Source organism: Hoskinsella mucinilytica (assembly GCF_045223415.1).
GTDB classification, from domain to species: domain Bacteria; phylum Bacillota_I; class Bacilli_A; order Erysipelotrichales; family Erysipelotrichaceae; genus Hoskinsella; species Hoskinsella mucinilytica.
The window spans coordinates 1-57,671 of sequence record NZ_JBEQZJ010000001.1 but is presented as its reverse complement, the minus strand read 5'-3'; the positions used below and the strand labels follow the sequence as shown (position 1 = coordinate 57,671).

The following is a 57,671-nucleotide window of genomic DNA, read 5'->3' as shown; positions in this document are numbered from 1 at the left end:
TTTTGGAGGTGGAAATCAATGAATAGAATCGACTATCGTATGCAACAGCTAAAGAAAGAGGATAAAACCGCATTGATTGGTTTTCTTACAGCTGGTGATCCAGATTTATCTACTTGTATGGAATGCTTAACTCAAATGGAAACAAATGGGTGTGATATCATTGAAATCGGGGTACCTTTCTCTGATCCTATTGCGGAAGGTCCTACCATTCAAGCAGCGAATTTGCGTGCCTTATCACACCATATCACAACAGATGATGTTATGAATATGGTAAAAGAATATCGTAAAAAAAGTGAAATCCCATTATTGTATTTATTGTATTTTAATCAAATATTCTCCTATGGTATAGAAAAGTTCTTAAACACCTGTCAACAAGCCGGGATCGATGGTTTGATCATACCCGATCTTCCTTATGAGCATCGGGATGAAATTTTACCTTATGCTGAAGAATTGGGTATCATTATCATCTCTTTGGTAACACCGGTATCCGATCAAAGAAAAGAAAGTATCGTCAAGGATAGCAAAGGCTTCCTATATTGCGTCACCTCCACAGGTGTCACGGGAGAACGCACAGAATTTCATACGAATCTAAAAGCATTCATTGAGGAGCTTAATCACTATAGCACAACACCTAAAGCTTTGGGATTTGGAATATCCACCCCAGAACAAATCAGAGAAATGAAATCTTACGCTGATGGAATCATTGTGGGAAGTGCAATCGTCAGAAGGATCGAAGAAATCACAACAAAACATAAGACTCCACAAGATGTAGGATGTTTTATCAAGGAATTAAGTGATGCATGTCACGAAAAAAGGTCATAATCGACCTTTTTTATTTCCTGGGAAATATACAATGTTCTAGTAAAACAGTCATTTTTCCTTATGCTAATTATCATGATAATAAAAATCTTTTAGTCCTTCCTTTACACTCTTATTCCCGAGTTTACGCATTGCTTTGCTTTCGATCTGACGAACACGCTCTCTGGTTATGCCATATATTTTTCCGATATCCTCTAAAGTCATAGGTGCTTCTCCATTCAGTCCATAACGACGAATGATCACATCTTTTTCCCTATCCTTCAAAATCGATAATGATTTTTGTACCGTTTCTTTGATATAAACATTATCAGCATTTTGCTGTGGAGTCATGGTTCCCTCATCCGATAACATATCACCTAAACTAGTATCGCTGTCATCATCGATCTGCGCATCTATAGAAACTGTACTTTGAGCAAAGCCCATCAATTCATATACTTGGGTACAACTCATATTGCATTCTTTTGCGATCTCTTCGATGGTAGGTTCTCTTTGTAGCTCTTTCATTAAATGATCAATGGTTTTTCGTACTTTAAATTCACTTTCAGCTACATGGACCGGAATATGGATGATCTTTTCTTTATCCAAAATATAGCGAGTAATATATTGGCGAATCCATTGCGTAGCATAAGTGGAAAACTTAAATCCCTTTCGCCATTCGAATTTTTCAACTGCTCTGATCAATCCTAAATTCCCCTCTTGAATCAAATCCATGAATGGGATTTGATAATGATGATACTGTTTGGCAATATTCACAACTAGCTTTAGATTGCAATTGATAAAGTATTCTTTTGCGTCCTTATCCCCTTCCTCTATTCTTTTAAAATATGCAATTTCCTCTTCATGTGTTAGTCTTGGATATCCTCCGATAGAATTCAGGTAACTTTGTACATTACCTCGGATGGATTGTGAGCTTTTCGCCATACTTCCACCTTCTTTCACAGCACCTTATCTGATTTTATTCTAACCCATTCCAAATGCAAATACAAGAACTACAATAACGTATCAAAAAGAAAAATTGGTGAAAAAAAGCTGTTTCTTCAGGTTTAATGGTATAATAAAAAAAGAAAGATATGACAATCACAGAGATTGGAAGGAAGGTCATTATGGAAGCACAAATCATAGATCATAAAACAGCTCCTTTAGGCGGTGTTTTTGACTGCTGTTATGACAAATACTTTACTTTATTGTACGCAGATGAATCGCTTTTTCAATACTTAGGCTATACAAAAGAAGAATTCAAGACCCTTTTTCAGAATCATTTGATTGAGGTCATTTATAAAGCAGAACGTCTTAACATTATGAAAGAAATCGAAGCACAGGTAAAAGCAGATAAGGTTTTTATGTATGAAAATAGATTGGTCTGTAAGGATGGTTCTCTCAAGTGGGTTTGGATCAGCGCACAACTTGTATATTCAGGACACAAGCCTCATTTTCATTGTATTTTTCATGACATTTCAGAAGAAAAATCATCTCATGAAAAATTGGCGATCAATGAGAAACGGTTTCAAATCGTCTTATCACAAACGCAAGATATCGTATTTGAACAAGACTGTATTACAAACCAAATTTATTATTCAGAAAACTTTGAGAAAAAGTTTGGCTATCAAGTACCTACAGATAACTTTCCAGTCGCTATGATGAAAGCAAAGATCATTCATCCAGATGATCAATCTGCGTTAGCAATCGCATTTCAGTCCCTTCATCACGGCGCAGATACCATGATGTGTGAATATCGGTTAAAATATCGAAATCAAGGGTATCGTTGGGTAGAAGCAAGTGCGACCGCCATACGGGATAAGTCCGGTAACATCTTAAAAATCGTTGGTATTATCAAAGATACTCATGAGAAAAAAGAAGCTATTCTTCTTTCTCAAAAAGAGGCCACACTGGATCCCTTGACAGGTCTTTACAATCGTAAAGAGTTTATGAAACGTTTCAATGAATTTATACAAACCACCCCTCTTGCGCTTATTTTAATTGATATTGATGATTTCAAAGAAATCAATGATACATTGGGACATTTAGAGGGAGATCAAGCTTTATTGGAAGTCGCAGATGGATTACGTAACATTTTTTCAAATGACCTTGTAGCTAGATTTGGCGGTGATGAGTTTGTCATTTGTATTCCTAATTTACTTGATCAAGAAAACCTCAGACACAAAATCAATCAACTGCAGACTTTATTTCAGAAAAAAGTCCTTATAAATTCTCCTTTTACAGTCAGCTGTAGCATTGGTGTCAGTATGTATCCACAACATGGAGATACTTTTATGACACTGTTTGATAAAGCAGATATTGCTATGTACCAAGCAAAGAAAAACGGAAAAAACCAATATTGTTTCTTCAATGAAAAGCTACATCCATTTCACCAATTACCACAACCTGTCATGAAAAAATCCTTTCATGACCATATCATTGAAGAAATCATACAAATCGTCTTAACACATCCTAAAAACGAGGATGCCATCCCTATTCTATTAAGAAAAATCGAACAATTCATAGACTGTGATCGTATCACCGTCTATGAAAACGGGAAAAAATGCTATGGCTATGCTCGTAATGATTCCTATCAATTAGTACAGGATGATATACATGATATCTTAAAAACGATCAACTTCTTTGAAGATACACTCATTGACTATAACGATGTTGATGCCATTGAAAACCTTAAGATAAAGCAATGGTTAAAACAGCGACAAGCGAAAGCTGCTATTTTATCTTCGTTCCTAAGTGAGGAACAAAAACATATCTTTATTTGTTATGAGGATTGTCAAAAGAAAAGAGCAGGTCTACAAGAAATCAGATATTCCCTAAGCATCATCAGTAACATCATTCATGTATTGATGACAAGAGAACAAGCACAACTCACACTCGAGCAAACAGAAGCAAAACACATTCAATTCCTTATGGAACATGCACCCGGTAACATGCTTGTTTACTATGTTCAAGATGGATTCCCACTCTATTTTATCAGTGAACATCTCCTGACACTACTTGGTTATGAAAACGAAAAAGAATACCAAGAAGCTATACATGGTTATACGATTAATAGCATTTATCAACAAGATAGAGTGAATGTAAAACAACAAATACAAGAACAAATCAACGCAACCGGGGAATATGATCTACAATATCGTTTGATAAAAAAAGATGCTTCCTTCTTTTGGGTTAGGAATAGAGGCAAACTGATGGAAACCTCCGATCATAAAAAAGCCATTCTTTCCAATTATCTGGATATCACAGCTGAAGTATCCTATCATCATCAACTTCAAATTTATCAAAATGCCAGCAATGGCGGAGCTTTTATCAATGCCATGGATGAAGGATTTTCATTATTATATGGTAATGATAAATACTTTGAAATTTATGAAATGGATAAGCATCGCCCCGAAGAATATGACCAATGTATCAAACGGATCCATCCAGATGATGTTACCATGGTGAAAGACACTTTAACAGAAGCTTTTGCACAACAAGAACCTTTGGTTTCTTTAGAATTCAAAGCGGTGACTGCCAAAGGAAACACAAAATGGATATCACTTCACGGAACTTTCGAATATCGTGATGGCCAATGGACAATGAATGGTTTTATCCTTGATATCACAAAAGAATATCTCTTAAAAAAAGAAGTTAGTCATAAAGAAATGGTTTATCGCACCGCTTTAAATCAAATGCATATCAATGTTTGGGAATACAACATCAAAGAAAGCAGTTTAAAATTAAGCAGTTATCATAAAAACACTTTACAAGATTTTATCGTCCATGATATTCCTCAATCCTTGATCGATCAAGGATGGGTTCACTCATCCAGTGTAGAAACGATCAAAGAATTATATCAAAAACTAAAAGAAGGCATCCCTAACATTCAACGTGATATTTTAATCAAAGGTCAAGATGATAACAGCTGGCATTGGGAAAGAATCAAATATCAAATGTTGTATGATCAAAACGGTTTGCCAAGTATTGCTGTAGCAGTAGGTGAAGATGTCACTAGAGAAAAACATATTCAAAAACAATATCTACAAGAGCTCCAATATCAATTGGCACAAAACAAAGATCAAATTGCCAGTTTTCAATGTAATCTCACAAAAAATCATGTAGTTTCTATCAAAGGAAATCAAGTTCCCATCCAAAAGCATATTACTTATGATGAGTTATTAGAGCTACATACACAATTTATTGCTAGTAAAGAAGATATTCTAAGATTTGATAAGGTCATGAATAGAAAAGCTATTTTAGAAGCATTTTATAGAAAGGAAACATTCTTAACCTGTGATTTTCGCCGTAAAGATGTAAATGGCAAATTGTATTGGTGCCGTGCCATTAGCAAATTGATGATAGATGCCAAAGGCAGTGACCTTTATTTGATCGGTATCCTTCAGGATATGGAAGATAATAAAAGAATGGAACAACTGATTGAGAATAAAGTCGTGAAAGATCCAATCACACACCTCTATGATAAACGTACATTCGAACAAATGTGCCAAGCAGCATTAAGCCATCCTTCTACAAAAACGCCATGTGCCTTAATGTTATTTCAAGTCGCATCCATGAAGGAAATGGAATTATTACATCATCATCAAATCGATCTTTTACAAAAAGAGCTTGCGGCTCACTTATTGATTGCATTTTCAAAAGATGCCTTTATAGGTCGCTTATATGCAGATGAATATGCGGTATTCCTTTACGGTAATTTTGATTTTGAAAATCTTCAACAAAAAGCAGAAGAAATCAGACGTTTCATTTGTAGTTCCTTACAGTTAGATACCAACTACGAATTCCATATTTATTGTGGTATTTCTATGGAAGAACAACCTCATACTTATCTTGACTTGTATGAGAAAGCAAAATCCGCATTACAGCAAGCAAAATATTCAAAGACAAACCAAAGCATTATTTATCAAGATGCCTCCATCCAACCTTTGCATCTAAAAAAAGAAGAAAGAGGGCTAGATACTGTATTATTAAGCATTGCTTCTTCCTTTGGAAATCAAGGCATTTTACAAGCTTTAAAAGAAATTCAAACCTATTATGAGGCTGATCGTGTTTATCTTTCCAGCTTACTTGATGATCAAACCTTCTATGAAGTTGTTGCTCAACAAAAGACAGCCTTCAAGCCTCATCGTGAGTTACTTCATTTAGATTATTTGAAGAAACAAACACATAGCAATGCTCATACATGGACAAGTTCACATGATCTCTTTATGATAAGACCAACGAATCATAACTTTAAAGACCCACTTACAAGTTTTACTGCTATGTCCTTACTAGACCATGACGTGCAAATAGGCCTTCTCTGTATGGAAAACGCTACACAACATATAGAACAGCTATCGTTATTTCAGATCTTAGGCAATGTTTTAGCGTTAGAGCTTATGAAACTTTCTTTACAAAATACGAAAGCAACGATCCTTCAGTACGATTCATTAACCGGTGTTTTAAATCGAGATAGCTTTCGTCAATATCAAAAGAATATCAAAGAAGATATTCTAATATCATTGGGTGTTTTATCTATCGATATCAATGGATTGAAAAGCTTTAATAACACCTATGGTATGAATCAAGGAGATCATCTTGTCTGTACATTAGCAAATAAATTAAAAGAAAGCTTTCAAGAGCATCATATATATCGCATATCAAGTGATGAATTTCTTATCATTATGGAAAACATCTCTTATGAAGCATTCCAAAAGAAAGTATCTGGCTTCAAACAAAGTATTCTCAGCTTTCCTTATGCTGCAGTCGGATCTTCATGGGCAGAGAAACAAATTTCATTAGATAATCTCATACGTAATGCAGAGGAACAACGCTTTTTAGATAAACAAATCTATTATAATACTTCTCCACAAGATGATTATAAGAATAGGTTAAATGATACTATGAAAGGACTACGAGTTGCCTTAGAAAACGGCAAATTCGTTATGTATCTACAACAGAAAGTAGACAGTAACAATGATCTCGTTATAGGAGCAGAAGCATTGATACGTTATCAAGATGATACCCACGGCTTGGTAAGTCCAACAAAATTCATACCACTTTTAGAACGAATGGGGCTTGTTCATTATCTCGATTTCTTTATCTTTGAACAAGTTTGTCAATTATTGGTACAGTGGAAGAAAAAAGGAATCACGTTGATTCCGATTTCCTTAAATTTCTCCAGAGTTACCTTATTAAGTAATCAATTGGTTCAACATATGAATGAAATTATCGATCCCCTTGGGTTAGAACATGATCTCATTGAAATTGAAATCACGGAAAACATGGGAGAAATAGAACGAAACACGATCATCACAATGTGTAAAAGTATCAAGTCAGCAGGTTATCATTTGGCATTAGATGATTTCGGGACAAAATACAGCAACATTGCCATCTTATCTGATATCGTATTCCATACCTTGAAATTCGATAAGGGATTGATCGATTACCTTGTTGGAAATGACAATTCACGTATGATCTTAGAAAGTATCATTGGTTTATGTAAGAAACTGGATATTTACAATGTAGCTGAGGGTGTAGAAACAAAAGAACAAATGGAAATTTTAAAAGAGTTGGGTTGTACGTATATTCAAGGTTATTATTACAGTAGACCCGTTCCAGCCAGCGCTTTTGATTTCTCACACAACTATCATGCGACCAGAAAATAATAAAAACGTGTTTATTTTTGAAAAGTAAACACGTTTTTTTAATTTAATTTGGATTTTTTGTAATACTTAATACCTTATATCCATTGGCCTCAAGATCACGTTCCAAAGCATCTGTTTGGAACGTATCGATACGAATGATCATATCCGCAAAACCATTATGCTGAGAATAAACACCTAAATGCGTGATATTACAATCATTTCTCACAAAGATTTCAGAAAGATTACCGATGGTTCCTAATTCATCTTTGACTTCAATGCATACTCTGCTTCCTTTTTCTCGATATCCAAGAATATCTAAGAAAGAACTTAATACATCATTGCTTGTTAAAATTCCAACGACATCATTATCATCATTTACTACAGGAAGACATCCGATATCATGTTTGTACATTAACAATGCGGCATCTTCCAAAAATGCATTCTCGTGAACTGTGATCACATTACGGATCATGATAGCATCCACTGTTGTTTTACTTAATAAATAATTCAATTCATAAATGCTAAGGCTAGTTGCCTTGGTAGCACCATTTTTGGAAATCATGCCTTCTGTTACCAAACCGACAAGTTTCTTTCCGTTTACAACGGGAATACGGTGTAGTTTTTTTTCATTCATGATATCGACGACTTCACTAATCTTATTGTTTACACCAATACAAATAGGATTTTTCGTCATTCTGTTTCTTACATACATGGTTTTATCCTCCTAAGTACGCCTTCTGAATTTCTTCGCTTTCCGCAAGCTCTTTTCCGGTACCACTCATCACTATTTTTCCGGTTTCCATGACATAAGCACGTGTTGCGATAGAAAGTGCCATACGTGCATTTTGTTCTACCAATAATACTGTAGTTCCTTTATCATTGATATCCTGAATGATATTGAAAATCTCCTTTACCAGAATAGGCGCAAGCCCCATACTTGGTTCATCCAATAAAAGAATCTTTGGACGAGCCATCAAAGCTCTACCCATTGCAAGCATCTGTTGCTCACCACCGGATAAGGTACTTGCATCCTGATTCATACGTTTCTCAAGAATCGGAAATCTACGATAGATATCCTCTAGGTCAGCTTTTATACCATCTTTATCCTTACGAAGATAAGCTCCCATAATCAGATTTTCATATACGCTCATTCCGGGAAAAATATGTCTTCCTTCCGGAACCTGAGTGATTCCTTCTTTTACAATAGCTTTTGCACTCGTTTTATTCAGTGACTTTCCTAAGAACATGATATCACCACTTGTCTTTTTCAGCAACCCACTAATGGATTGAAGTAGTGTCGTCTTTCCTGCACCATTTGCGCCAATCAAGGAAACAATTTCCTCTTCCTTTACAGTTAAGGATACGTCTTTTAATGCGTGAATGACACCATAGTGGACATTTAAATTTTTTACTTCTAACATATTAAATATCCTCCCCTAAATATGCCTTGATCACTCGTTCATTTTTCTGAATTTCTTGAGGAACACCATTGGCGATACATTTACCATAATCAAGTACATAAATACGTTCACAGATTTTCATAACCAATGACATATCATGTTCGATCAATACGATCGTAATATGGAAATCTTCTTTGATCTGATGAATCAAATCCGTTAATTCTTTTGTTTCCTGTGGATTCATACCTGCCGCAGGCTCATCTAAAAACAGAAGTTTTGGATGAGTCGCCAATGCTCTGGCGATTTCTAAACGACGCTGTTCTCCATAAGGAAGATTTTTAGATAATTCATCTTTTTTCTCATATAGATTTACAACTTTCAATAACTCTTTGGCTTCATAATCGATACGCTCTTCTTCTTTATAGAAATTCGGAGTACGCAATATAGCTTGTAAAGTTCCATATTTTACATTTTTATGCATTGCGACCTTTACATTTTCCAATGCGGTCATATCTTTAAATAATCGAATATTCTGAAAGGTACGAGCAAGTCCAAGACGTGTAATATGATATGGCTTTTTACCGCCAATACTCATCATTTCTCCATCCACATTTAATTCAATGGTGCCTTCACTTGGTTCATAGACACCTGTTAATAAATTAAAAAGGGTTGTTTTTCCTGCACCATTTGGTCCGATAAGACCAATCAGTTCTTGAGGATTGATTTCCATATTGATATTGGATACTGCACAAAGTCCACCGAAATTCTTCGTTAACCCCTTTACTTTCAATAAGCTCATCTTACTTTACCTCCTTTTTCTTTGAAAATCTTTGAAAGAGTCCAGATAAAGTAAATTCCTTGGTTCCCAGCAATCCTTTTGGTCTAAATACCATGATTGCTACCAAAGCGACACCGTAAATAATCATACGGATATCGGTAAATTGCTGTAAATACATATTAATAAAACCTAAGGCAATGGCTGATATGATAGAACCGGTAAAGCTTCCCATTCCACCAAATACGACGATAATCAAAATATCTACAGATTTTGCCCAAGTAAATAAGTCCGGTTTCACAACATAGAAGTTACATGCATATAAAGCACCTGCAAGACTTGCAAGTATTGCCCCGATGATAAATGCAATTGTTTTATATTTTGTTGTATTGATTCCCATAGCTTCACTTGCAATTTCATCTTCTCGAATGGAAATGCAGGCACGTCCAGGAGCACTTCTAGAAAAATTCATAACGATCAAAATGGATACAACGATGCAAACGATCAACAATCCCCATGTCGTAAGCTTAGGAATACCGAATAATCCGGCAGCACCATTTGTAATTTCCATATTCTGTACAACAATACGTACAATTTCAGAAAACCCAAGAGTTGCGATTGCTAAATAATCTCCCTTTAAACGCAAAGTTGGGATAGCTACTACCAATGCAACAAGCGAACTGATGATTGAGCCAATAACAACTCCGATCAAAAATCCGGGAAGTGTTGGATTATCGATCGTAATGATTGCTGCAGCATAAGCACCGATACACATAAAACCTGCATGTCCCAAAGAGAACTGTCCGGTTACTCCGATGATCAAATTCAAAGAAATCGCTAAAATGATATTAATTCCAATCGTATATAAGGTACTTTGATAATATGCATTGATAACATTTCCGGTTACAAGGAATGTTAAAATACTTAAAATAACAGCCGTAAATACGATCCAGGCAATGTTTAATTTTGAAAAGATATATTTCATAAGCCTACACCTTCTCTTTCACATTTTTACCAAGCAAACCTGCTGGTTTGATGACTAATATCAAAATCAAGATAGCATACACAACTGCATCTTTGTACAATGAACTTCCATAAGCAGTCACCAATGATTCCACGATACCAATAAAGAATCCACCAAACATTGCGCCCGGTATAATACCGATACCACCGAATACTGCAGCTACAAACGCTTTGATACCCGGAATCATTCCCATCAAAGGATTGATGGAATTATAATATAATCCAACCAGAACACCTGCAGCACCAGCCAATGCACTACCAATCGCAAAGGTTGTTGAAATAGTTGCATCAACATCAATGCCCATGAGTCTCGCTGCATCTGCATCTACGGAAACTGCTCGCATGCTACGTCCCATTTTTGTTTTTCTTACGATAAACTGTAACAAAATCATCAATACGATGGTAATAACCAATATGTAGATTTGCTGCATCTTAATCTGGATACCAAATAACGTGATAACTTCATTTCCCAAAGTCGCAGGAAATGGTTTCGCATTCGGTCCCATGATCTTTTGTGTTCCGTACTCTAGAATATAACTAACACCAATTGCCGTAATCAATGCCGCAATTCTTGTTGCATTACGCAAAGGCTTATAAGCAATACGTTCAATGATCACACCAATCACAGCGCATAAAACCATCGCTAAGATCAATGCTGTAAAAAAGCCAAGATGGAAATAAGTAATTGCACTGAAGCCGATAAATGCTCCTAACATATAAATATCCCCATGTGCAAAATTGATTAATTTGATGATTCCGTAAACCATAGTATAGCCTAAGGCAATCAAAGCATATATACTACCAATCGATAGCCCATTAACCAATTGTTGTAAAAACTCAGTCATAACTTCACCCCTTCATTTGAAAAAAATTAATGTTTAAACATAAAGATAGGAGAAAGAAGGCTCTTTCCCCTATTTATTTTACATGCTTTTCATTCAATTGTCTAACTTATTTGTTTGGATCAACCTCTACAGCTTCTTTCTGTTCACCATCAATTAGTTTTACAACCAATGCCGTTTTCTTAGGAGTATGAGTTTCATCAAAAGTAAATGATCCAGTTACACCTTTAAAGCTGATCTTGTCCATTGCAGCCTTTACAGCTTCAGCATCTGTAGTTCCTGCTTCTTCATATGCTTGAATTAATAAGTTTGTAGAATCATAAGCAAGTGCTGAGAACATGCTTGGATCTTCATTATATTCTGCTTTATATGCTTCGATAAATGCTTTCAACTCATCAGATGCTCCGACTGTTGTATATGCTGTTGTAAAATAAACATCATTTAAGTATTCTTTGTTTCCTGCTAATTTAGAAAGGTCAGATGAATCAAAACCATCTCCACCAACGATAGGAACATCAATACCCATTTCACGAGCTTGTCTGATAATAGAACCTACTTCATTATAATAACCTGGAATGTATAGAACATCAGCACCAGAATTTTTGATTTTTGTCAAAGAAGCATTGAAATCAGTATCTCCTGATACATAGTTGCTTTTAGATACGATTTCTCCACCTTTTTCTTGAAATTTCTTTTCAAATGCTGCCTCTAATCCTTTCGCATAATCACTTGTACTATCACTTAAGATTGCCGCTTTTGTTTTTCCTAATGTGTCTTTTGTATAGGCAGCCATTGCAGCTCCTTGATATGCATCTTCGAAACATACACGATAAACATAATCATATACATCTCCGTTTTTCTTTGTTGTAACACCTGTCTGAGTTGCTGATGGTGAAATAACAAATACTTTACTATCAGTTGCTAAATCATAAATAGCTGCAGATGCTCCTGATGTTGCAGGTCCGATAAATGCTTGAACACCATCAGAGGAAAGCATTTTCTGTCCTACAGTTGTAGATTCACCTGCATTAGATTTATTATCGCCCTCTACTGTTGTGTATGTCATTTTGTTATCTTTGTTTTCTTTTGCCTGTTTTAATGCAAGTTTGACACCATTTAGCTCAGTTTGCCCGTACGTAGCATTTTGTCCGGTAATTTCAAAATTAAGTCCGATCTTAACCTCATTACCATTTGCATTTCCTGAATCTCCACCAGATGAATCACTACCGCAAGCGGTCATGGTAAACGCCATCGCTGCGCATGCCGCCATTGCTACATATTTCTTAAAATTTCCCATAGTATTAGCTCTCCTTTTCTACCTTTATTTTCCTCAAAATAATCAATATTGTGAAATTGATTAACATTATTATAGCGCATTATCCCTCTTTTGCAAGTATTTTCTGCAACTTTTTTCACAAATTTTCACAAATTTCTGTAATTTATTTCAAACTGCGAATTTCCTAAGAAAAAAAGGCTTTTTCGCCTTTTCTTCATCCATGATATTTACTCATCCTTCTACGACTTAAATAACTTTTTAAAGGTTTATAATAATACAATAGAACAGCAGGTACAAGGAGGAATAAAAACCGTCCTATTAATGTATTACCAAATAGCAACAGAACTCCCAACCATGGGTTTCTAGCAGAATAGATACCATAAACATCTTCTCTGCGAATCAAGATACCATCCGCTGACTTTGTCTTTTGTGTATCCACAGTTAAACGTTGCATTTTTTTATCGATATCCAACACATAGCCTGTATGAGTTTCACCATTGAAACTATAAAGTATGATATCCTCTACCTTGATCTCATCTGTACGTTCAATAGCTCTAAAAAACACCAAGTCATTGCAATTGATATCCGGTTTTAAATCATCATTTTCCATGACATAAGCAATTTGTCCAAACAACTCTGATTTTTTCTCAGGTGAGGCTGAGGAAACAAATAGCATAAACAAATTAATCACGATACTTATGATAATGGCAGCCGTAAAGGCAATGAGTACCAGCTGATCTAATCCCTTATGATGCTGGCTTTTTATAAACTGATTTACAACATCTTCATAGCTATCTTGTTTCGGTATTACAATACGTTCTCCATCATCCAGATCCATGTCTTTTTCATAAAAGGGGAAATTTGTATACTGTGAGATTTTTCTGGCACGGATGATTAGGGTGATCAGACATATGATAACAACAATCAAAAAGTACAGTAGATAATTAGAATGACCAAAGTAATCAAACAGATGGGTAATGTTCTGTATGTTCACCGGATTACTAATTAAATGATAAAATCCACTGTTTAAACGCAATAGCCAAATGATAACTGCGCTTAAAATGATAACGATTCTTGCATCACGTTGCTCAGTGATAAACAATGAGCAAACCATTGTAACTACGGAAACAAAGATGATATCCACTAAGCCCACGATATAGAGCGATATGAGATAATTCACAATAAATGGATATTGCATCAGCATTGTTAGAAGGATCGTGACAACGTATCCTATGGAGTAATAGATTATAATTTCCTTTAATCGAAGCAATAACTTTGTCAATGTCATCTTCAATGGATCGTATCCGTTGATTGCCAAAGTATACCACTTATTTGCTGATATCTCCGCAAAAGTAAGAAAATCATAGTAGCGAATCATATAAACGATATACATAATGAATGCGATCAAGATGTATAGGCTTATCGTTGAAAAATAACTTGGCATCATGTATTGTGGAAAACTTGTTGTTAAGACACTGCGTGTCAATGTCTGTAGTGTAAGATGGAGTAAAAAAGAAATGAATCCAACCAAAATACCATAACGAATGATATTCTGATTTTTCTCTTTTTTCTCTATATAAGATAATCTATGATTGGTTTTCTTTTCGACTTTGCTCATGCTGATATCTTATTTCCTTCCACGCATTTTCTACACAATATGGATGCTGTTCTACAAATTTAGGATAATAATAGTGCTTTCCTAAAGTTGCACAAATCAGATCATAGGCAGCGAAATTGTGATTACGATCCCAGATCTCTAATGTATTTCCTTCCCTTCGATACTCATACTGTGGACAAACTTCCATCAAATAAGTTTCCATCTCTTTTGCCCTTTCATCCTTAATGACAGCGCTCAGATGATCCCAAGTCGAAATAAATTCATCCACTTTTAAATTACATAAGAATCTACCATCATAAAGAGGTGCAATATGAGTTGCACATGCTTCAACCATCCGATAATCAAAAGATGAAAAGATAAGTGTACGTTTTTGCATTTGCAACTCCTGACAAATCATTTGTATCGCTAAAATACATTTCTCATCATAATATAGTCTAGCAAGATTCCAAATGATCAATTTGCTTTCCGTATAATAGCCTGCAACTAATTCTACTACGCTTTTCTCAGATGGTGATAATGTAGCAATCTCTCTTGACGATAAATCTATCAAATTCATATCCTGCAAATCTTTGGTAATGCGTTGCTTCCTTTCATCCGCACTACCTGGCTCCTTTGCTGTTATGAATAGGAGATACTCCAAAACAGTCATGTTTTGAAACATCATGTTGGTACTACCGATATAGTAGACATGTGGCAAAATCAACCGTTTTTTGCGCATCATCCCTGTCTCATTCAAAACGCATCTACCATCTTTATATGGTCTGGCATTTGCGATAATTTCAAGCAATAAACGAACTTCAAATGCTCGATTACCGATAATAGCCCAGACTTCACCTTCCATAGCCTCAAAATTAAGGTCTTGGAAAACCTGGATTGGTTGCTCATCGCCTTTTTGGTAAAATTCCATACTAGCGACATGCTCCATTAAAACACTTTGTTTTTTCTTATGTTCTTCCATAAGCCACACCCGTTCTTTTTCATATAGATGGATTTGATCGTTTCTTTTGACACTTAGAAGATATCTAAGCGTAGACCTATGCCACCAACAGGAAAAAACAGCCTTTCCCTACACACTTTATAGCTTAACTTCCGTGGGATTTTAGACTGTCTATGTTTCCTAATACTTTCCTGTCATATAGCATATGACAAACCTTAAATTACCATAGTTTTCGAAAACTCAACAGCTCCATCCTCAGCAAATCATTCACTACCCTAGCCGATAGTAAATATTAAATCATTGCTGGAATTTCATTACCTAGGGATCTCGTAAACAAAGACGTCCATTTAGCCAAAATATCTGTCTCTACTACTTTGATAGAGTTGCATATAGCCATTATGCAATTCATAGCTTTTCCCTTTGATAGTGCCATAGCACCTAAAAATAAAGTTTTAATCATGCTTCTCTCTCCTCCATTGAACATGCTTTATTCTTCGGCAACTGGCTGTCGTATTTTCTGAAATAGACCCTATAGCTTTGCGTCACCAGATCACTCTGGCTTTGCCTTTCTTCCTACCATAGTGGTATATACCACTTGGTCTATACCAATTATAGACCATCTCTTTTTTTATTGCAAGCGTTTACTTAAATTTTTTTCATTTTTTTATGTTTTTTATTTTCAGAAAAATCTTTCTTCACATTTATTTTTCATATCCTTTAAATAAAGCGATATTTGACATTATCATACAATAATTACAAGTTATTTTATTTATCTGTATCTATCAAACCTTTCAAACCTAGGTGTTGCATTCCCAAAAAATTATAGTATACTGTTAACAGTTATTATTTTACCAAGGAGGATCGTGGGTAATAGTAATGAGCGCCTGGACCTACGGGTTGACGAGGATAGCAGTTATCGAAATATTCGGCGGGTACTGCTACGGTTATGTGGATCGAAAGAGAATAGACAAAAGCAAAATCATACGCTACAAAAACTATTCTCAACACACACTTTTTTATCATGGAGGAACATAAAATATGTGTGGAATAATTGGCTATGTGGGATCAAAAAGGATCTCAAATAGTGTTTTAATCGCAGGTCTACATGCTCTAGAATATCGTGGCTATGATTCTGCCGGTTTAGCACTCGCTTTCGATCAACAAATTAAAATTGTGAAAGCAAAAGGTAAAGTTAGTTTTTTAGAAGATAAATTGAAAAAGCTTGCTATCGAACAAGGATGTATAGGAATTGCACATACCAGATGGGCAACTCATGGAGAACCAAGTGAACTTAATAGTCATCCTCATCAAAGTGGTTCAATTACTTTGGTTCATAACGGCATCATTGAAAATTATCACCAATTAAAGGAAGAACTTGAAAATGCAGGATATTCCTTTCAAACCCAAACAGACAGTGAAATTGCCGCTGCCTATATTGACTATTGCTATTACTTGGAAAAAGATAAGATAAAAGCATTAGCAAAAGCTTATCATCATTTTAAAGGAAGTTTTGCCTTTGCAATCTTATTTCATGACGATCTAGATACCATCTATGCTATGAGAAAGCATTCTCCCCTTGTTCTGGGTATTGGGGAACATCAGAATTTCTTAGCAAGTGATATTTCAGCATTTATCGCTTATACCAATCAATATCTTATTTTACAACATGAAGAGATTGCTATTTTAACAAAAGATGACATTCGTATTTGTGAATTAGATGGCACGATACTTCATCGTGATGCACTGATAAGTGAAATGGATGTGCAACTAATTCAAAAAGGTGGTTATGATCATTTCATGCTCAAAGAAATTCATGAAGAGCCTGATGTAGTGCAAAGAACGATCGATTCTTTATTACAAGTTAGTATCAAGGACTTATTGAATACAATGCCGAATCTTAAACGTTTTGATCATATTCATATCGTTGCTTGCGGTAGTGCAATGTATGCTGGAATGATTGCAAAATCATTGATTGAAAGTAAGGCAAGAATTCCAGTGGATTGTGTATGTGCAAGTGAGTATCGTTATGGTGATCCTATTTACACTGATTCAACTTTGGTCATCGTGATTTCTCAATCTGGAGAAACCGCTGATACGATTGCCGCTTTACAATTGGCAAAAGCACATCATATTACGACACTTGCCATTGTCAATGTAATAGGTTCTACGATTGCAAGAGATGCAGACCACGTTATTTATACAAAAGCCGGACCTGAAATTTGTGTTGCGACAACGAAAGCGTATTGTACACAAGTTGCAATATTATCTTTGATTGCCTGCTATCTTGCTTATGTTCATGGAAAAATAGATGAAGAAGAAGCAAATCAGATTACCAAAGAATTACATGAGTTATATGATTTAATGAGGAAGATGATCGATATGGATTATCGTCATTTTGCTGAGAAGATTTATGACCATCATGATGTTTTCTTTATCGGGCGTGGATTAGATTACTCCCTTTCTATGGAAGGTAGTCTAAAGCTCAAAGAAATTTCGTATCTTCATAGTGAAGCCTATGCAGCCGGCGAATTAAAACATGGTACCATTTCCTTGATTGAAAAAGGTACACCGGTCATCGCTTTGGCAACAGATGAAGATTTATATGAGAAAACCATGAGTAATATCAAAGAAGTGAAAGCACGTGGAGCCTATATTTTATTATTGGTTGGTGATAACATACAGGTATCTCATCATGATTATGATGAAATCATTCAAGTACCTAAAACAAACAAACTGATTCAAGGAATCCTTACCGTAATTCCTTTACAGCTCCTTGCTTATGAAATTGCCAAGTTACGTGGTTGTGAAATAGATCAACCTCGTAATCTAGCTAAATCTGTAACGGTAGAGTAAAGTTATTTACCTGTAAAGTGTCCTACTTCCTAATATTACACACACTTTGGCATTTTACAGTTAAATATATAGCTGAATTTCAGCAAACAAAAGAAAACCAACATAAATTTGATTGGTTTTCTTTTTCTATATCAAAAAAATCAGCAACCCTAAGATTGCTGATCCATTAAAACAAAATATGAGAAACAATGGTAGAATAGAAGTCTAAAATAGCACCTCTTGCATATCCTAAAGGACCATTTAAAACACCTGCGATCAATAAAATAATCAGTACAATGGAAATATATTGTTCATATTGCATGATCTTGAAATAGGTATCTTCATCTAATATCCCCATTAAAATCTTAGAACCATCTAATGGTGGCAAAGGAATCAGATTGAAAACAGCTAATCCGACATTCATAACAGCAGTATAGTAACATAACAAATACAAATAATTACCTATTTGATTAGAAAAGGCCATTCCTGTTTTTAAGGTCAGCCCCATCAATAACATGAAAATAAATCCGACGATTAAATTTGCCAAAGGTCCGGCCATTGCGGACTGAATCATACCACTTTTTCTATCCTTAAAGAAATAAGGATTGATTTGTACTGGCTTGGCCCATCCAAATCCACAAATAATTAAGGAAAGGGTTCCGATCGGATCTAGATGATTCAAAGGATTTAGCGATAGTCTTCCACTTTCCTTCTGTGATACATCTCCTAGCTTATAAGCTACAAAACTATGGGCAAATTCATGAAAGGATAACGCAATAATAACTGCGGGTAATATATAAATCAGATTTGAAAATAGATCTTGAAACATAATCATACCTCCATCTTACATTATCATACAGTATAACAGAATTATGGAAAAAGTAAACCATGTTATCCTTCCATCTCTAGATTTCTTTTACAACCGATATAGGCTAACAGATAGTAACAAAAATATATGATCATATAGAGAATATAGGAAACGAAACAGGCGAAATAAATATTGCTTGATCCTGATAATTCTTGAAATAGTAAATCCATGATCGGAAGGAGTGGTATGATATATATGATCGGTAACAGCATCGGTAAAAAGAAGTAAAGTGCGATTTGTTTTCTTACATGTTGATAAATTTCTTTTTTGCTCATTCCAAGTTTATGCAGTAATTGGTACTCATATTTTTGTTTAGAGGCATCCATCACCTGCTGTGTTGCGACAATGGTGGCACTGATACAAATAAAAACGAAAGCCATATAAAACAAAGCAAAGGTAAAGGTCACAGTGCTTAATAAGGATAGTTGTATATAATCAGCTTTTACATGCAAACTTAATATACTATCATAATCAGATAACAATGCATATAACTCATCTTGCATTTCTATCTTGGTTTTTTTATTCGTTTTCGCTACATAACTATATCCTATCGAATTTGCTTTTTCCAGGTATTGATCAGGTAATACCACGATATAGTCATTGTTAATATTCCAAAGATTCTTTTGATCTGAATAGCTATATTTTAATAATGTATCCTGTTTTTTCAATTCGAATATGACACGACCATTATCTAGCTTTTCTTTTTCAATTTTATCACATAAAATAGCATATTCCCCTTCTTGAATAGGTCGATATTCATAACCTTTTAATTCTAATAATGCTTGATAATCGCTTGCTTTCATATAAGAAATGTATAAATCTTTCTGCTTATTTATGGTATCCTTGAAATCATATTGAAGGTCACTTGAATCATAAAAACAATAGACATGTTCGTTTACTTGATAGCCTTTATCCTTATAATATGTGTGCATCGCATCTAAATCAAGAGGTTTATCCTTAAGAGCTTGAATGTCATAAGGTGCACCCACATCGATTTGATACATGGTTTCATCATAAAATTTTATCGCAAAGCTACTTGATAGGAGCGTACAGATCATCAATAATGACAAAGTCGCAAGTACCATACGATTCTTTTGAATTCTTCCTCTAATATGTCCATAGATAATCAAGACGAATTTAGTAAATTTCAATTTCTTTTGAGAAAAAACCACCTGATCAAGTAAGGCAGAAAAACCGTAATAACAGGAGTAAATACTTAGAATCAATAAGATGATTCCTAACAGCAATGCTTGATCATTTGATTCTATAAACATAACTTGCATGGCTTTTTTCGTTAAAAGTATCCCACTCACAAATAAGATGATCGTGAAAGGAATGGCAATTTTTGAAAGCCATGTTCGAGATAAAGAAGGCTCGTTTTTTTCTTCTTGATACAATAGTTCATGAATGGTGACTTTCATTATTTTTCTTCTTTCTCGAAATAATGTCACGATCCACATCATCATAAAATAAAGAAAGGTCAGTCCTAATGTTTTAAATGAAAAGGAAAGGTGAAATGTATAGGCTACATCAAAGATAGAAACAATCATTGCTCTTAGTATTTCAGAAAAGAATACGCCTAGAATGCATCCTGCGAATAATGCCACAAGTCCCATTAGAAACATCTCCAAAACAAACATTCTGGATATAGTGCTTCTTTTCATTCCCGATAACAAATACAAACCGAATTCTTTACTTCTGCTTTTGATGATAAAGTCAGATACATAACTTATCAGCCATGCAATAACAAATACCAATAGAACACTCACGGAAACAAAGGCTGTTAAAATGCCATCCATATTACGCATCAAAGTCTGTACCTCATCATGAAAGATCAAACTATTGAACGCATACATCAACATCATAGTGATGGTAACTGTCATCATGAATATCAAATATTCTCGTATGCTTCGTTTTAAATTGCGTATGGTCAGTTTACTATAAATCATGATCGTACACCTCTTTTGACATGTATTATCGAATCGCATGTACATCACCGCCCAATAAGGTCATAACATCTAATATTTTTTGATAAAAGGCTGCTCTTTCTAATTGTCCTCGATAGATTTCATTGAAAATTTTCCCATCCTTTAGAAAGAGGATACGTTTTGCATAAGATGCACTAAAGGCGTCATGAGTCACCATAAGGATACTGGCATTTTGGGTGTCATTTATCTTACATAATTGTTCCATGAATTGCCACGATGCATGAGAATCCAAAGCCCCTGTAGGTTCATCTGCCAAAATCAAAGAGGGATGGTGGATCAAGGCTCTTGCGATTGCCGCTCGTTGTCTTTGTCCGCCACTTACTTCATAAGGAAATTTATGCAATATCGCTTGAATACCTAGAGAATCTGCCATCTTTTGTACCTTTTCCATGATATCTTGTTCTTTCAATAAGGTCAAAGGTAACGCTATATTTTCCTCTAAGGTCAATGTATTTAATAGATTAAAATCTTGAAACACGAAACCCAATCTTTTTTTACGAAATTCAGCTAAATCATCTTCTCTTTTCCGACAAATACTTTCTCCTTGTATCTGGATATCGCCGGCACTTAACGTATCAATGGTGCTGATGACATTCAACAATGTAGTCTTTCCACTTCCACTTGCTCCCATTACTGCGCAAAATTCCCCTTCTTCCATTTCAAAACTGATATCATCTAATGCCTTGGTTACATTTCCATGATGACCATAATATTTCTGTATATGTTCAATTTTTAATAACGTCATATGTCATTCCTCCTATGCCCCAAGTATATCAAATCGATGTTATTTCTCTTATCACTTTTGTTTACAATACCCTTACAGAATTGTAAGAAGGAAAAAACAAGATCATATCACATCCATTTCCTTCCTCAGAAACAACCGATAACGTAATTCCTAAAGCATCACAAAGACGTTTACATAAATATAGACCGATTCCTGTCGCATGAGTATTTGCTTTTCTTCCGTTTTCTCCTGTAAAACCTTTATCGAAAATGCGAGTAATGTCTTGTGCAGGAATCCCTTGTCCATTATCAGCAACATGAAGAAATACCCCCTCTTCTGTATGCTCAAGATAAAGCTGTAAGCAACTTTCTTCATCCGGTTTGCGATATTTTACAGCATTCTCAATGAGCTGATTCAATATAAATATGATCCACTTTTCATCGCAACGAACCATGCCATGCACCTCTTTTAAAACCACGTGTATACGATTGCTGGTACATAGATACTTACATTGTAGTAATGCCTCTTGCATGGTTTCATATAAATCATATTCTTGAACAAAAAAATCACGTTCTACATTTTCACTTCTGGCGTAAAACAATGCTTGTTCCACATAATGCTCGATTCGTTCTAATTGTGTATAAACTTCCCGTTTCTTTTTTCCCTCTTGATTTTCTGCCCATAACTTCATTGCCGCAATCGGTGTTTTAATTTCATGTACCCATTGTTCAATATATTCTTCATAATCCAATCGATTGCGTTCGATATCTGCCACATGTTCCAACATACTTTTGTTTCCAACATATAATAGATCTCGATAACATTGCTCTTCCCAATTCCCACCTGATGGCATTACCTCATGCAATAGATATTTTTGATCTAGATGATCTACTAGCTGATATAGCGTGTTCATTCTTTTCTTTTTTTTATGAAAAGTCACAAAAAAATAAATGAAAAATAAACAAAACCATATCCCCATAAAAATCATGGTCAATCCAGGTGTGATACCTAGAAATAGCAATAAGACACTTTCCATCAACAAAAACAGAAAGGATAGGATCAAAAATCCGGCATGATCTTCTATATAATCACGAAATTTCATATGAAATAGCCCTGCCTATGCTTGGTCACGATAAAATCATCCACACCGATCTGATGTAGTTTATTTCTGATTCTGGTCATATTTACACTCAATGCATTATCATCAATAAATAATTTGTTATCCCATAAATAATCAATCAAATCATCTCGTGGTACAATTTCACCTTTGTGTTGAAACAAATAATGAAGGATCCTTACTTCATTTTTTGTTAATTCTTCATACTTATCATGAAAGATGATTCTAGATAAGGCAAGATCCAAGGTAACTCCTTTATATTGAAACACCAGTTCTTCTTTCTGTTGATAGCATCGTTTGATAACTGCTTGTAAATGCGCAATCAAAACAGAAGGATGATAAGGTTTCGTGATAAAATCATCTCCTCCCATCGTCATCGAACATAGCTCATCCATATCACTATTTCTGCTGGTCACAAAGATGATAGGTACTTCACTTTGTGTACGTATTCTAGTACATAAGGTAAATCCATCTTCTTTTGGAAGATTGATGTCTAACAAGATTACTTGTACTTCTTCTCTCTTTAAAAAAACTAAGATATCTTCTTTCAGATCCCACACACAGACATCATATCCTTGATTCTTCAATAATAAGCTCAATTCTTTTTGTATTGCCAGATCATCTTCAACGATCATAATTTTATACATATTCATCACCTATCTTCATTATACATGAATATAAATCAAAAAAAGATGGATTTTTCCCATCTTTCAATGTTGTAAGAATTAATGTTCTTTGTACGCAAGATTGACAAGTCCTTGTATTCCACTGAGAATAAAAGATATGAGAGTCAATCCAAGCGTTGCACATAGGGATCCAAAGGTATCTAAATAAACATCACTCATGGAACTGGTTCTTCCGGTAAAGCTTTGATGATATTCATCTCCAAATGCAAAACAGAAACAAATCCCAATGGTTAATATAAAACGCATCGTTTTGTTTACGCCAAGGATCGCTAACGTGATATAAATCATACATGCTAAGCCAAAATAAATGGAGAAATGTGCGAGCTTTCGTATATTCGCATTCCAATCACTACCATAGGGAGAATGCATGATAACAAAGTATTTTATCTTTTCGCTCAATACCATACCCTTAGGTGACGTTTCCAACGTTGATTGTACTTCTTCTTTTATTTTTTCTGTCACAATCTCACTACGTTCATTGGATTGATAGCCATTTTCCGCAGAAAGCTGATAAATGCTATACATAACGCCTCCACTCATCGCTAGGAATATGAGGGCGCATAAGAAACGGACTTTCATATTTTTCTTTTTCTTCAAAAGATCACCGCCTATCTTAAAAAATATTGTATCGCAATTTAAAAGCATCGACAATAAAGCAATCATAATCGTCATAAATTCTTAAGAATGTCAATCGAACACGTTCTTCCTGTTTCTATACATCACCATGCTATGTTTTATATTATTGGTTACGCAAATAACGCTATTCAAATAGGTAAAAAAATGTTATATTAAGAGTATAAACGGAGGCGCCATCATGGATAAACAAATAGATTTATTTGAAGACTTTAAAATTGATCCTTATCTTTTTTATGATGCTATGGTGAACAGCACAGATGATTATATTTATATCGTAGATATGCAAAAAGATATCTCTTTGATATCAGAAAATATGTTGCGTGATTTTGACTTGCCCGGACGTTTTGTAGATGGCTTGGTTCCTTTATGGGGAACATTGATTCTTGAAAAAGACAAACAGCGCTATTTTGATTCTATTAATGAAATGATGGATGGAAAAACTGATGAACATAATGTTGAATATCAGATCAGAAATCGTCAAAATGAATATGTATGGGTGAGTTGTCGTGGCCTTTTAAAACGTGATGAACAAGGCGTTCCTATCGTCTTTGCCGGAATAGTGACCAATCTTGGTAGTAAAGGTAAGATCGATAGTATCACCGGTTTATTTACACAAAGTGAATGCACCAAATATGTAAGTCAATATCTAGAAGATAAAAATGCCAGTGGTGGTATCATGCTTTTGGGATTAGATGATTTTTCACGTATCAATGCTTTGAATGATCATATTTTCGGCAATGTTGTGTTGCGCCAGTTTGCGCAAACCGTGATACGGCTTTTACCGGATAGTGCGATGATGTATCGTTTTGATGGAGATGAATTTGCCATTGTTTATAAAGGCGCCACAAAAGAAATGGTATATGAGTTATATCAAAAACTACATGCGTATTGTAACACCAGACATTCCGCTGATGGTACACCATATTATTGTACTGCATCAGCTGGAATTGCCATGATCAATGAAGATGGTGATAATTATCTAGATCTGATCAAATATGCTGCAGGGGCTCTGGAAGCCAGTAAACATAAGGGTAAAAATACCTTTACCTTTTTCTCCTTGGATTTGATCGAATCAAAGCTTCGTTCCATGAAACTGAGTGAGCATCTACAAAATGCGATTTTAAATGATATGCAAGATTTTGAAATGTATTATCAACCATTATTGAATACCTCCACCATGAAGGTCAAGGGTGCGGAAGCTTTATTAAGATGGAAATGTGATTATTTTGGTAATGTATCTCCTGCGGAATTCATTCCTTTGATGGAAAGCAGTGGGTTAATGACATTGGCAGGTCGTTGGATCTTAGAAACTGCAGTTGCGACTTGTAAAGAATGGATCACTTATATTCCTGATTTTGTCATGAATATCAATATCTCTTATCTTCAAATGCTAGATCATCATTTTATTGATCATGTAAAAAGCGTATTGGAAAAGCATCAACTTGATCCAAAACATATCGTATTAGAACTGACGGAAAGCTATTTCGTCACAGATATGGTTGCGTTAAAGGATACCTTTGATCAATTACGTGCTATGAATATCAAAATCGCTATGGATGATTTCGGTACCGGCTACTCTTCCTTGGGAATGTTAGCCCAAACACCGGCAGATATCGTTAAAATCGATCGCCTCTTCATTTCCGCTATCAATGCCAACAAGTTTAATCTGGATTTCATCAGTGCTGTTATCAGCCTATGTCATAGCATCGGCATCAAAGTTACCGTGGAAGGTGTAGAGCATCGCTCGGAAATGGATATCGTATTACATGTTGGAGCTGACTGTATCCAAGGCTTCTTTGTTTCCAAACCGGTTCCGAAAAAGAAATTCGAAGAAGCATTTATGGACATAACAAACGTACAAAAAGCATGAACACTCGTCCATGCTTTTCTTATGCTTATCTAAGCCAATCGCTTTTCGAAATTACCATCTACATTCATTCCCTCATTAAAGATGACAAATGCCTTAGGATCGCATTCATGTACGATTTTCTTTAACTTATTTACTTCTTGTTTTGACACCACTGTCATTATGACATAAGTATCTTCATCTGTATAGCTACCATTTCCTCGCCAGTAGGTAACACCTCGTCTTAGATTATAAGTGATCACTTTATCCACATGATCAACTTTTGTGAAGATCGTTGCGCTCATTTTGATGTTCTGATAATGGATCTTATCTACCATTTGACTCATAAAATAGCTGTATATGATAGAATAAATCGCAATCTCCAAATCATATAGACCCGCACATGCCGCATAGATACATGCATTGAATACGACACATAGCTTACCAATACTAAAATCAGGCATTTTCATACTTAAATACATTCCCAGTATATCAATACCACCGCTACAGCTTCCTCCACGTAACATGAATCCACTTCCCACTCCGGCAATGATACCACCTATAACAGCATTTGCTAAAACGATATCTAAAATCGGCTCATCCATAATAGGAACCAAAGTCAAAAACACTGTCTGAGCACCAACACATAACAATGTATTGATACAAAACTTTTTTGATATTTTGAACCATGCCATCAACAACAAAGGTATATTGAACGTAAAATTTAAAATACCAATGGTTGAGATTGGCAGATGGATAAAGGTAAAACGATCTAACACCTCTCGCACAATTTGTGAAAACCCGATGATACCACTATTGTTTAAACTACTTGGTACAATAAAACAGTTACAGGCTATCGCAAAGATCAAAGCCCCTGTCAACATCATTCCATAATTTGTTATGATGGTTTGAAGTTTTGTTTCTTTTTTCGTTTTCCTCATACAGACACTCTCCTCATTCACCTTCATTATACCTGTTCTATTTGAATTTTGGTTTCATTTTACTTCCTACCTCCTAGGAAAATCACAGATAATCTCCCTCCTACCGTTATTTCATGCTATAATAAAAATAACAGAAACAACAGTGGGAGGTTCTTATGAAAATTTTAATTTTAGGTGGTACAAATGATGTAGGGATTCATCTGATCAATCAGCTACTTAAGAAAAAGCAAAAGGTTACGATTGCAACTAGAGGTATGCATGATGATCCCTTTGAAGATCAGGTTACAAGAATCAAAATCGATCGTTATGATGTCAATTCTATGAAGGATGCGTTTTTCGACAAAAAATTTGATGTTGTATATGATTTTTTAGCTTATTGTTCCAATGATATTAAGATTGCGTTAAACAGCATTCATTGTAAGACTTATATCCTAGTCTCTTCAATTGCTGTCTATGAAGATGTAGGTGAGATCAGAGAAGATTTCTTCCTACCTTATCGTTATCGTATTAAAATGGGAGAAGCAAGTGACTTTTCTTATGCGGAAGGTAAACGTCAAGCAGAGGCAGTGTTATCACAAATCTATGATGCACAGAAATCTCTCACAATAAGATTTCCTATCCTATTAGGCGAAGCTAAAGAAAGCAATCTTTTAGATTACTATGTAGATCATATCGTACATGAACAACCGATGTATATTGATAACATGGATGCCAAATTAAGCTTTTTCCCTAATCAAGAGGCCGGACGCTTTTTAGCATTTCTAGCTTCCGCAAAACAAGAGGGAGTTTATCATATCTCTTCAAAAGGCAATATGACAATACGTCAAATCATTCAATATATTGAAGAAAAGACAAATAAAAAAGCTTGTATTTATGAATGCGATGATGCAGCCCCTTTGAATGGCATGAAAAGTCAAACCTTGTATTTAGGAAAAGTAAATCGTTTAACTTTCAAAAACAAACCACTTGAAAAATGGATGTATGATTTATTAGATCATACAATTGCTCAATATATGTAAAAAGGAAGAAATCATTCTTCCTTTTTTTCACAAATCTTGTATGCTCATTTTATTTAATTGCTGTTTTCCCTTATCTTTTCTATGTTCCACAATGCACATTGCTGAAAATACAATTGTAGGAACATTATACATAAGAAACAAACTGATCATAGGAAGTAGTTGATCGATCCATGGTTGCTTGGTTACTACAACGCTTTCTTCTATGATATTACCAGCTTCATCCAACATTGCTGTAGTTGAATGATTAGAATAAGTTAAACTTCCCAATACTACCAAGCAAGATAGTAAGAAAAAGATCATTGGCATGATCCAACCAAGCCATTTTGACTCTTGTTTCACTAGATATCTTTGAAGTAATACCAGCCCTACCAAAAAACTTACTTGAATAAGAACATTGATTCCTATTGCCATATCAATTCCCCTCCTTTTCCTTTCGATATTCATGGATGAGTTGTTTTGCTGTATCAAAGTCTATTTTATCATTTAAGGCCAACTTCTTAATGAAAGCGATATATGGCTCCTCCATCACTTGCTCATTCATTTCTATTTTCTGTATCAAACGATCCAAACGTAATCGCACTGTTGGATAGGATACATGATATTCCTTTGCAATTTCTTTTAATGACCCACTTGCCAATAAGAAACGTTTGATAAAAGTAACATCCTCTTCATCCAGTTGAATCATCCATTCCGGTAATTTATCCATAACTCACTCATCCTTTCACATTATTAATATAACATTTAATATTATTAAAGTCAATAGTGATTATTTGTTTAACAAAATCAAATATTCCTTTCAATATATTTAGAAAAAGATATTTTACTGGTATCTGATATCAAAATCTTTTATAATAAGGAACGATAGGAGGTGTATCTATGATCGATCGATCTATCATATCACAAAAAATAAAGGTAGACCCAGAGCGTAGAATCATCGCAATCAGTGATATACACGCTAATTTACCTGTATTTCAAAAGCTACTTCATAAGATTGCTTATGATATGGATAAAGATGAATTGTTTTTGGTTGGAGATTTATTAGAAAAAGGTTCTTATAACATGGAAACACTTTATGAAATCATGAAGCTTTCTCAACATCCTCATGTTCATCCAATGATGGGAAATTGTGATTTTGTTTGTAAGAACGTATTATATGAATATCGCTTAGAATTTCTAAAAGAAGTCTTGATGAATCGAAAAAATAGTATTCTACATGAAATGGCAGCTACGCTTGGTATTACCTTTCATAAAGATATCGACATGCATGATTATTGTAAAGCGCTCAAGCAACATTTTCGAAAAGAATTGGAATTTGTGGACGCACTCCCTCATGTTATAGAAACCCAAGATTTTATCTTTGGACATGCTGCTATTTTAAATGAACATCAATATGGAGAAGATATGAGAGATATCATGACCCATAATCGTTTTTTCGAAGAGGAACGAAGCTTTCATAAATACGTTGTTGTGGGGCATCTTCCAGTGAGTGAATATTGTGAAGGTATTTGTTGTTTTAACCCAAGAATTGATGAATATCGCCATATCATCACCATAGATGGAGGTAATGAAGTAAAAGATGCCGGTCAATTAAATGCTTTATTGATCGATCACCATCAATTCTCCTATGCTCATAGTGATGACTTGGAAAAAGCACAAATCACAGATACCTTTCTTCCTGAGAATAAAGATCCTTTCTTTATTACATGGCATGATAGTGAAGTCACGGTATTAAAAAAAGATGAGGTAACATATCTATGTCGTCATTTATCCAGTGGAAAAGATTTTTGGATCCCTAAGGATTTTCTTTATCAATGTGGAAAAGAGATGCATGTTGACAATTTTACAACTTATCGTATGCCAGTGAGAAAAGGTGATTATGTAAAAATAGTAGCTACTTGTGGAGATCAAGTCCTTGTGAAAAAGAAAGGTACCATGGGTTGGATACCTAGAAAAATATTAAAAAGTTAAGATATATAAAAAGACCTGTGATATTCATCATAGGTCTTTTATTAAATTATTTTGTTTTTTCAATGATTTCGATAAAGCTATCAGCTTTTAAGCTAGCTCCACCAATCAATGCACCATCGATATCTGGACAAGCCATATATTCAACGATGTTTCCTGGTTTAACTGATCCGCCGTATTGTACACGTACATTTTCAGCAGCTTCATCACCATACATAACTCTTACCTGATCACGAACGATAGCACAACATTTCTGTGCATCTTCCATAGTAGCAGATTTACCAGTTCCGATAGCCCAGATTGGTTCATAAGCAATCACCATGTTTCCAACACATTTTGGACACATATCAGCAAGAGAACCAGTCAACTGATCACGGATGACTTTTTCAGTTTCTCCTGCATCATATTGAGCTTCTGTTTCACCAATACATAAGATTGGAGTAATATCTGCTTCGATCAAACGTTTTGCTTTTTTGTTTACCGTTTCATCAGTATCACCAAACATCGTACGACGTTCAGAGTGACCGATGATACAGTGAGTTACACCTGTTTCCTGTAGCATAGGTACAGAAATTTCACCAGTGAATGCTCCACTATCTTCAAAGTGGCAGTTTTCAGCAGCAATGATTAGGTTCTTCGCACCTGCTACAGCAGTAGTCAATGCAGTATAAGGAGCACCGATACCAAAAGTAGCATTTTCACTTGCAGCAACTGCATCTACAGCTTCCATGAATTCTTTTGTTTCTTTCATGGTTTTGTTCATTTTCCAGTTTCCAACGATAATTGGTTTTCTCATAATTTGATTTCCTCTTTCTTATTTATCAGCAATAACTGCGATTCCAGGTAATGTTTTACCTTCCATGTATTCCAGAGAAGCCCCTCCACCTGTTGAGATGTGAGAGAATTTGTCAGCAAATCCTAACTGAATTGCTGCAGCAGCAGAATCTCCACCACCGATGACAGTTGTAGCACCTTCTAGTTCAGAAATAGCTGTACAAACTTGTAATGTACCATTTGCGAATGGTTTCATTTCGAATACACCCATAGGTCCATTCCATACAACAGTCTTAGCACCAGCTAATTCATTCTTATAAAGTTCAACGCTCTTAGGTCCGATATCCAATCCCATGTAATCTGCAGGAATGTTTTCGTTGTCAGCAACAACAGTGTTTGCATCTTCTGCAAATGCATCAGCACATACATGGTCTACAGGCAGGATCAATTTTCCTTCTGCTTTTGCGATGTATTCTTTTGCAAGTTCTACTTTGTCTTCTTCTACCAAAGATTTACCAACATTCAATCCCATTGCTTTAAGGAATGTATAAGCCATACCTCCACCAATTAGAACTTTGTCAGCCTTGTTTAATAGATTGTCAACTACTGCGATCTTATCAGATACTTTTGCTCCACCGATGATAGCAACAAATGGACGTACTGGAGTATCTACAGCAGCACCTAACATTTTAACTTCTTTTTCTACTAGGAATCCTAATGCATTAGGAAGGATTGAAGGGATACCCGCAGTTGAAGCATGAGCACGGTGAACACTACCGAATGCATCTTCAACAAACATATCACCTAAACCAGCCCAGTATTTAGCAAGTTCTGGATCATTTTTGCTTTCGCCTTTTTCATAACGAGTATTTTGCATAACAACGATTTCACCATCGTTTAATGCAGCAACCGCATTTTCCAGTTCTTCGCCTCTTGTAACAGGAACGAATGTAACTTTCGTATCAACTAGTTCAGCAAGACGATCAGCTACACAACGCAAATCGTTTTTTGCTTTGTCTTCTTCTGTTTTAACTTTTCCAAGGTGAGACATCAAAATGATTTTAGCTTTATTTTCAATCAGGTATTTGATCGTAGGTAAAGCCTGAATGATTCGATTGTCGTTTGTGATTTTTCCATCTTTTCTTGGTACGTTGAAATCGCAGCGAACGATTACTCGTTTACCAGCAACATCTAAATCTTTTACTGTTCTTTTTGCCATAGTAAAATCCTCCTTAAGTAACGTTTTTATTATACCACTATCCCTTTTTTTCGTAAATCTAAATTTGCGAAATAATTCACATAAAACGTCCTATATCAGTCATATCACGATATCTTTTTCCTTATGTGTTTCCTTTTTCTTAAGTATGTTTTGTTCATGATAAACTGAAAGCGCTTTTTCATACAAAAAAAACATCAAATTGATTTCCTTGATGTTTTAGATAAATTTTGCACGATTTCCTTTGATGGTAATATCCAAGGCATCGTATGCATTCAAACAAGATCTCATACAAGATTCTATTTGTGTCGCATGTTCCTTCTTATCAGCAAAAAAAATTTTAAGGACTTCATCATATTGATGATGATACTGCGCATTCCACTTATTCCAATTGATATGTTCAAAAAACGGCAACAGAGTTTGATCAAGAGGGAGCTTGTTTTGTAGCATCAAGACTGCCAATATAGGATAACCTCCATAATGTTGCCAAACGGTGGCATGATCATTACTGGAATATTCATTTCCCTGAAATTTTACGGTATAGGTTTTCGTAGCATCACTACTTTTTACATAAGCAAATTGTGGATGCATTTCTACTCTATGATCTGCGATTGCGCTATAGGCCTCATAAACTTTAGCAATTGGAGGCAGTTTCTTCATACCAACACTTCCTTCCTCATTTAGTATATCGCATGATACCTCAATACATTCATTTTTTATGTTCTTTCCAATACAAAAGTATCTTATGTAATCCTGTTGCTTTTAATATATAATAGGCGAGAGTATCTGCTTTTGCATAGAGTCTATGAAACATGATAACATAACGGTTTTCTTTTTTCTTTTCTAATGAAGGCAGTTTTTTACATAATTGAGGATATTGCTTTTTCACAAAGGAAAGTGTCATAAATTTCATCCCCATATAAATGATGAAATTTCTGGTATCCATTTCCATATCAAAGTGTTGTTCTATATCATCCGTATTGGTTCTAATGGTGTTTCCATGACCATAAAACGCTAAAGTAGCATATGGATCTAATAAGGCATGTTGAACCTCTTCTTTCTGCATTTGTACTAACAGGTCTTTCTTTAAAAAGTCTATATGGTTTAGAAAAAAAGTTCCTTCCGGATGCAACAATAAATGCAAAATACGCATCAATTCTTCTTCGTCATCACTGATGTGCATGCCACTCTTTTTAATGTTCATGATTTCACGAATCTTTGCTTTGATGGTAATGATTTCTTCTTTACTCTTTTTTTCGAACAATAATAAATAACACGGATTCTTTTCTTTATAACAAGCCATTGCTTTATGATGAATGCCTTTGTATTTATGTTCATATCCCATTGTCCAAGCTTCCTTACCATATAGCTCTATCATAAAGTGGACCAATCCTTGATAGGTTAATGGTATTTTTTTGTCATATACAATGGTTCCATACGCTTCAAACTGTTTTATGATCTTAGATAAAGGCATTGCATGGGTACCTTGAGGCCAAATACAACAAGCATATAAATTCTCCTTTTTCAATTGGGCATATTGCAAGACCATACGATCTAAAACATCCTGGGATAATCCTCGCTTTCTAAAAAACAAATAATCATAAGAAACGGAAATGAAATCCGGAAAATACAAGACATCTATCTTATGATGAAAATATATACAACAACTGATCCGATGTGCTCCATTCATCGCAACACCATACTTACCTACCGGAATCTTAGATTTTTCTGCTTGAAACCCATGTTCTTTGATGGATGAGATCAATTGATCAAATTCATTTACATAATCTTCATAACTATTTTTATCTTCTGCGCCTGGTTCACGGAAGTTTCCATTGCTTAATACATCTAAATGATTTCGATAGACCCATTCGCCGATTGAAGAAAGTACATTGTCCTGTTGACAAGCAATATATAGGTATTTTGCGGCAATATCCAAACGACGATGAGTCAGTAAATCGATCGCATCGATTCTTTTTTCTATGCATGTTGTTTGATCATTGATTTGATATGATTTTATCAAATGTTCATCTAATCCTTTTATCATACACTACTCCTTTACCCTCTATGCAGTACTATTTTCATCGTATTCCATATTGCTTTTTCATAAGTATTTAAATACCAATACACGCATAATGCGTATAAACTTCCTCCAATTGCGATTTGCAACAAACAATTCAGTATCATATTGATCGGCAACATTTGGATCAGTGAGGATGATATCAAGATCACAAAGCCAAACATACAATACACTAGTGTTTTCTTCATATAAGATAGAAAATGGACATCCTTTCGGATCAACCATGCCTGTAAGAACATAACGGAAAATTCCGCAAACAGGGTTCCGATGATTGCACCGACACTTTGTAGATGTGGAATCAAAAAAGCATTGATACCAAAATTAACAATAGCACCGAATATCAACGCAACTACATATTCTCGATCTTTATATTTCGGTAAAAGATAAAGATTTCTTATCAAATCGGAATATCCTACAAACACAATGGTTGGCGCAATCAATTGTAATAGCTTGATACAGTTATGAAATTGATCTCCATAAAACATCGGAATAAACGTATCAGCTACACCGATAAAGCCAAACATGGCACCGATTGCTAAAAACGTAATCAAATGAAAGGCACAACCGGTGTAATTCTCGATCATATCATGATTTTGTTGCGCATATAGTAAGGTCATTTGTGGCATCACCACATCGCCCAGTGCCGTCAATACATTGGTTATCGTCAAGGTGATACTTTGTACATTTTCATAATAACCTACTTCTTCCATATTCACGATAGAGCCCAACATGATACGATCCATAGAATTATAAATATATTTCGCAAACACCGGGAGAAACAACAATAAGATATGTTTCCAATGTTTTTGTATGACATGCTGTAGATGAAATTGAAAATCGATGTATCGTGGTAAATAAAACCATAGTGAAAATTGGATCAAGAAAGCACTGAAGGATAAAATTCCGACATATAAATATGTATCTGATTTGGTTTTGACACACATAAATATCGCAACGATTGAGAGGACTTTCATGATTGCGGAATTTAATGCTGTCAATTTAAAATTTTGAGTTCCCCAATAAAACCATGATATATCTACCATAAAGGATAACAGATTAAAGATCTGAAAATAGAATGCCGTTTGATTTTGTTCGACACAATAGTTCAAATAACCGAAATATCCAAGAAAAACGACTACAGAACAAAGTAGTTTGATAAAAATAATTTCCCAGAAGACCTGACTACGCTTCTTGCGATCATCTCCACATTTGGCAATTTCTCTATTACCGTATTTCGCTATACCCAAATTGGCAAATAATCCAAACAAGGTCACGATTGAATAGGAATAAGAATACACCCCAACTCCTTCTGGACCAATCACACGAGAGATGTAAGGTGCCAATATCAAAGGAAGTATGATGATCAATAATTGATAGCTCATATTGTATAAATAGTTTTTCAATAATTTCATAAAGCATCCTCACACCAATCTTGATACGTTTTTATATAAGTTTCTACATTGGTTTTCACATGAAATCTTGTTGTGTAGCTTCTTAAATCATTAGGATAAGGTGTTGTTAATGCAAGTTTCATCTTATTAGCTAAAGCTTCAGAATGTAACTCACAAAGATATGGTTTTAATTCACCTACCATGATTTCCGATGGTCCATGTGGACAATCGGTAGATACGATTCTACATTCACAATATAATGCCTCTAAAAGTACCATGCCAAGACCTTCATAATCCGAACTTAATACAAATAAAGAAGCATTCTTCATCCAAGCATAAACATTATCTTGCCATCCTGCAAAATAAACATGTTCTTTTAATCCTAATGTCTGCACTTGTTCTGCTAATGTTGCTTGTAGTTCTCCAACACCCACGATGACAAGATCATACGCTTCATAAAATTTGCCATGATGATATGCTTTGATCAAACGATCTACTCTTTTTTGCGCAGTAAGTCTACCACAAAATAATAGATATGGTCTTGGATAATGTTGTTTTTGTTTCAGCTGTTGATCTATCTTTTCAAAATCCAAAGGATTGACGATGGCACGAAGTTTTTCTTGATGAAGCCCATAGGTTTCCATCATTTCTTGTTTTAAACCTTCTCCTACGGTAATGACCTTCGCATTTCCATAGAGCCATTGTAGAAAGCGATGATACAACCATGTATCATGGTATGGTACGATAAGTTGGGAAGCATGAATGACATACAAACATGCTTGATGGTACGAAGATAATCTGGTGATGATATTGGGATACAATAAATGACTTGAAAGTAGTATCACATCATACTCTTTTGCTAAACGATGCAATACATGGTTTAATTGGCTTACCAGATATGGAAGCTTACTAAGATAGTGTATAGCGGTAAACCTTTTTTGTTGACAAAGTGTGATCACCTTTATATTGGGATCACATTCATATTGAATCCAGTTTCTCAGGCATATGATGGTGACTTCGATATCTTTTGACAACAAATATTCTGCTTGGGTCAAGATAACTCTTTCAGCTCCACCATTCTGTAAGGAATTGATGATATAAACAGCATTCTTTTTCATATCAACACCTCCTGTTCTTCAATCTGATCCATTGATTCGCCAATCGTAACACAACTTTTACCGTTGACATACCAACGAGCTTTTGCGTCATATCAATGGCATGTACAAGTGGCTTTTTATGATAACTTAACCGCTTTTTTTCTTTTACGATTTCATCCCAAAGCCTACGATCCGGTTTCTTGATCCTAACATACATCATTAACATCACAACATATAAGTAAGCAAGATATTCATTTTGAAAGGAAGTCATAGCAATATCCAACTGTTTGATATCTGCGGGATAGTACTTGATGGTTTCCAAAAGATCATAAACATTTTGATTATCCGGAGAATAAGATAAGGAACCTTCTCGTATACGATATCCATAACATGGTTGATCTATCATTGCATACGTATGGAAATAAGGCAAACTTTCAAACAAAAACCTGGTATCCTCTCCAATAATGCCCGGATAAAAGCTTAAATGATGCTGTTGAAAAATTTCATGTTTATAACAGCGGATCCAAACATTATGATAGAATACATTATGTTCATACATATCAAGATAGACCTCTCCTAAGGTAGTAGCTTCATGAATTTGGGAATAATCGACCGTATTGATCCATTGATCTTTTTCATCATAACGTGCAAATGGGAATAACACGATATCCGCTTGATCTTTTACGGCTTTTTGAAGTAAGGATATGACATTGGAATGAAGGAAAAAGTCATCACTGTCCACAAACAACAAATATTCCCCCTTTGCATATCGTATTCCTATATTTCTGGCTTCCGATAATTTTTTATTCTTCTGATGATAAACCTTCACTTTATCATACTGTTTTTCATATTCTTCGCAAATAGCGCCACTAGTATCACTGGATCCATCATTGATCACAAGAACTTCAAAGTCCTGATCATTTTGAATCATGATGCTATCTAAACATCTTCTGATATAGCGTTCTACATTATACACCGGTACGATAATAGAAAATTTCATATACAGGACCTCCTTCTAAAGTTAAGACTGTAACATCGTGATACGATCTATGATTTTTTTCTGATCCGAAGCTCGAAATTTTTTAACACAATGAACAAACTTTAAGGAAATAGGAAGATGGCGATCTTCCTTATGAAATAGGCTTTCACAATCACATAGTTTCTTCCATTGATATCTTGATGGATCTTTTTGATCTGAATATATCAACACTGCAATTTCAAATAAGTTCATAAGATAAGCTTCCATAAAACATTTCATATCATATTCCATATCAGATTGTTCCTTTATAAATATCTCAATCAAAAATAGTATATCTGAAAGACAATGATCTTTCGAAGGTCGTATCAAAGGATATCTAAGTGGTTGATAGATAGGCCCTTGTATCATTTCGTATGTATGGAAAAACTTACAGCAAACTAGCATAAAATATAACGCTTTTAATCGAACACCCGGATAATAGGATAAATGATGCTTGATCAATATAGAACGTTTACAACAACTACAATAAACTCTGGGACATAACAGTGCCTGGTTTAACATCTGATGATAGGTACCTCCGATCGTTGCTTGTGGCTCGACATTGGATAAATTTTGTTTCCATAACAGTTTTCCATGATCATCACATGCGGAAATAGGCAATATAATAACATCTGGTTCTTTTTCTATCGCATAAAACACTTCTTTCAAAGCATTTGGATGTGAAAAGATATCAGTCCCTTTCATAAAAAGAATATATGTGCCTTTTGCTTGTTGGATGGCAGTATGTTCAAGACATTGCGTTGATCGTGTCATCAAAGAAACGTGTTGAGGCATCAAGGATGCATAATGCTTACAAAGATCTATATGTGCTTGGTTACACGCTTCTATCAAAACCAATACCTCGTAATCCGTTACCGTTTGCATTCGTATGCTATCTAAACATTCTGTCAACAACGCTTGTTCGATCGATATGACCAAAGATAATTTCATTTTGAATGCCCTTTTTTATAGATGATATGGCCAAGTTCATTCCCTAATTCTTCATGAAATCCTTGATTGGCAAAAGGAAGTATTTGGTTCACATCTTCATCTACGATCTGAACGTATATTTCATATTCAGCACTTTTCAAAAGAGAATGCGCAATGCAAAATTCCATTGTAAGCGATGTGTCTTTCAAGCCTGTAATATCTGAATCACTATGTATAAAGAAATGCTCATGATCTGATCCCATGCATAAAAGTCTAAGTTGTTTTTTTCGATATACAGGTGCACAGCCTTTATTGATGATCGTGATGCTTATTTTCATACATTCCTTAAAATATCGAACCATACTATCCTGAATGACCAATCGATATCCCATATGATTACCAATGTATTCATCATAAGTTCTTCCTCGATAATCCCCACTCATCACCTTTTCTGTTTTCCAACGCTTGATCACATCCGGATGATATTCATGATTCAAATAGCTTATCCCTGCCTCAAAACATTCTTGTACGATTTGTTCCATATCCATATCTGTATAAAGCGCACTGGTTTCTCCACCACTTGGTGTAGCCAAGGTAAGTTCCTTTTGAAACTTCAATTCATCTTCTCTTGTCCATTTTTCAAAGTAGTGACGGGCTTCTTTCTGCTTCACAAAACCATAAGTACCTACATCCGTAGCTGAGCTAACAAAGCTATCATTAAACAAAGCCAAGCGATGAAATCCTTTGCCTTTTTGCGAATCTTTTTTGTAACAGACTTTCATGCTACGAGTGATCATACGATACAAGGCAGGTGTACGTACAGCGATATAAGCATTTTCAGGAGTTACCTGAATCAATTTTTGAAATAGTTTTTGAATATCCACGCTATTCGCAAATCTAGAATCATGCATTTCTCCCCAACTTCCCATAAAAACACCTTGATAAATATATATGATATCTTGAAATTCATAAAACAAACAAGATAAGTTTTCCATATGTTCTAATATCACAGAAATGCTATCCGGTTCTGTTTCCATACAGGCACCTACCATATCATAGGTAAACCGTAAGATCATTTTCTTTTTCGCATCACGTACCATAAGAAATACCTGTTTCAATTGAGCCAGAGCTTGCGTACTCAATGATCGGTCCCGATATCTCATCAAATTGATTTCCAATAACTCTAAACCATTTTGATTTCCAAGAAATTGAGGAGATAAGATGATATGCTCGCTTAATTCTATCCTTGAAATCATATACCACCCACATTCAGTTAAATGCAAGGGTTCATAACTTTCTTTGGGATGCGTCAGTTTACATCGATATGTCCTACATAGCAGGTTTCTCATAATTTAGTTTCCTTTTCTCTTTATGCCTTTTCACTCGTAAGATTACATTAAAGATACATAGATTCATTACCAACATATAAAAGATTGGTTTTAATCCGCTATGCATGCTGGTTCCTGATTCTCTTGCGTACATGATTGCGGGAATTTCCTCAATCTGATATTCTAATAAACTCATAAGCAATAGTACGTTTGCATCAGGATATTGATTATCAAATAAATTAAAGGAAGAATAGTAAAGAAACGCTGCTCGTGACAATCCTTGTAGACCACTGGTAGGATCTGTGATTTTTTGATGTCCGAATCGCTGAATGATAAAGCTAAAATACTTCATGGTCATTCGTTTGATACCTGATACTTTAAAGGATTGACTACCTTCTAAAAAGCGAGAACCAATGACGATATCAGGTTTACGATCACTTTTTAATCTTTCATAAATATGTAAGACGTTCATAGGATCATGTTGTCCATCCGCATCTAATTGTATGATATATTGATATCCATATCGTATGGCATATTTATATCCGGTCTGTAATGCTGATCCATAGCCTAAATTAAATACTTGTGAAGCTACCAAAATACCTTCCTCTTGTACGATTCTAGAGGTTTGATCCGCAGAGGAATCATTGATAACCAAAATATCCGCAAATGCATTGGTTAATGTTTTCAACTCTTTTAATACAGGTGATATCGCCTGTGCCTCATTATACGCCGGTATAATGATCAATACTTCTTTTTCCATTACTTCACCTCATAAGATGTAATAAATTCGCCACATCTTTTTCATAATCAAAATGCTTTTGTAATGCTTGTTTCGCATAGCGTACCCGTAAGGAGGGATGTCGATATAAACGTTGAATTGCATTCGCTATCGCTTCTACATCCAATGCGACCAATTCACCATCGATACCAGATTGAATTTGTTCTCTGTTTCCCGTACAATCACTGGCAAGAATCGCTTTTCCCAACACCTGAGCCTCTTCGATTGCTATACTTTTTCCTTCAAAGGCAGTCGCATGCACATAAAGATCACATTCCTTATAGTAAGGATAAGGATTTTTTACTGCCCCAAGTAATATAAAATCTTTTTGTAAGTGTAAATCGTTGATTAATTTCTCTAATGCTACTCGTTGGCTGCCTTCTCCCAATACATACCAGCGAACGTTTAAGCCTCTTTGTTTTAACAATGCTTGTGCTTCTATCGCAATAGGGTACGCTTTTTGCGGATGCAGTCTTCCTACTGTTAATATCCTCATACCGGTAAAATCATCCTGAAATCCTGATCCCTTTTCAGCTGCACGTTTGATTTCCTTTTCATTGATAATATTATGAAAAATAAAACTCTTATTTTTATGCTGGGGATACACTTGAAGAAATTTTTCCTTTACCTCATTGGATACTGCGTAAATACGATCAAATCGATCAAAACAATGACGATCCATATATGGGGTATATCCGGCCATTTGATAATCGATATGAATAAAAGCAACCTTCTTTTTGGCTTTTACATGATCAGCGACATAATAAGCTGAGGCTCCTTCCAAAAAAGCAATTGCTAAATCATATGTTTGTTTCAACGGTTTTGCGCCATCTGATAATATAGGATAAAACAATTTTTCCAACTGTAGCTTTCCTCGAGCTTTCTGTTGACATATGTTTTTGATCATAAAAGGCGCATGTGTCAAAAAGTTTCCATGATACCATAAGGCCTTTATGGTTGTTTTGTATAGAAAGCGTCTTCCTTCTTTCCCCAACAATCTATTTGTATCATAACTTGGATTTAAAATATTTACATAGTTAGGTAAGATGGTAAACATTTCGCCTCTTGGAATCATGACATATAGATCGATTTCATATAAGGATGGATCCAATACTTTCATAAGCTCGATCATTGCTTTTTCAGCACCGGCTTGTCCCATGGTGTTAATCGTGAATAAGATCTTCTTTTTCATTCATCTCACCTGCCATCAATTCTGATTTGCTTACCTTTCTGTTTTTTGCCATTTCCTCGATCAATCGTTTGTTTTCCAAATTCAATAAGGCGATTTGCATGGAGAGTTCTTGTACACGTATGGTCAATCCGGAAATCTTCTGCGTATCTTTATATACCAGGATCAATAACAGAATGATCGCAAAGGTAAAAATTCCCGCAGGTGCATATTCGATACCAAACAAATTCGCAATCAATATGACACCCTTTGGAAATAAACCACCAAGGATGATCAATAACGAACAAAAGATCCATAGGACGCCATGCTTTTCTGAAATCTTCTTTTGATAAACATTTCTTAAGATCATGAACAGCATACCGGTTCCTACCAAAACGATCATCAAGCTTGTCATAAAACTCATATCAATCACACTCCTTTTCTCGATGATAGACAATGTCCGTTGGCATTTGTTGATATCGTTTTTTTAATACGGAACCTCTACAAAATACCCTGGCATCAATGCTTTGTTCACAATGTCTTAAGCGAAAATAAGCAATGCTCCATCCACATATCGCTCCTACAAAAACGCCGATACCATACCATCTAGGTTGTGCATATAGCATCGCTTGTAAAGACACAAGAAAGGTAACGCACGCAAAGACAGCACTTGTCCATAATGCACCATCCAAATCTTCAAAATAGTACAGAAAGATGATTCCGGAAAACATCAAGAACAATACAAAATAGCCTGCCGCAAGGGATGGATAAATATCCATAGTCAAACCGGAAAAGCCGAATTGTGGTAATAAGATCATACATAACAGAAACAAAATCACTGAGATGCTAAATTGTGCTTGTACCAATGTTAACAACTGCTTAGATAATAATCGAAACATTCTTGTTTTTGCCTGTTGAATGTCTTTAAGTCTGCCACCAATCACCATTTCTGAATAATATTTATAACGCCTAGAAAAATGTAATTCCACTTGAGTAATGAAAATGACCGATGCACTGATATTCGTAAACATAGCAATACAGCTTGCCATATCATAAGGCTGATTGCATACATAAGTATTGGCGACCACAAGATGAGTGGGTGCACACCAGAACACAAAATTATGCACAAACAACCCTAATACATAAAGAAGATTTGCGAGGATCAGTTTCCAATATCCTCTGAAATATTCAAAAACACCTGTGTAGTTTCGTGAATGATCATGAAAATAATGCTTGATCAACGAAAACTCTAAAGCAGCTATCATTGTAAAACCTACACTAAGTCCTAACAACATGGCATATGTCACTAAGCAATCAAACATAGATACCGCAATCATTGCCACAAGAAATGCAATGATTGCCCCTATCGTATAAAACAAAGAAATGGCTTTATAATCTTTTGTCACTGATAGATATAACATGGAATAAAAGGTCATACATAAAGCGATAAAACAACCAAAAGATGTAAACACGTATAATATCGCAACTCCTCCAACCAATACCTCATAAATATAAAACGGTATGGCTAACAAACAAGAGAAACACAAATTCATTAGTAATCCAACATAATAACAAGGCAATACATCTTCAATTTCTTCATCAAAGATCTTATCAGTCAAATATTTTGATATGACAGAATTAAAAGGCGATGTTGTCAATAACGCAAAAATGAAGATATAGAGGATCGAACAAGCAAATAATTCTCTATCAAAATATAAAACGGAATCATAACCCAAGAAGGCATACATAAACAATAAAGATGCCATGATGACCAACATCGGCGCAATGGTCGCTATTGTACTGTATCCAACACCGATCAAGGCGGAAACAATGGTTTGCTTTTTAAATACTCTATGTAAATCGATTCCTATTCCTGCCATGTTGTATCACCTCTATTCCATCTTCCATATAGCTTTTCGTAGGTTTGTTTCAACATAGGAAGCTGATAGCTTTCCTTTACTCTTTCATAACCGATTTCTCCCATTTGCTTTCTCATCTTTTCATTTCTTGCCAACGTTAAGATTGCTTGAGAGATACCATTCACATCCATGATAGACGTCAGGATTCCGGCAGCCTTTTCTTCCTTACCTTCTCCCATGATCAATCCATAGCAGTTTCCTACATTGGTTGCTATGACGGGTTTCTTTGCCGCAAAGCTTTCCAATATCGTAAGTGGTTGTCCTTCTGAAATACTTGTCAGAATCGTCATATCCATCTTACCCAGATACTCATGAACTTGAACCCTTCCGGTAAAGACTACATCCTGAATCTTCATTTGTTGTACAATTTGTAAACACTCTTCATAATAGCGGATATGTTCATCATAAGGTCCCATCACCCATAACTTTAAACGAGGTTCTTCTTTCTTTGCATAATGAAATGCCATAAGCATCGTTTTTACATCCTTGATCGGAGTCACACGAAGAATCGCACCGATATGAATAAATTCATCACATGGATCTTTACGTTTTAAATGCGCAAAAGGTTCCATATCGATACCATTTGGTGTAATCTCTATCTTTTCCTTTGGACATCCCAATTCTATTTGTAATTCCTTAGCTCCTTTGAATAAACAAGTTACAACGTCTGCACATTGATAAGCATAATAAGATAGCTTATGAAATTGTGAGATCCATATATTTTTATAAACACCTTTTACCCAAGATGCTTTGATCAATTCTTCTTCCCTCTCCCTTGTATAAATTCCATGTTCACTGATCAAAAGATGACTATCCGGATAAAGATATTTTCCCATTGTTCCAAAGATACCTGCATAACCGGTTGAAATACAATGATATACATCCGCACGAGCCGGTGTACTTCTCAAGGTGAAAAACAAAGGAAGGTAAATAGAGCGAAGCGTCCATAAGAAATCGGTGAATACAATTTCCGGATAAGCACGTTGATAATAACCTTGCGCAAGTTCTAAAAAATCCTGTCCCATTAAGACATCATCTATGGAAAAATGATCTTTTTGGAATATCTGAAACAATTGATGAAAATCTACATCACTACCTTCAAATAAAGATTGTAACGCTCTTCTACCAAGCGTTGATAATCGTCTTTCATGTAGCTTCAACAATCGTTTGCTTTTAAAATCCATTGGCCCTACATAGTCATCATCATCTAAATAGATTTCTCTGACTTCTACCACATTTTCAGGCAATTCGTACAGAAATTTTCCTCTTACAGAACGATTTGCGACGATCGCATGAATGATAAATTCATGTTGAGGAAAGCTTTTGATCATCGCATGTACCCAACTGGATACACCACCGACAACATAAGGATAACAACCTTCTACGATCATACATATTCTCATGATGTTGCCTCCTTTACATGTATTGTGAACGATGCTTCCTTTGCATGAATCAAATACACACCATCATCAACTTCTTCAAATGTCGCATGATCACAATCTTCAATAGTTTCATTATGTAAATTCAAAATAAAGTACGCTTCTTCCTCAAAGCCTTTTATGGAAACTTCTATGCTTTGATCTACTCTCTTGTGAGTCATATCCATCGCTAGAAATCTTCGAATACGTTGATCGGTTTCACTTAACAGTGTATGATCAAATGATTGATATGGTTTTAAATACGTACTCGCAAATCGAGACATATCTTTACTTAATACGGTCCAATCATCCTTATCTGATTCAGGATAGATAAGATTTTTCATATCTACTGTCATATTTAACATACCCAACGATGTAAACAAACTTTTCAGTTTTAAATCATCTACATAGGTATATTGATTCATTGTCCAATTGGATCGGATAAAAAGACTTTTCTTATCTAAAAATCCAAACAACCGCTCAGAGAATTGATCCGGCACAAAAAAGGTTTTTAAATCTTGAAACTGATTGGATAAAGCGTTTAACTGTGCTTGTGTTTGCGTACCTGCCGCAAACACATGGAACGCATAATGCGGATATTGTTTTTGAAAGATATTGAGATCCTGTGATAACTTCTCTTTCAAAGATAAGGAACTTCGTTGAATACCCGATAACCCAAATTCCGCACCTTCTCTATTCAAATGTGTCATATAAAAGGATAAAGCATCTTCATCGATCGGGGTTGTTTGTGTATAATCCAATCGACTGGAGAATAAGAAGGTTCCTTTCATTTCTATTTGATCCATGATAGAAATCAATTGGGGATATACCACATCTCTCATCAATGATATGGAGGATCTACTATAACGTTTTTCCAATGCCTCTTGATTTTCATTGGATATCATCGGAAAATTCACCAACACCATAGCCTTTGCATTTACTACAGGATAAAGATGATACGGCATATAGTCATTACATATCCCGGTTAGAATCCCTCTACCTATGGTGTTATCCTCCATAAAATCATTGTTCATGACATATACCAATCCCTCATGAACATAACTTCTCCAAAAGATAGGTGGCATTTCTTCATTTTTGATATCCGCTTCTTTATCCAAATAACCATCCATAAAGACCTTATATCCACTTTTTAAGGAAACATAAGGTATCACTAAATCGACATCCTCTTGATAATGCGTTTCTTGCCCAATGAAAAATCCATCATACACTTTGATATAGTGAATTTCTTTCTTTCCTTTATATGCTTCAATACCCAATAATGCTTTGACCTTATCGTTTTTCAAATAGGATTCAGCCGGTAAATTCGTGAATACCAAAACTTTCCCATCTAACTTCAGATCATATAATTCATCATAATCCTTTTGTGATAGCTCCTTGGGATCGATGATCAAAAGCTCTGCTTTACTTTGTAACATATCCGTTATATTTTCATACATATGGTAGGTCATTTTATTTTCGATAGCCCAATCTTTTATATAGGAATCGTTTGTATCATAAATGGCGATGTTTTCTTGATCAGTGACTTCATAATTCGTCATTGCACTATTTTCATATAAGGTCGTTTGTTTGGTATAAACATTTTGATCCTCTTGTTGGAAAAGAGAGGTCGCAACACCAAGACTTTGAAACATGATCAATACCATCACCATGATCAAAATACTAATCACATAATACTCTTTCTTAATCATAAGCTGGCCACACCTTTCTATCTGTATCATCCAACGGTATACTCAAATCAATAAGATGAAATGGATTTTGCGTAAGTTGATAACATACAAAATCATCACTGTCATAATAAATCGTAAAATCGTTAGGATACATCTTCAACATCATCTGACACCAAACATAGGTCTTAGAGAAAATAGAAACACGATCACTTCCCTTATAGATATCATCTGTTTGATTTTCTAAATTTAATTTGCGTTTTGCTTCTTTTTCACTTAACTTGAATTGATTTATTTTCATGTCATTATAATAAACATAGTTTGCATAATCCATGGGCTTTTTTTCCACATAGATGAATACATGTTGCGTAGGAATATATTGCGATTTTCCTTTTTCAATATCTCTTAAAAATTCCCACAATTCATAATGATATCCGTGTTCTTTGGTTGTTGTTAATTCAGATATCGTAGATATCACAGTCCATTGATTATCAGGAAATTGATGATTAATTTGATTCGTACAATCGATTGCATCATTATAGATTGTAAACTCTTGATATAGTTTTTTATCATCCCAACCTTGATCATAAATAGCATAAGTAAAGAAGAGAAGTCCTGCCAAACTGCATGTTTCCATACCGATATATGCTTTTTTACGATATCTAACATAAGGAAGCTCATAACATATATCTGCTGTCATAGACACAACCATCGCAAAATGAAGAATTAAGAACACATAGACTCTAAGTTGTGCTACCAACATAGGTAATCCTAATAAGGACATATCATATAAGAAAATCAACAACAGACCTTGTAAGATGATAGATATCATCTTAGAAAACATCAACAACTGTCTTTTCATTAAAGCAAGAAGTGCGTGGACAAAGCATATTGCCATAGCAACCATATACCATGTTCCCCATGTATGTCCGAATATCGTTTGTGTGATACTTTGATACATGATCTGTATGGCTTTTTGCACAGTGATCTGCTTTGCTGTTTCCGCTTTTTTATCCTTTTCTTTATCCGTTTTCTCTGTTTGGCTAATAGCGTCAGTAGCGCTTAGCGTTGTACCATCTACATCTTTATTTTCCATGACATCCGTTGCCCAATTTAAAGAAGCTTGTATCCCTTTTCCTTCCAACAGACCTACGCCAAAAGGCACACAAGAAATGATCAGTGCCATGATACATGTAACCAATAAAGGAAGAAAATAACGCTTTGCTAACACTTTATAGATATATGCGATAGCGATTCCCACACAAAGAAAGAACGCTAAAATCGTATCATAGAAATGAATACATATGGTTAAAGCAACACTCATTCCAAACAAGATCAGATCCGGTTGTAATAACGCTTGTTTTCCAAGATCTTGACGTATCGCATACCACTTCTGTGGCTTTTTTTCCATTGGTTGATGAAGATAACGATATAGAAAATATACTGTTGCTATCACGCTATATATCCCTACTTCTTGAGGTAAGGTCCATTGAATCCTTGCCATAGGAATGATATCAAACACATGAAGTGCAGCCATGATCAACACAGAGATCAATGGTAATATCCTACTTTTACAAAGGGAGCGAACAAGCACATATAACATAAGAAACATGACCATACTTTGATATAAACCCAAATAAAGATTTGCATTCCTTAAAGGGAAGATACTGAACATATCTAAAAAATAGACAAGACAATGCATTCCCATAGGATAAATTCCATCAGAGAATAAAATTCCTTTTTTCATATCTATGATCCAAGAATGATGAACTGTGAAATCACCGAAACCATAATGATTAAAATGCATTACGCCATAGGAATAATACCAAAACCCATATCCCATGATCAATGTCAGTAACAAAGCTTCCAGCCAATGCCTCTTCAACATCTGAAGCAAGGGCATGAATGCTTTTTTGATACAAAGCCAACCTTTTTCAAAATAAATCAATAGAAAACTTTTCATTCCCATGGTAGAAAAGATTAATTTCTGTACATCACATCCAAATGAAGTCATCATTTCCTTCATCAAATACCATCGTTTATAATATCGTATGTAATAAAATAAGACTATGTAGGAAATCGTGATCGTATAAACGTTGCATAGATGCAATAACTGTAAATATAATACCAACTGAATTACGATAAATGTCTGTACCACACTAACAAAAGCAAAGCGATAAATATAAGACTTATCCTTTAAATACTCTTTCCACATCATCAATGGTATCGCATAATAAAGAATCAAATACAGGAATAGCATTGATAACATCTCAAAAACATAATTCATTTTGCTCACCCTTTCATGAATGCTTTAAGGTTCGAATCAAGTCTAACGTTATGCTGTCAATATTGATATCAGAGCCTTCCAATTGTTTTATCAAGGAAAAAAACAAGGAAGTATTCCCTTCTGCATAAGCCAGCTTCATTGCGCTTTTATAATAAGAAAGGGTAAACGGATATTGCATTTTTAACTGTTCACACCATAGATAGGCATTGGTATAATCTTTCAATTCTAATAAGAAGTCTGCCATATCTTCATAGCACTGGGGTACCACAAGATCCTCATCAAAATCCACCATCTCTTTTAATACATCATTTAATGTGTAAATATAACTTTTATATTCCAAGCCAGGTAAGAATCGCTTTCTCAAAGCATCTCTTAAATAACAAAAACAAATCATCTTAACTTCCATATCATCTTGATGTTTTTGCATGGCATGTAACATGTTTTGCGCAGTAGAACGAAAATCTGAGATTGCGTCCATCAAAGCCGATGCTGCATAATGACTGACTTCACTATCCCTACTGTGCAACGCTTCGCTAATGGTTGCCAGAGAATGATCATAATAATCCTTTAATACATTCAAGATCAATTGACGCTGAGTTCCTTTATCAGAAACAGCCAGGGTCTCATTGACAGGAACGACATTTAATTCTCTTTCTTCATCCGGTAAAGTATAAATTTTTACTCTTTTCTTAGAAAAACTTACAGCATCTCTATCGATATCCTTAGCAAATAAGATGTTATATAATAATTGCGCAACGATAAAGATTACACGGCCTATTGGAGGTGTTATGGCAATGATGATCGCCACGATCACATACTTCTTTCGATCTTTGCCTTTGATAAAGCCATAAATAACATATCCTACAGCAATCATGAGATGCATAATTATGATCCATAATACAAACTGATCTGAACTAAGCAAATTCATCACCAACCTTTATCGGACTCGCAATGATATCATGCTGAAATAATCTTTCCTTTACGACCTCTGCCTCATCTTGGGACGTATTTGTTAAAAGGATACATAATCGTTGTTGCTGATCCAATCCCAGAAAATCACTCACTCTTAAGAGCTTAGCAATCTGTTTCGCTTTTGTAATCAGGTCTTCCTCCTTACTATCCACATGAAATAAGGCAATATCACATAGCCCTTTGGACATCGCATGATCATACATTTTTGTTAATTCTTTAAAAGCCGGCATGGTCATCAATGCAGAATGCTCTACATATTTTTGATCCTCCTGAGCCTTCATATAACGTGATGCCTGTCCCAATGCCTTACTCATCATTAAACTTAAGACAGACAACGTATTTGCTTGATAATTCGTCATTTTCTCCATTGGCAACCCCCAAACCATTACGATCAAATCTAAATGGTGATCATCATACAAAGCACTTGCCATAGAAGGTAGTTGCGGATGTAACGTTTTATTGATATATACGGCCTGTTTTTGGAAAGCTTGCATCCATTCCATCTCACAATATCGTATGGACTTTCCAAGTGATTTCGCACGTTTGCTTGTCGCTGATAATAACCTTGCATATTCGTCATTGACAATTTGATATATCGCAATATCCTTTGTTTCCATAAACGTTGATAACATCGGAGCTGCTCTGAAAATAACATCTCTGGGATCCATACTATCTAGTTGTGCTGTGATATCATATATCTTACCTAAACTGTCATCATAATTGATGATCCTATTTTCCAATACATCCTTCACTTTCAAATTGCTGTTATGAATCATTTGCATATCTTTTAATTGATGCGTTAAGAACTGTATTTCTTCATCCTTATCATCCTTGATCATAACCATATGATCATGTAAATGACCAACAGACATCGCAATGATGAATAACTGTGCAATCCAAACATAAGTATCATAACTAATCAATACTTCAAACATACCAGATAATCGTGAGAAGTGGAAAAAGTATGCCAACACACTTAAAAAGGCAGAAAAAACCCCTTGTCCTTTTCCATACACTACCGCAAACAATAAAACATACAATACAAACAAATCGATTTTCCCAAAAAATACATCACTAGACACTCCATAAGAAACAAAATACATGAACAGCAATACAACGATATTTTCCATATATGGCCATATCACTTTCGCACTTGCACTTAATTTTTGCCATAGTGTACGATATCTATATTCTCTCATCTCATCGAATGTCAAAAAATCTTCTTTATGCTCCATGATATGTTGAACAACTTTTTGAATACCTTCTTTAGAATCTATCAAATATTGAAACTCAAATTCATTCTGAAATCTGGATTGATCTAATTGAATATCTGAAGTTAGCTGATCCAAATGTTCGATATAAATATCTTTTTGTATCATCGATAATATCATCATTGCGATTTTTTCATCATTCATACTTTCACTATTTGCAATATGATAACAATCATAATTCAAATGCGGTTCCATACAGATTTTATAAATAGCTTCCATTGCATCTTTTCTATAAGTGATTTGATAAGTACAATGTTGTCTACAAGTCAAAGTTGGTTTTGTTAAGATATCAAGTGCTATTTTATGAACGATGTCGTTACACTCTTTGCGATTTTCTACCATACCATATAGATGTGCAATTCGTAATGTAGTAACTTGCATCATACCATGACTTTGATAACTCTTGATCAGTTCTTCAGCTTGCGCATACGTTCTACCAATAAAAGTCTTTGGTGTCATAGTTTCATCTTCCGTAATCAGACACGTATAATTTTCCTGATATACCATTTCATTTGATAAATACACAAATCGTTCCACTTGATTTTGTTCACAAGCCAATAGCACATTCATCAAAGAAGCAATATATTGTACAGAATCAGCTTCTATATTTTTCCATTCAAATAAAGGATCAAATACCCCTGTATACAAGACCAGATCCGGTTTGATACTTTCTATGATTCTTCGCATACTACTATTTTGATAAGAGAAACTATATTGTTCGAAAACTTTTCTACTTTTATGCTTTACATTTTCTCCACAAATAAGGTAAATGGTATGTTTTTCTTTATAAAATCTTTGGATCAGATCATTGGTAAATGTCCCATAGGCCCCTATCAATAATATTTTCATTTTCTTATGACTCATAATTTTCACCTAAACTTTCCTAATTTCCCTGTATATGTCCATCATGAGCTACCGCCTCTAAAGGAAAACTATGATACAGGATCATCTTTTTTACACTATCTTGTTCCTTATCAAAAAACGTTTTTTTAATTCGATTTACAATAGAAACAATATCTTTTTCATCTGTATCCACTGCCATAATCAGAAATTGACAACTACTATATCTGGTAAACACATCACCGATACGTAAAGAATGCTGTATTGCATCATTTAACTGTTTCATATATGCCTCTTGATTTTCATAAGGCAATTGTTCGTCATCTTCTGACAGTGTCAACAAAATCAAATAAATATGACGTTCACTTCTATTCAAGCATCGCTCTAAAAAGCGATAGATGCTTTTAAATGCATCATAATGTTGACAATAAGCACCCTGACACATATCTGTTTCTTTGAGCTCCTGCTGTATCAGAAAGCTATCCTTATGAATACTGTCACGTATGGTACTGGGATATTGCTTTAATTGCTCTTTCTGTCGCAATAAGCGTTGATCAGCTTTTTGAAAAAGTGTTTCATACGTATCTTGTTCTTCTGATATAGCTCCACGCACCGCAATCGATAACGGTATATGTTTCTTTCCATATGTTATTTGAGAAAGCTTTGTTTCAATGTTATGTTCCATCTCATTGATCATAAAAGATGCTTTGATATCCATAATAAATAAGATGAATTCATCTCCACCAATGCGTCCTGCGATTCCCTCGTTTTGCGCTATCTGCTTTAATATCTTACCGACATTACGCAATACATTATCGCCACATAAATGACCATATACATCATTGATTTTTTTAAAACGATTGATATCCATCACAAATAAAACACCTGTCTGATTCGCTTTTAAATAGCTATTTATTTTGGTTGCTACTGCACCACGATTATAAATATCTGTCAGCCAATCAATTTCTACCAAGGTACTTAGTCGTTTATTTTCATCTCTGAGCCTCTCTAGTTCTCTCATTTCGTTTTCCGAATTCATCGATAACATCTCCCCGTATATTTATTTTTATCATAAATATAGTTTTATTATCTTAGGAACCCATCTCAATCTCAACTAAATGGTAGTAAATTGCATTTCACTTGTAGAAAACTGTACGGTTGGCTATTATTGCACAAAAAAAACGAGAACTCTTTTTTTGAGATCTCGTTATTTCCTATTGTGATCGTTAAGACTTAATTCTTAACATTACTGAACTTTCATACACATGTTCGTTTAATTCAAAGCGAGCTGTTCCATGATTTGCATTTGCGATTGCTAAGATGGAACGCTGTCCTATGCCTTTTTTTCTCAAGTAATGATCATCACAAGAATTCTCTACTAAAATCATAAAATTATCTGCGATAACACTACATTCCGCATGTAAAAACTTATGACCTAATTGTTGTTTATTTAAACTTATGACTGCATTTTCAAAAAGATTTCCGAATATAATACAAAAATCCGCATCTGATATCCCTTCTGCATTTGAAAAATCTAACTTTAAATTTACTTCTACATCGTTATCTTTCAACAAAGATATATAATATTGAACCACTGCATTTACCGCATAATTCGAACATATGACAACATCTTGTTCTTTTGGTAATTGTTGCATATATTGCGTTAGATATTCTTTTAAATACGCTTGATCATCTTGTTCTAAATATGCATGAATCACAGCCATATGATGATGTAAATCATGCTGTGCCTTTTTCGTTACATCCAGCATCTGAATGATATTTAAATAACTTCTCGTCTGTAGCTCCATTTGATCTTTTAAAGCTTCTCTTTCTGATTCTAATAATACAGCCTTTGCAGCATCTAATGCTATTCGTAAAGAAACAAAATAAGTAATCAATCCACTGATGATCATTAATATATATATCAAAAACACTTCCACATCATGGTAAGTAAATTGATCAAACGTACTCAAATAAATCATATTAACGATAAAAAGTAAGATCGGACTAATACAAAGTTGCCAAAAATTTTTCACAGGTATCATATCCAATGCATCATGTAGTCTGTTTTTCAAAAACTGATATACAAATGGATAAGTGATTACCATAAATCCTCCTAAAATAAGAGTTTGAGGTAATGCAATAAACTCATCTACGCTTTCAGGAAAGAAATGAGCAGAAAGATATTGAGAAGCAATATTTAACATATTTGCATAAACCTGAGCAATCAAAAATACATAAATAAGCTTTGCTAATTCAATATCAAAACATTTTTTATATTCATATAGAAATAGCATATAAAATAATATCATGCCTATCGTATCTACCCACTTTGTTTGCGCAAAATAGATATCGATCATCACATAAAACAAACTTAAAAACATGATGTTAACCACAATGATCAATAATAGTGACGATAACTTAATCTTTAATTTTTCTAAAAAAGGTATGGTACATAACAAAAAAATCGGAAAATTCAAAACAAATACAGAAATAAAAATTCTAACCTCATTCATTAGGAACCATTCTCCTTAAATTGCCTTCTCATTTTCTCGAAGCAATAATCTTCATAATACTTTTTTAACAGCTTTCGATCTCCACGTTTCACTGGTATTTCAATGCTATCCTTAAGGAAAAATATCCCATTATGATAATCATGTACATAATCCAGATTGATCAAATAACTCCTATGACAACGAAGAAACCTAGCATCATTCAGTTCTTCCTCTATATCATTTAATTGTTGATAAGTACGATATTGTGCATTCACGGTATGAATGACACAATACCTATTCTGTGATTCAATGACATTTATCTGAGAATATAATATCTTTTTCTTTTCACGATCGACAAGGACTTCTAAGTACTGATCCTCTATAGAAATTAATTTGAGACATCTGGTTACAGCCTTATCGATTTCTTGTGTAGAACAAGGTTTTACTAAGTAATGAACTGCGCCAATATCAAAACCATCCGCATAATGATGTTTACTGGAAGTTGTTAAAACGATAGCGGCATGTTCCTGATGTTGGTTGATGGTTTTTGCTAATTGAATACCATCAATTTCTTTCATATAAATATCTAAGAAATACACATCATAATGATATTTATTTTTTTGTTTCATCAATTGCTCAGCAGTTTCAAAAAGATCGATATCAGCTTGGATTCTTTTTAACGAAAAGATATCTTTTAATTCGGAAAAAAGATGTTCTCTATCTCTTTTATCATCGTCACAAATCACTATCTTCATCGATATCCTCCATGCATTCATCTACTTCAGTGAGCAAATCTACACATTAAATCTTTATTTCTATCTCACATACTAAGTATTTTAATTGTTTTACATGGTAATGTCAATGTCATACATTTCATATAATTTCCTCAAATATCATATTTCAGTCACTACAGTTTCAATTACATCCCAGTTTCTCTTATCTACCATTCGTATAGCACCATTCGCATAAGAAAAAGCCATCATGGCCTTTCCTTATGTATTTTACCTTTATGAATGATCAACAGCAATAAGATACCGGCTCCTCCCATCATCAGAAATAGATTGAACACATGACTTTGATCCCCAGTATCAACTCCACTATCCTTAGTATCTATCACTCCTTTGGCAGTTTCTATCACTATTGTTCCATCCTCATTTAAACGAAGGTTTAATTCAATTGCGTCAAAACTTTGATGAGCACTTAATGTATAACTTCCATTCTCATTCACTTCCACAATAACATCTTTGGTGCTATTTCCCTTTAACAACTGAAATTCAACATAACCGATTACGGTACCATCTTTTAGTACGGTGATACTATGATGACCGATATCTACACGTTCAAAGGTAAAGGAACCATGTTTATCCGTAATCTGTGTCTGTAAGCTACTTCGAAGTTCCACAGTGACACCGGACATTGGCTGAGCATCTTTTAAAACTTTTCCACTTATCCTATACAACTTTTGGTTCATAGGCATACTTTGTACAGTCTTTACTTTTAATTCCTGATTCTGATAAACAGGCTCAAAGGTATAATACCCACCTTTGATTTGGTTGGTGATATCAACATTCCCTAACATCACTTGTTCAATTTCATATCCACTGACACTTCGAAGCAAAATCTTTGGTGTTGATAATCGCTTTGCTGTGATCTGTTTCACTAAAGTTCCTTCTTCAAACACTTCTACATGCTCACCTATCACATCGATGTGATGTGTTTCAGGTACTTCTGTCGTTATTTCTGTTGTGCCTATTCCTTCACTTGCCATAATAACTACTCCATTTTGACAACACAAGATACCGATCAAAAGTAATAGGCTACCTATTTTTTTCATGAAGCATCACCTACATTCTTTTCTATTATGCATCATTGTTTATCCACATAGGAAAAATGAAAGACGATAGTTCCTTTATATTTCCCTGCGAAAGCTTTATTCCAATTTTCTTTGGTGATTTTCAACTGAATAACAGCTTCGTCCTCCGTTGATAAAATATCCATTGATGTGAATGCTTCCTCATCGCTTACCAATTCATAAGGAATGGTTTTAGAAGGATCCTCTTGATTTTGTAATTCTCCGGCATCCACGCTAACCAACACCTTTTTCCCTGGATCGATCTGTACCCAATTTGCTTTGACACTGCCCAATTCCGTTGTTTCTGCTTCAAACTCTATGGCAGTACTTTCCGGAATTACGACTTCATAAGTTGGATCGATTTCCGTAGAAATGATTGTCTTGCCACTTTGCGGTTCACTGTCCTGATTGATTTCTTCTGCAGTAATTGGCATAAGCATCATACCCAACGCTACTACACTACATACTAATTTCTTCATTTTCTAATTTCCTCCATTCGCTTCTAAATATTGAATAGCGAAAGTTAATGTTGCACTATAGTCTCCTGCAAATGCGTTATCCCATGCTTCCTTTGTAATATCTATGGAAAGTGGTGTTTTTGTCCCTGTCCTAATTTCACTTTCAGAATATGTAATTTTATTGAATTCCTTACCTTCACTTGTCAATTGATAAGGAATCTTATACTCTTTATTTCCTTGATTGCACAATTCTGTTGCTGCTACATCTACTTGAATACTGGCATCCGGTGTAGGATTTCCTTCCACCGCAAGTTCCATCGTCGTATTCAATGTTCCCTTTGTGATCTTACAATCTTCCGGTATCACAACAAGATAAGTGGAATCTACACTTGTTGTAACCTTCGTATCTTCTGTTTTATTTGTACTTTCCTGATCGATTTCTTTTGCTTGTATTGCAACAGGTGATATAAGCAATACCATCATCATCATTGAAACTATTTTTTTCATATGTCCCTCATTTCCTTTCCTTTTTACGCATGATCCTAAGCCGATAAAACTTCTAACTTGATGCTAAAAGTTAATGTTCCTGTATAAGATCCTGCCTTCACATAATCTTCATTTGGTTCTCCAAGTGTAATGGTTCCGGTTCCAACAGTTGGATTTGTATCATCACCTTTAAAACATGCTACTACTGTCTTCTCAATATCTGTAATCTTTTTATCTCCTAGCTTTACATCTGCGGTAATGGTGGTACTTTCT

General features: G+C 34.9%; 51 protein-coding genes and 1 riboswitch (1 of these 52 running past the window's edge). Of the genes, 7 read left to right on the top strand and 44 right to left on the bottom strand.

The features are described from left to right. Positions 1–26: the 3' end of a tryptophan synthase subunit beta gene (gene trpB, locus UGRO018_RS00255; RefSeq protein WP_416324440.1), read on the top strand. It extends 1,159 nt beyond the left edge of the window; only the last 26 of its 1,185 coding nucleotides appear in the window; its start codon lies beyond the left edge, outside the window; it ends in the stop codon at positions 24–26. After that, the gene (gene trpA / locus UGRO018_RS00250; RefSeq protein ID WP_416324439.1) at positions 19–822 is read left to right on the top strand and encodes a tryptophan synthase subunit alpha; all 804 of its coding nucleotides are present in this window, start codon (positions 19–21) and stop codon (positions 820–822) included. The genes trpB and trpA overlap by 8 nt, the downstream gene beginning before the upstream one ends. Before the next feature lie 63 nt (positions 823–885). On the opposite strand, the gene UGRO018_RS00245 is transcribed toward trpA, so the two are convergent. Beyond that, entirely contained in the window at positions 886–1,740 is an 855-nt protein-coding gene (locus UGRO018_RS00245) for a sigma-70 family RNA polymerase sigma factor (RefSeq protein ID WP_416324438.1), read from the bottom strand. A 182-nt stretch (positions 1,741–1,922) separates the two neighbouring features. On the opposite strand from UGRO018_RS00245, the gene UGRO018_RS00240 reads away from it, so the two are divergent. Beyond that, a complete protein-coding gene (locus UGRO018_RS00240; RefSeq protein WP_416324437.1) occupies positions 1,923–7,463 on the top strand; it encodes a diguanylate cyclase domain-containing protein in 5,541 nt (1,846 codons plus the stop codon). A 43-nt stretch (positions 7,464–7,506) separates the two neighbouring features. Here UGRO018_RS00240 and UGRO018_RS00235 read toward each other — a convergent pair whose 3' ends face one another. The 9 genes from UGRO018_RS00235 to UGRO018_RS00195 all read right to left on the bottom strand — a co-directional run bounded on the left by UGRO018_RS00235 (position 7,507) and on the right by UGRO018_RS00195 (position 15,773). Then, positions 7,507–8,154 (bottom strand): CBS and ACT domain-containing protein, encoded by a 648-nt coding sequence (locus UGRO018_RS00235; protein ID WP_416324436.1) that lies wholly within the window; start codon positions 8,152–8,154, stop codon positions 7,507–7,509. A 4-nt stretch (positions 8,155–8,158) separates the two neighbouring features. Next, positions 8,159–8,863 (bottom strand): ABC transporter ATP-binding protein, encoded by a 705-nt coding sequence (locus UGRO018_RS00230; protein WP_416324435.1) that lies wholly within the window; start codon positions 8,861–8,863, stop codon positions 8,159–8,161. A 1-nt stretch (position 8,864) separates the two neighbouring features. Then, positions 8,865–9,641, bottom strand: a complete 777-nt coding sequence (locus UGRO018_RS00225; RefSeq protein ID WP_416324434.1) for an ABC transporter ATP-binding protein — start codon at positions 9,639–9,641, stop codon at positions 8,865–8,867. A gap of 1 nt (position 9,642) precedes the next feature. Beyond that, entirely contained in the window at positions 9,643–10,602 is a 960-nt protein-coding gene (locus UGRO018_RS00220; RefSeq protein WP_416324433.1) for a branched-chain amino acid ABC transporter permease, read from the bottom strand. Between the two features lie 4 nt (positions 10,603–10,606). Then, positions 10,607–11,485, bottom strand: coding sequence for a branched-chain amino acid ABC transporter permease (locus tag UGRO018_RS00215; RefSeq protein ID WP_416324432.1), 879 nt, complete (start codon positions 11,483–11,485; stop codon positions 10,607–10,609). A gap of 106 nt (positions 11,486–11,591) precedes the next feature. Continuing rightward, a complete protein-coding gene (locus UGRO018_RS00210) occupies positions 11,592–12,779 on the bottom strand; it encodes an ABC transporter substrate-binding protein (RefSeq protein WP_416324431.1) in 1,188 nt (395 codons plus the stop codon). Between the two features lie 193 nt (positions 12,780–12,972). Further along, entirely contained in the window at positions 12,973–14,376 is a 1,404-nt protein-coding gene (locus tag UGRO018_RS00205) for a hypothetical protein (RefSeq protein WP_416324430.1), read from the bottom strand. Further along, positions 14,345–15,334: an ATP-binding cassette domain-containing protein gene (locus tag UGRO018_RS00200; protein WP_416324429.1), complete on the bottom strand. Its 990-nt coding sequence runs from the start codon at positions 15,332–15,334 to the stop codon at positions 14,345–14,347. The genes UGRO018_RS00205 and UGRO018_RS00200 overlap by 32 nt, the downstream gene beginning before the upstream one ends. A gap of 271 nt (positions 15,335–15,605) precedes the next feature. After that, a complete protein-coding gene (locus UGRO018_RS00195; RefSeq protein WP_416324428.1) occupies positions 15,606–15,773 on the bottom strand; it encodes a hypothetical protein in 168 nt (55 codons plus the stop codon). A gap of 33 nt (positions 15,774–15,806) precedes the next feature. Next, positions 15,807–15,889, bottom strand: a riboswitch (cyclic di-GMP riboswitch). A gap of 462 nt (positions 15,890–16,351) precedes the next feature. On the opposite strand from UGRO018_RS00195, the gene glmS reads away from it, so the two are divergent. Further along, positions 16,352–18,166, top strand: a complete 1,815-nt coding sequence (gene glmS / locus UGRO018_RS00190) for a glutamine--fructose-6-phosphate transaminase (isomerizing) (protein ID WP_416324427.1) — start codon at positions 16,352–16,354, stop codon at positions 18,164–18,166. 166 nt (positions 18,167–18,332) lie between these two features. Here glmS and UGRO018_RS00185 read toward each other — a convergent pair whose 3' ends face one another. The 6 genes from UGRO018_RS00185 to UGRO018_RS00160 all read right to left on the bottom strand — a co-directional run bounded on the left by UGRO018_RS00185 (position 18,333) and on the right by UGRO018_RS00160 (position 24,068). Continuing rightward, the gene (locus tag UGRO018_RS00185; protein WP_416324426.1) at positions 18,333–18,974 is read right to left on the bottom strand and encodes a site-2 protease family protein; all 642 of its coding nucleotides are present in this window, start codon (positions 18,972–18,974) and stop codon (positions 18,333–18,335) included. A 62-nt stretch (positions 18,975–19,036) separates the two neighbouring features. Next, positions 19,037–20,962, bottom strand: a complete 1,926-nt coding sequence (locus tag UGRO018_RS00180) for an FtsX-like permease family protein (protein ID WP_416324425.1) — start codon at positions 20,960–20,962, stop codon at positions 19,037–19,039. Positions 20,963–20,987: 25 nt separating this feature from the next. Next, positions 20,988–21,746, bottom strand: a complete 759-nt coding sequence (locus UGRO018_RS00175) for an ABC transporter ATP-binding protein (RefSeq protein ID WP_416324424.1) — start codon at positions 21,744–21,746, stop codon at positions 20,988–20,990. 61 nt (positions 21,747–21,807) lie between these two features. Next, complete coding sequence (locus tag UGRO018_RS00170; protein ID WP_416324423.1) at positions 21,808–22,827, bottom strand: sensor histidine kinase; 1,020 nt, start codon at positions 22,825–22,827, stop codon at positions 21,808–21,810. Further along, positions 22,824–23,489 (bottom strand): response regulator transcription factor, encoded by a 666-nt coding sequence (locus UGRO018_RS00165; protein WP_416324422.1) that lies wholly within the window; start codon positions 23,487–23,489, stop codon positions 22,824–22,826. Before UGRO018_RS00165 ends, UGRO018_RS00170 begins: the two co-directional genes overlap by 4 nt. Positions 23,490–23,567: 78 nt before the next feature. Further along, positions 23,568–24,068, bottom strand: a complete 501-nt coding sequence (locus UGRO018_RS00160) for a VanZ family protein (RefSeq protein WP_416324536.1) — start codon at positions 24,066–24,068, stop codon at positions 23,568–23,570. A gap of 274 nt (positions 24,069–24,342) precedes the next feature. On the opposite strand from UGRO018_RS00160, the gene UGRO018_RS00155 reads away from it, so the two are divergent. After that, positions 24,343–26,034, top strand: coding sequence for a bifunctional diguanylate cyclase/phosphodiesterase (locus tag UGRO018_RS00155; RefSeq protein ID WP_416324421.1), 1,692 nt, complete (start codon positions 24,343–24,345; stop codon positions 26,032–26,034). Between the two features lie 29 nt (positions 26,035–26,063). Here the strand turns inward: UGRO018_RS00155 and UGRO018_RS00150 are convergent, their stop codons facing one another. After that, positions 26,064–26,951, bottom strand: coding sequence for a YitT family protein (locus UGRO018_RS00150; RefSeq protein ID WP_416324420.1), 888 nt, complete (start codon positions 26,949–26,951; stop codon positions 26,064–26,066). Between the two features lie 155 nt (positions 26,952–27,106). Between UGRO018_RS00150 and UGRO018_RS00145 the strand changes: the two genes are divergently transcribed. Then, entirely contained in the window at positions 27,107–27,970 is an 864-nt protein-coding gene (locus UGRO018_RS00145) for an NAD-dependent epimerase/dehydratase family protein (RefSeq protein ID WP_416324419.1), read from the top strand. 27 nt (positions 27,971–27,997) lie between these two features. Here UGRO018_RS00145 and UGRO018_RS00140 read toward each other — a convergent pair whose 3' ends face one another. Further along, a complete protein-coding gene (locus UGRO018_RS00140) occupies positions 27,998–28,381 on the bottom strand; it encodes a hypothetical protein (RefSeq protein ID WP_416324418.1) in 384 nt (127 codons plus the stop codon). Between the two features lies 1 nt (position 28,382). Next, positions 28,383–28,676, bottom strand: coding sequence for a DUF2089 family protein (locus UGRO018_RS00135; RefSeq protein WP_416324417.1), 294 nt, complete (start codon positions 28,674–28,676; stop codon positions 28,383–28,385). A gap of 170 nt (positions 28,677–28,846) precedes the next feature. Between UGRO018_RS00135 and UGRO018_RS00130 the strand changes: the two genes are divergently transcribed. After that, entirely contained in the window at positions 28,847–29,938 is a 1,092-nt protein-coding gene (locus UGRO018_RS00130; protein WP_416324416.1) for a metallophosphoesterase, read from the top strand. Positions 29,939–29,984: 46 nt separating this feature from the next. Here UGRO018_RS00130 and tpiA read toward each other — a convergent pair whose 3' ends face one another. From tpiA to UGRO018_RS00005, 25 genes are all read right to left on the bottom strand, one after another. Then, positions 29,985–30,731: a triose-phosphate isomerase gene (tpiA, locus tag UGRO018_RS00125; RefSeq protein WP_416324415.1), complete on the bottom strand. Its 747-nt coding sequence runs from the start codon at positions 30,729–30,731 to the stop codon at positions 29,985–29,987. An 18-nt stretch (positions 30,732–30,749) separates the two neighbouring features. Next, positions 30,750–31,928, bottom strand: a complete 1,179-nt coding sequence (locus UGRO018_RS00120; protein WP_416324414.1) for a phosphoglycerate kinase — start codon at positions 31,926–31,928, stop codon at positions 30,750–30,752. 216 nt (positions 31,929–32,144) lie between these two features. Beyond that, entirely contained in the window at positions 32,145–32,585 is a 441-nt protein-coding gene (locus UGRO018_RS00115; protein WP_416324413.1) for a hypothetical protein, read from the bottom strand. A gap of 49 nt (positions 32,586–32,634) precedes the next feature. After that, a complete protein-coding gene (locus UGRO018_RS00110; RefSeq protein ID WP_416324412.1) occupies positions 32,635–33,972 on the bottom strand; it encodes a hypothetical protein in 1,338 nt (445 codons plus the stop codon). 11 nt (positions 33,973–33,983) lie between these two features. After that, on the bottom strand, positions 33,984–35,417 hold the full coding sequence (locus tag UGRO018_RS00105; protein WP_416324411.1) for a flippase: 1,434 nt from the start codon (positions 35,415–35,417) through the stop codon (positions 33,984–33,986). Continuing rightward, positions 35,414–36,514: a glycosyltransferase gene (locus UGRO018_RS00100; RefSeq protein ID WP_416324410.1), complete on the bottom strand. Its 1,101-nt coding sequence runs from the start codon at positions 36,512–36,514 to the stop codon at positions 35,414–35,416. Before UGRO018_RS00100 ends, UGRO018_RS00105 begins: the two co-directional genes overlap by 4 nt. 1 nt (position 36,515) lies before the next feature. Beyond that, positions 36,516–37,493 carry a glycosyltransferase family 2 protein gene (locus UGRO018_RS00095; protein WP_416324409.1) on the bottom strand — a complete coding sequence of 326 codons (978 nt, stop codon included), beginning with the start codon at positions 37,491–37,493 and terminating at the stop codon, positions 36,516–36,518. A gap of 21 nt (positions 37,494–37,514) precedes the next feature. Beyond that, positions 37,515–38,462, bottom strand: coding sequence for a glycosyltransferase (locus UGRO018_RS00090; protein WP_416324408.1), 948 nt, complete (start codon positions 38,460–38,462; stop codon positions 37,515–37,517). Next, entirely contained in the window at positions 38,459–39,790 is a 1,332-nt protein-coding gene (locus UGRO018_RS00085; RefSeq protein ID WP_416324407.1) for a DUF4874 domain-containing protein, read from the bottom strand. Before UGRO018_RS00085 ends, UGRO018_RS00090 begins: the two co-directional genes overlap by 4 nt. Further along, positions 39,771–40,529, bottom strand: coding sequence for a glycosyltransferase family 2 protein (locus UGRO018_RS00080; protein WP_416324406.1), 759 nt, complete (start codon positions 40,527–40,529; stop codon positions 39,771–39,773). The genes UGRO018_RS00085 and UGRO018_RS00080 overlap by 20 nt, the downstream gene beginning before the upstream one ends. A gap of 4 nt (positions 40,530–40,533) precedes the next feature. Beyond that, on the bottom strand, positions 40,534–41,739 hold the full coding sequence (locus UGRO018_RS00075; protein WP_416324405.1) for a glycosyltransferase: 1,206 nt from the start codon (positions 41,737–41,739) through the stop codon (positions 40,534–40,536). Beyond that, positions 41,711–42,139 carry a DUF2304 domain-containing protein gene (locus UGRO018_RS00070; RefSeq protein ID WP_416324404.1) on the bottom strand — a complete coding sequence of 143 codons (429 nt, stop codon included), beginning with the start codon at positions 42,137–42,139 and terminating at the stop codon, positions 41,711–41,713. Before UGRO018_RS00070 ends, UGRO018_RS00075 begins: the two co-directional genes overlap by 29 nt. Before the next feature lies 1 nt (position 42,140). Next, complete coding sequence (pelG, locus tag UGRO018_RS00065; RefSeq protein ID WP_416324403.1) at positions 42,141–43,595, bottom strand: exopolysaccharide Pel transporter PelG; 1,455 nt, start codon at positions 43,593–43,595, stop codon at positions 42,141–42,143. After that, positions 43,583–45,037, bottom strand: coding sequence for a GT4 family glycosyltransferase PelF (gene pelF, locus UGRO018_RS00060; RefSeq protein WP_416324402.1), 1,455 nt, complete (start codon positions 45,035–45,037; stop codon positions 43,583–43,585). Before pelF ends, pelG begins: the two co-directional genes overlap by 13 nt. Continuing rightward, the gene (locus UGRO018_RS00055; protein ID WP_416324401.1) at positions 45,034–46,761 is read right to left on the bottom strand and encodes a DUF2194 domain-containing protein; all 1,728 of its coding nucleotides are present in this window, start codon (positions 46,759–46,761) and stop codon (positions 45,034–45,036) included. Before UGRO018_RS00055 ends, pelF begins: the two co-directional genes overlap by 4 nt. Beyond that, entirely contained in the window at positions 46,754–49,024 is a 2,271-nt protein-coding gene (locus UGRO018_RS00050; protein WP_416324400.1) for a hypothetical protein, read from the bottom strand. The genes UGRO018_RS00055 and UGRO018_RS00050 overlap by 8 nt, the downstream gene beginning before the upstream one ends. A gap of 13 nt (positions 49,025–49,037) precedes the next feature. Beyond that, the gene (locus UGRO018_RS00045) at positions 49,038–49,952 is read right to left on the bottom strand and encodes a hypothetical protein (protein WP_416324399.1); all 915 of its coding nucleotides are present in this window, start codon (positions 49,950–49,952) and stop codon (positions 49,038–49,040) included. Beyond that, positions 49,939–52,131 carry a sugar nucleotide-binding protein gene (locus tag UGRO018_RS00040; RefSeq protein WP_416324398.1) on the bottom strand — a complete coding sequence of 731 codons (2,193 nt, stop codon included), beginning with the start codon at positions 52,129–52,131 and terminating at the stop codon, positions 49,939–49,941. Before UGRO018_RS00040 ends, UGRO018_RS00045 begins: the two co-directional genes overlap by 14 nt. A gap of 19 nt (positions 52,132–52,150) precedes the next feature. After that, complete coding sequence (locus UGRO018_RS00035; protein WP_416324397.1) at positions 52,151–53,146, bottom strand: GGDEF domain-containing protein; 996 nt, start codon at positions 53,144–53,146, stop codon at positions 52,151–52,153. Positions 53,147–53,333: 187 nt separating this feature from the next. Continuing rightward, positions 53,334–54,623, bottom strand: a complete 1,290-nt coding sequence (locus tag UGRO018_RS00030; protein ID WP_416324396.1) for a GHKL domain-containing protein — start codon at positions 54,621–54,623, stop codon at positions 53,334–53,336. Then, positions 54,623–55,357, bottom strand: a complete 735-nt coding sequence (locus UGRO018_RS00025; protein WP_416324395.1) for a LytR/AlgR family response regulator transcription factor — start codon at positions 55,355–55,357, stop codon at positions 54,623–54,625. The genes UGRO018_RS00030 and UGRO018_RS00025 overlap by 1 nt, the downstream gene beginning before the upstream one ends. Before the next feature lie 224 nt (positions 55,358–55,581). Further along, on the bottom strand, positions 55,582–56,436 hold the full coding sequence (locus UGRO018_RS00020) for a carboxypeptidase-like regulatory domain-containing protein (protein WP_416324394.1): 855 nt from the start codon (positions 56,434–56,436) through the stop codon (positions 55,582–55,584). A 32-nt stretch (positions 56,437–56,468) separates the two neighbouring features. After that, on the bottom strand, positions 56,469–56,933 hold the full coding sequence (locus UGRO018_RS00015) for a hypothetical protein (protein WP_416324393.1): 465 nt from the start codon (positions 56,931–56,933) through the stop codon (positions 56,469–56,471). 3 nt (positions 56,934–56,936) lie between these two features. Next, a complete protein-coding gene (locus tag UGRO018_RS00010; RefSeq protein WP_416324392.1) occupies positions 56,937–57,419 on the bottom strand; it encodes a hypothetical protein in 483 nt (160 codons plus the stop codon). A gap of 35 nt (positions 57,420–57,454) precedes the next feature. Continuing rightward, positions 57,455–57,671: hypothetical protein (locus UGRO018_RS00005; protein ID WP_416324391.1), on the bottom strand; the 217-nt coding region annotated here is incomplete at its 5' end.

What these genes read in the sequence shown, in the direction of transcription:
- pelF (WP_416324402.1), bottom strand. Translation starts at nt 45,037, where the DNA reads ATGAGAATATGTATGATCGTAGAAGGTTGTTATCCTTATGTTGTCGGT.
- UGRO018_RS00110 (WP_416324412.1), bottom strand. Translation starts at nt 33,972, where the DNA reads ATGATAAAAGGATTAGATGAACATTTGATAAAATCATATCAAATCAAT.
- UGRO018_RS00230 (WP_416324435.1), bottom strand. Translation starts at nt 8,863, where the DNA reads ATGTTAGAAGTAAAAAATTTAAATGTCCACTATGGTGTCATTCACGCA.
- UGRO018_RS00055 (WP_416324401.1), bottom strand. Translation starts at nt 46,761, where the DNA reads ATGATTAAGAAAGAGTATTATGTGATTAGTATTTTGATCATGGTGATG.
- UGRO018_RS00070 (WP_416324404.1), bottom strand. Translation starts at nt 42,139, where the DNA reads ATGAGTTTTATGACAAGCTTGATGATCGTTTTGGTAGGAACCGGTATG.
- UGRO018_RS00160 (WP_416324536.1), bottom strand. Translation starts at nt 24,068, where the DNA reads ATGAGTGGAGGCGTTATGTATAGCATTTATCAGCTTTCTGCGGAAAAT.
- UGRO018_RS00180 (WP_416324425.1), bottom strand. Translation starts at nt 20,962, where the DNA reads ATGATTTATAGTAAACTGACCATACGCAATTTAAAACGAAGCATACGA.
- pelG (WP_416324403.1), bottom strand. Translation starts at nt 43,595, where the DNA reads ATGGCAGGAATAGGAATCGATTTACATAGAGTATTTAAAAAGCAAACC.
- UGRO018_RS00235 (WP_416324436.1), bottom strand. Translation starts at nt 8,154, where the DNA reads ATGTATGTAAGAAACAGAATGACGAAAAATCCTATTTGTATTGGTGTA.
- UGRO018_RS00185 (WP_416324426.1), bottom strand. Translation starts at nt 18,974, where the DNA reads ATGTTTCAAGATCTATTTTCAAATCTGATTTATATATTACCCGCAGTT.
- UGRO018_RS00010 (WP_416324392.1), bottom strand. Translation starts at nt 57,419, where the DNA reads ATGAAAAAAATAGTTTCAATGATGATGATGGTATTGCTTATATCACCT.
- UGRO018_RS00240 (WP_416324437.1), top strand. Translation starts at nt 1,923, where the DNA reads ATGGAAGCACAAATCATAGATCATAAAACAGCTCCTTTAGGCGGTGTT.
- UGRO018_RS00155 (WP_416324421.1), top strand. Translation starts at nt 24,343, where the DNA reads ATGGATAAACAAATAGATTTATTTGAAGACTTTAAAATTGATCCTTAT.
- UGRO018_RS00220 (WP_416324433.1), bottom strand. Translation starts at nt 10,602, where the DNA reads ATGAAATATATCTTTTCAAAATTAAACATTGCCTGGATCGTATTTACG.
- UGRO018_RS00120 (WP_416324414.1), bottom strand. Translation starts at nt 31,928, where the DNA reads ATGGCAAAAAGAACAGTAAAAGATTTAGATGTTGCTGGTAAACGAGTA.
- UGRO018_RS00115 (WP_416324413.1), bottom strand. Translation starts at nt 32,585, where the DNA reads ATGAAGAAACTGCCTCCAATTGCTAAAGTTTATGAGGCCTATAGCGCA.
- UGRO018_RS00095 (WP_416324409.1), bottom strand. Translation starts at nt 37,493, where the DNA reads ATGAAATTTTCTATTATCGTACCGGTGTATAATGTAGAACGCTATATC.
- UGRO018_RS00215 (WP_416324432.1), bottom strand. Translation starts at nt 11,485, where the DNA reads ATGACTGAGTTTTTACAACAATTGGTTAATGGGCTATCGATTGGTAGT.
- UGRO018_RS00025 (WP_416324395.1), bottom strand. Translation starts at nt 55,357, where the DNA reads ATGAAGATAGTGATTTGTGACGATGATAAAAGAGATAGAGAACATCTT.
- UGRO018_RS00225 (WP_416324434.1), bottom strand. Translation starts at nt 9,641, where the DNA reads ATGAGCTTATTGAAAGTAAAGGGGTTAACGAAGAATTTCGGTGGACTT.
- UGRO018_RS00130 (WP_416324416.1), top strand. Translation starts at nt 28,847, where the DNA reads ATGATCGATCGATCTATCATATCACAAAAAATAAAGGTAGACCCAGAG.
- UGRO018_RS00030 (WP_416324396.1), bottom strand. Translation starts at nt 54,623, where the DNA reads ATGAATGAGGTTAGAATTTTTATTTCTGTATTTGTTTTGAATTTTCCG.
- UGRO018_RS00105 (WP_416324411.1), bottom strand. Translation starts at nt 35,417, where the DNA reads ATGAAATTATTGAAAAACTATTTATACAATATGAGCTATCAATTATTG.
- UGRO018_RS00015 (WP_416324393.1), bottom strand. Translation starts at nt 56,933, where the DNA reads ATGAAGAAATTAGTATGTAGTGTAGTAGCGTTGGGTATGATGCTTATG.
- UGRO018_RS00080 (WP_416324406.1), bottom strand. Translation starts at nt 40,529, where the DNA reads ATGGAAAAAGAAGTATTGATCATTATACCGGCGTATAATGAGGCACAG.
- UGRO018_RS00040 (WP_416324398.1), bottom strand. Translation starts at nt 52,131, where the DNA reads ATGAGTCATAAGAAAATGAAAATATTATTGATAGGGGCCTATGGGACA.
- UGRO018_RS00090 (WP_416324408.1), bottom strand. Translation starts at nt 38,462, where the DNA reads ATGAAATTATCTTTGGTCATATCGATCGAACAAGCGTTGTTGACAGAA.
- UGRO018_RS00170 (WP_416324423.1), bottom strand. Translation starts at nt 22,827, where the DNA reads ATGAAATTTCGTGATTATATAGAAGATCATGCCGGATTTTTGATCCTA.
- UGRO018_RS00135 (WP_416324417.1), bottom strand. Translation starts at nt 28,676, where the DNA reads ATGGATAAATTACCGGAATGGATGATTCAACTGGATGAAGAGGATGTT.
- UGRO018_RS00145 (WP_416324419.1), top strand. Translation starts at nt 27,107, where the DNA reads ATGAAAATTTTAATTTTAGGTGGTACAAATGATGTAGGGATTCATCTG.
- UGRO018_RS00020 (WP_416324394.1), bottom strand. Translation starts at nt 56,436, where the DNA reads ATGAAAAAAATAGGTAGCCTATTACTTTTGATCGGTATCTTGTGTTGT.
- trpA (WP_416324439.1), top strand. Translation starts at nt 19, where the DNA reads ATGAATAGAATCGACTATCGTATGCAACAGCTAAAGAAAGAGGATAAA.
- UGRO018_RS00035 (WP_416324397.1), bottom strand. Translation starts at nt 53,146, where the DNA reads ATGAATTCGGAAAACGAAATGAGAGAACTAGAGAGGCTCAGAGATGAA.
- UGRO018_RS00045 (WP_416324399.1), bottom strand. Translation starts at nt 49,952, where the DNA reads ATGAATTTGCTTAGTTCAGATCAGTTTGTATTATGGATCATAATTATG.
- UGRO018_RS00165 (WP_416324422.1), bottom strand. Translation starts at nt 23,489, where the DNA reads ATGTATAAAATTATGATCGTTGAAGATGATCTGGCAATACAAAAAGAA.
- UGRO018_RS00150 (WP_416324420.1), bottom strand. Translation starts at nt 26,951, where the DNA reads ATGAGGAAAACGAAAAAAGAAACAAAACTTCAAACCATCATAACAAAT.
- UGRO018_RS00100 (WP_416324410.1), bottom strand. Translation starts at nt 36,514, where the DNA reads ATGAAAAAGAATGCTGTTTATATCATCAATTCCTTACAGAATGGTGGA.
- UGRO018_RS00085 (WP_416324407.1), bottom strand. Translation starts at nt 39,790, where the DNA reads ATGAGAAACCTGCTATGTAGGACATATCGATGTAAACTGACGCATCCC.
- UGRO018_RS00140 (WP_416324418.1), bottom strand. Translation starts at nt 28,381, where the DNA reads ATGGCAATAGGAATCAATGTTCTTATTCAAGTAAGTTTTTTGGTAGGG.
- UGRO018_RS00075 (WP_416324405.1), bottom strand. Translation starts at nt 41,739, where the DNA reads ATGAAAAAGAAGATCTTATTCACGATTAACACCATGGGACAAGCCGGT.
- UGRO018_RS00200 (WP_416324429.1), bottom strand. Translation starts at nt 15,334, where the DNA reads ATGGAAGAACATAAGAAAAAACAAAGTGTTTTAATGGAGCATGTCGCT.
- UGRO018_RS00175 (WP_416324424.1), bottom strand. Translation starts at nt 21,746, where the DNA reads ATGACGTTATTAAAAATTGAACATATACAGAAATATTATGGTCATCAT.
- UGRO018_RS00210 (WP_416324431.1), bottom strand. Translation starts at nt 12,779, where the DNA reads ATGGGAAATTTTAAGAAATATGTAGCAATGGCGGCATGCGCAGCGATG.
- UGRO018_RS00205 (WP_416324430.1), bottom strand. Translation starts at nt 14,376, where the DNA reads ATGAGCAAAGTCGAAAAGAAAACCAATCATAGATTATCTTATATAGAG.
- UGRO018_RS00195 (WP_416324428.1), bottom strand. Translation starts at nt 15,773, where the DNA reads ATGATTAAAACTTTATTTTTAGGTGCTATGGCACTATCAAAGGGAAAA.
- UGRO018_RS00050 (WP_416324400.1), bottom strand. Translation starts at nt 49,024, where the DNA reads ATGAATTATGTTTTTGAGATGTTATCAATGCTATTCCTGTATTTGATT.
- tpiA (WP_416324415.1), bottom strand. Translation starts at nt 30,731, where the DNA reads ATGAGAAAACCAATTATCGTTGGAAACTGGAAAATGAACAAAACCATG.
- glmS (WP_416324427.1), top strand. Translation starts at nt 16,352, where the DNA reads ATGTGTGGAATAATTGGCTATGTGGGATCAAAAAGGATCTCAAATAGT.
- UGRO018_RS00245 (WP_416324438.1), bottom strand. Translation starts at nt 1,740, where the DNA reads ATGGCGAAAAGCTCACAATCCATCCGAGGTAATGTACAAAGTTACCTG.